This is a genomic window from Acinetobacter sp. YQ_14 (assembly GCF_043102985.1).
GTDB classification, from domain to species: domain Bacteria; phylum Pseudomonadota; class Gammaproteobacteria; order Pseudomonadales; family Moraxellaceae; genus Acinetobacter; species Acinetobacter venetianus.
Genome location: NZ_JBICJJ010000015.1, coordinates 57,672 through 114,177, shown reverse-complemented (window position 1 = coordinate 114,177; position 56,506 = coordinate 57,672). Strand labels below are relative to the sequence as shown.

At 37.2% G+C, this 56,506-nt stretch carries 64 protein-coding genes (2 of these 64 only partly in view); 40 read left to right on the top strand and 24 right to left on the bottom strand.

Annotation, left to right across the window (positions count from 1 at the left end; all coding sequences use genetic code 11):
• The 18 genes from kdsB to ACF8D3_RS08125 form a co-directional block, all read left to right on the top strand.
• A protein-coding gene (kdsB, locus tag ACF8D3_RS08210) for a 3-deoxy-manno-octulosonate cytidylyltransferase (protein WP_392471041.1) crosses the window boundary here: on the top strand, nt 1–227 show its end. It extends 535 nt beyond the left edge of the window; 227 of the gene's 762 nt are visible here — the last part of the coding sequence; the start codon falls outside the window, past its left edge; its stop codon occupies nt 225–227.
• 6 nt (nt 228–233) lie between these two features.
• Nucleotides 234–1,217: a DNA polymerase III subunit delta' gene (locus ACF8D3_RS08205; protein WP_392471039.1), complete on the top strand. Its 984-nt coding sequence runs from the start codon at nt 234–236 to the stop codon at nt 1,215–1,217.
• A gap of 312 nt (nt 1,218–1,529) precedes the next feature.
• Nucleotides 1,530–1,874 (top strand): PilZ domain-containing protein, encoded by a 345-nt coding sequence (locus ACF8D3_RS08200; protein ID WP_392471038.1) that lies wholly within the window; start codon nt 1,530–1,532, stop codon nt 1,872–1,874.
• A 25-nt stretch (nt 1,875–1,899) separates the two neighbouring features.
• Entirely contained in the window at nt 1,900–2,673 is a 774-nt protein-coding gene (locus ACF8D3_RS08195; RefSeq protein ID WP_392471037.1) for a TatD family hydrolase, read from the top strand.
• A gap of 40 nt (nt 2,674–2,713) precedes the next feature.
• Complete coding sequence (locus ACF8D3_RS08190; protein ID WP_392471083.1) at nt 2,714–3,322, top strand: TetR/AcrR family transcriptional regulator; 609 nt, start codon at nt 2,714–2,716, stop codon at nt 3,320–3,322.
• 306 nt (nt 3,323–3,628) lie between these two features.
• Nucleotides 3,629–4,204, top strand: coding sequence for a type II secretion system protein (locus tag ACF8D3_RS08185; protein WP_392471082.1), 576 nt, complete (start codon nt 3,629–3,631; stop codon nt 4,202–4,204).
• On the top strand, nt 4,194–4,700 hold the full coding sequence (gspI, locus tag ACF8D3_RS08180) for a type II secretion system minor pseudopilin GspI (RefSeq protein ID WP_392471036.1): 507 nt from the start codon (nt 4,194–4,196) through the stop codon (nt 4,698–4,700). The genes ACF8D3_RS08185 and gspI overlap by 11 nt, the downstream gene beginning before the upstream one ends.
• The gene (gene gspJ, locus ACF8D3_RS08175; protein WP_165593524.1) at nt 4,700–5,437 is read left to right on the top strand and encodes a type II secretion system minor pseudopilin GspJ; all 738 of its coding nucleotides are present in this window, start codon (nt 4,700–4,702) and stop codon (nt 5,435–5,437) included. The genes gspI and gspJ overlap by 1 nt, the downstream gene beginning before the upstream one ends.
• 2 nt (nt 5,438–5,439) lie before the next feature.
• Nucleotides 5,440–6,396, top strand: coding sequence for a type II secretion system minor pseudopilin GspK (gene gspK, locus ACF8D3_RS08170; protein ID WP_392471081.1), 957 nt, complete (start codon nt 5,440–5,442; stop codon nt 6,394–6,396).
• Between the two features lie 107 nt (nt 6,397–6,503).
• The gene (locus ACF8D3_RS08165) at nt 6,504–7,100 is read left to right on the top strand and encodes a 6-pyruvoyl tetrahydropterin synthase family protein (RefSeq protein WP_392471035.1); all 597 of its coding nucleotides are present in this window, start codon (nt 6,504–6,506) and stop codon (nt 7,098–7,100) included.
• Nucleotides 7,101–7,144: 44 nt separating this feature from the next.
• On the top strand, nt 7,145–7,858 hold the full coding sequence (gene ung / locus ACF8D3_RS08160; RefSeq protein ID WP_004879875.1) for a uracil-DNA glycosylase: 714 nt from the start codon (nt 7,145–7,147) through the stop codon (nt 7,856–7,858).
• On the top strand, nt 7,858–8,979 hold the full coding sequence (locus ACF8D3_RS08155; protein WP_007481840.1) for an enoyl-CoA hydratase/isomerase family protein: 1,122 nt from the start codon (nt 7,858–7,860) through the stop codon (nt 8,977–8,979). The genes ung and ACF8D3_RS08155 overlap by 1 nt, the downstream gene beginning before the upstream one ends.
• 6 nt (nt 8,980–8,985) lie before the next feature.
• On the top strand, nt 8,986–9,495 hold the full coding sequence (tadA, locus tag ACF8D3_RS08150; RefSeq protein WP_392471033.1) for a tRNA adenosine(34) deaminase TadA: 510 nt from the start codon (nt 8,986–8,988) through the stop codon (nt 9,493–9,495).
• Between the two features lie 66 nt (nt 9,496–9,561).
• Nucleotides 9,562–10,002 carry an SRPBCC family protein gene (locus ACF8D3_RS08145; protein WP_007481838.1) on the top strand — a complete coding sequence of 147 codons (441 nt, stop codon included), beginning with the start codon at nt 9,562–9,564 and terminating at the stop codon, nt 10,000–10,002.
• A 13-nt stretch (nt 10,003–10,015) separates the two neighbouring features.
• Entirely contained in the window at nt 10,016–10,696 is a 681-nt protein-coding gene (gene cmk, locus ACF8D3_RS08140) for a (d)CMP kinase (protein WP_392471032.1), read from the top strand.
• A gap of 115 nt (nt 10,697–10,811) precedes the next feature.
• Nucleotides 10,812–12,494 carry a 30S ribosomal protein S1 gene (gene rpsA / locus ACF8D3_RS08135; RefSeq protein ID WP_004879865.1) on the top strand — a complete coding sequence of 561 codons (1,683 nt, stop codon included), beginning with the start codon at nt 10,812–10,814 and terminating at the stop codon, nt 12,492–12,494.
• A gap of 156 nt (nt 12,495–12,650) precedes the next feature.
• Nucleotides 12,651–12,953, top strand: coding sequence for an integration host factor subunit beta (locus ACF8D3_RS08130; RefSeq protein ID WP_004879864.1), 303 nt, complete (start codon nt 12,651–12,653; stop codon nt 12,951–12,953).
• Between the two features lie 18 nt (nt 12,954–12,971).
• Nucleotides 12,972–13,337 carry a lipopolysaccharide assembly protein LapA domain-containing protein gene (locus ACF8D3_RS08125; protein ID WP_004879862.1) on the top strand — a complete coding sequence of 122 codons (366 nt, stop codon included), beginning with the start codon at nt 12,972–12,974 and terminating at the stop codon, nt 13,335–13,337.
• A 70-nt stretch (nt 13,338–13,407) separates the two neighbouring features.
• Here ACF8D3_RS08125 and ACF8D3_RS08120 read toward each other — a convergent pair whose 3' ends face one another.
• Nucleotides 13,408–13,734 carry an AzlD domain-containing protein gene (locus ACF8D3_RS08120; protein WP_392471030.1) on the bottom strand — a complete coding sequence of 109 codons (327 nt, stop codon included), beginning with the start codon at nt 13,732–13,734 and terminating at the stop codon, nt 13,408–13,410.
• Entirely contained in the window at nt 13,731–14,387 is a 657-nt protein-coding gene (locus ACF8D3_RS08115) for an AzlC family ABC transporter permease (protein ID WP_392471029.1), read from the bottom strand. Before ACF8D3_RS08115 ends, ACF8D3_RS08120 begins: the two co-directional genes overlap by 4 nt.
• Nucleotides 14,388–14,476: 89 nt before the next feature.
• Here ACF8D3_RS08115 and ACF8D3_RS08110 point away from each other — a divergent pair, with 89 nt between their 5' ends.
• Entirely contained in the window at nt 14,477–15,025 is a 549-nt protein-coding gene (locus ACF8D3_RS08110) for a helix-turn-helix domain-containing protein (RefSeq protein ID WP_392471027.1), read from the top strand.
• Between the two features lie 108 nt (nt 15,026–15,133).
• The gene (pyrF, locus tag ACF8D3_RS08105) at nt 15,134–15,814 is read left to right on the top strand and encodes an orotidine-5'-phosphate decarboxylase (protein WP_278595154.1); all 681 of its coding nucleotides are present in this window, start codon (nt 15,134–15,136) and stop codon (nt 15,812–15,814) included.
• A gap of 72 nt (nt 15,815–15,886) precedes the next feature.
• On the opposite strand, the gene ACF8D3_RS08100 is transcribed toward pyrF, so the two are convergent.
• Both ACF8D3_RS08100 and ACF8D3_RS08095 read right to left on the bottom strand, forming a co-directional pair.
• Nucleotides 15,887–16,804, bottom strand: coding sequence for a lysine exporter LysO family protein (locus ACF8D3_RS08100; protein ID WP_392471025.1), 918 nt, complete (start codon nt 16,802–16,804; stop codon nt 15,887–15,889).
• Nucleotides 16,805–16,851: 47 nt separating this feature from the next.
• Complete coding sequence (locus tag ACF8D3_RS08095; protein ID WP_392471023.1) at nt 16,852–18,366, bottom strand: flavin-containing monooxygenase; 1,515 nt, start codon at nt 18,364–18,366, stop codon at nt 16,852–16,854.
• 157 nt (nt 18,367–18,523) lie between these two features.
• On the opposite strand from ACF8D3_RS08095, the gene ACF8D3_RS08090 reads away from it, so the two are divergent.
• The 6 genes from ACF8D3_RS08090 (at nt 18,524) to ACF8D3_RS08065 (ending at nt 25,261) form a co-directional block, all read left to right on the top strand.
• Nucleotides 18,524–19,543, top strand: coding sequence for an AraC family transcriptional regulator (locus tag ACF8D3_RS08090; RefSeq protein WP_026094098.1), 1,020 nt, complete (start codon nt 18,524–18,526; stop codon nt 19,541–19,543).
• Between the two features lie 118 nt (nt 19,544–19,661).
• Nucleotides 19,662–20,807 carry a cell division protein ZapE gene (gene zapE / locus ACF8D3_RS08085; RefSeq protein ID WP_004879846.1) on the top strand — a complete coding sequence of 382 codons (1,146 nt, stop codon included), beginning with the start codon at nt 19,662–19,664 and terminating at the stop codon, nt 20,805–20,807.
• Between the two features lie 294 nt (nt 20,808–21,101).
• Entirely contained in the window at nt 21,102–23,264 is a 2,163-nt protein-coding gene (locus ACF8D3_RS08080; RefSeq protein ID WP_392471022.1) for a malate synthase G, read from the top strand.
• Nucleotides 23,265–23,331: 67 nt separating this feature from the next.
• Entirely contained in the window at nt 23,332–23,823 is a 492-nt protein-coding gene (locus ACF8D3_RS08075; RefSeq protein ID WP_392471020.1) for a hypothetical protein, read from the top strand.
• An 86-nt stretch (nt 23,824–23,909) separates the two neighbouring features.
• Nucleotides 23,910–24,530, top strand: a complete 621-nt coding sequence (locus ACF8D3_RS08070; RefSeq protein WP_392471019.1) for a 2OG-Fe(II) oxygenase — start codon at nt 23,910–23,912, stop codon at nt 24,528–24,530.
• 68 nt (nt 24,531–24,598) lie between these two features.
• Complete coding sequence (locus ACF8D3_RS08065; RefSeq protein ID WP_392471018.1) at nt 24,599–25,261, top strand: SOS response-associated peptidase family protein; 663 nt, start codon at nt 24,599–24,601, stop codon at nt 25,259–25,261.
• 64 nt (nt 25,262–25,325) lie between these two features.
• On the opposite strand, the gene ACF8D3_RS08060 is transcribed toward ACF8D3_RS08065, so the two are convergent.
• Nucleotides 25,326–25,790, bottom strand: a complete 465-nt coding sequence (locus tag ACF8D3_RS08060) for a MarR family winged helix-turn-helix transcriptional regulator (RefSeq protein WP_004879839.1) — start codon at nt 25,788–25,790, stop codon at nt 25,326–25,328.
• A gap of 685 nt (nt 25,791–26,475) precedes the next feature.
• Nucleotides 26,476–27,333, bottom strand: a complete 858-nt coding sequence (locus tag ACF8D3_RS08055; RefSeq protein ID WP_392471017.1) for an alpha/beta fold hydrolase — start codon at nt 27,331–27,333, stop codon at nt 26,476–26,478.
• Nucleotides 27,334–27,464: 131 nt separating this feature from the next.
• On the opposite strand from ACF8D3_RS08055, the gene ACF8D3_RS08050 reads away from it, so the two are divergent.
• A complete protein-coding gene (locus ACF8D3_RS08050; RefSeq protein ID WP_392471016.1) occupies nt 27,465–27,920 on the top strand; it encodes a hypothetical protein in 456 nt (151 codons plus the stop codon).
• Nucleotides 27,921–27,931: 11 nt separating this feature from the next.
• On the opposite strand, the gene ACF8D3_RS08045 is transcribed toward ACF8D3_RS08050, so the two are convergent.
• Both ACF8D3_RS08045 and brnQ read right to left on the bottom strand, forming a co-directional pair.
• Nucleotides 27,932–28,192, bottom strand: a complete 261-nt coding sequence (locus tag ACF8D3_RS08045; RefSeq protein WP_004879833.1) for a hypothetical protein — start codon at nt 28,190–28,192, stop codon at nt 27,932–27,934.
• Between the two features lie 393 nt (nt 28,193–28,585).
• Nucleotides 28,586–29,887 (bottom strand): branched-chain amino acid transport system II carrier protein, encoded by a 1,302-nt coding sequence (gene brnQ / locus ACF8D3_RS08040; protein ID WP_004879832.1) that lies wholly within the window; start codon nt 29,885–29,887, stop codon nt 28,586–28,588.
• A gap of 359 nt (nt 29,888–30,246) precedes the next feature.
• Here brnQ and map point away from each other — a divergent pair, with 359 nt between their 5' ends.
• Nucleotides 30,247–31,044 carry a type I methionyl aminopeptidase gene (map, locus tag ACF8D3_RS08035; protein ID WP_061391974.1) on the top strand — a complete coding sequence of 266 codons (798 nt, stop codon included), beginning with the start codon at nt 30,247–30,249 and terminating at the stop codon, nt 31,042–31,044.
• A gap of 22 nt (nt 31,045–31,066) precedes the next feature.
• On the opposite strand, the gene ACF8D3_RS08030 is transcribed toward map, so the two are convergent.
• The gene (locus ACF8D3_RS08030) at nt 31,067–31,987 is read right to left on the bottom strand and encodes a LysR family transcriptional regulator (protein ID WP_007483447.1); all 921 of its coding nucleotides are present in this window, start codon (nt 31,985–31,987) and stop codon (nt 31,067–31,069) included.
• Between the two features lie 128 nt (nt 31,988–32,115).
• Between ACF8D3_RS08030 and ACF8D3_RS08025 the strand changes: the two genes are divergently transcribed.
• Nucleotides 32,116–32,439 carry a hypothetical protein gene (locus tag ACF8D3_RS08025; protein ID WP_392471012.1) on the top strand — a complete coding sequence of 108 codons (324 nt, stop codon included), beginning with the start codon at nt 32,116–32,118 and terminating at the stop codon, nt 32,437–32,439.
• 52 nt (nt 32,440–32,491) lie between these two features.
• On the opposite strand, the gene grxD is transcribed toward ACF8D3_RS08025, so the two are convergent.
• The gene (grxD, locus tag ACF8D3_RS08020; RefSeq protein ID WP_004772459.1) at nt 32,492–32,833 is read right to left on the bottom strand and encodes a Grx4 family monothiol glutaredoxin; all 342 of its coding nucleotides are present in this window, start codon (nt 32,831–32,833) and stop codon (nt 32,492–32,494) included.
• A gap of 163 nt (nt 32,834–32,996) precedes the next feature.
• Here grxD and ACF8D3_RS08015 point away from each other — a divergent pair, with 163 nt between their 5' ends.
• Entirely contained in the window at nt 32,997–34,211 is a 1,215-nt protein-coding gene (locus ACF8D3_RS08015; protein WP_392471011.1) for an aspartate aminotransferase family protein, read from the top strand.
• A gap of 46 nt (nt 34,212–34,257) precedes the next feature.
• Here the strand turns inward: ACF8D3_RS08015 and ACF8D3_RS08010 are convergent, their stop codons facing one another.
• The 3 genes from ACF8D3_RS08010 to ACF8D3_RS08000 form a co-directional block, all read right to left on the bottom strand.
• A complete protein-coding gene (locus ACF8D3_RS08010; RefSeq protein ID WP_004879821.1) occupies nt 34,258–34,689 on the bottom strand; it encodes a CBS domain-containing protein in 432 nt (143 codons plus the stop codon).
• Nucleotides 34,690–34,825: 136 nt separating this feature from the next.
• Entirely contained in the window at nt 34,826–35,203 is a 378-nt protein-coding gene (locus tag ACF8D3_RS08005) for a DUF2750 domain-containing protein (protein ID WP_004879819.1), read from the bottom strand.
• A 471-nt stretch (nt 35,204–35,674) separates the two neighbouring features.
• Nucleotides 35,675–35,908 carry a hypothetical protein gene (locus tag ACF8D3_RS08000; protein ID WP_004879818.1) on the bottom strand — a complete coding sequence of 78 codons (234 nt, stop codon included), beginning with the start codon at nt 35,906–35,908 and terminating at the stop codon, nt 35,675–35,677.
• A 226-nt stretch (nt 35,909–36,134) separates the two neighbouring features.
• Between ACF8D3_RS08000 and ACF8D3_RS07995 the strand changes: the two genes are divergently transcribed.
• The 6 genes from ACF8D3_RS07995 (at nt 36,135) to ACF8D3_RS07970 (ending at nt 40,442) form a co-directional block, all read left to right on the top strand.
• Nucleotides 36,135–36,494 (top strand): hypothetical protein, encoded by a 360-nt coding sequence (locus tag ACF8D3_RS07995; protein ID WP_004879816.1) that lies wholly within the window; start codon nt 36,135–36,137, stop codon nt 36,492–36,494.
• 110 nt (nt 36,495–36,604) lie between these two features.
• Nucleotides 36,605–36,934: a hypothetical protein gene (locus ACF8D3_RS07990; RefSeq protein ID WP_392471010.1), complete on the top strand. Its 330-nt coding sequence runs from the start codon at nt 36,605–36,607 to the stop codon at nt 36,932–36,934.
• A gap of 119 nt (nt 36,935–37,053) precedes the next feature.
• Entirely contained in the window at nt 37,054–38,169 is a 1,116-nt protein-coding gene (ftsY, locus tag ACF8D3_RS07985; protein WP_392471009.1) for a signal recognition particle-docking protein FtsY, read from the top strand.
• Nucleotides 38,170–38,346: 177 nt separating this feature from the next.
• Nucleotides 38,347–38,943 (top strand): nitroreductase family protein, encoded by a 597-nt coding sequence (locus ACF8D3_RS07980; RefSeq protein WP_392471007.1) that lies wholly within the window; start codon nt 38,347–38,349, stop codon nt 38,941–38,943.
• A gap of 224 nt (nt 38,944–39,167) precedes the next feature.
• On the top strand, nt 39,168–39,842 hold the full coding sequence (locus ACF8D3_RS07975) for a DUF2057 family protein (RefSeq protein WP_004879808.1): 675 nt from the start codon (nt 39,168–39,170) through the stop codon (nt 39,840–39,842).
• A gap of 81 nt (nt 39,843–39,923) precedes the next feature.
• Nucleotides 39,924–40,442, top strand: coding sequence for a GNAT family N-acetyltransferase (locus ACF8D3_RS07970; RefSeq protein WP_392471080.1), 519 nt, complete (start codon nt 39,924–39,926; stop codon nt 40,440–40,442).
• 51 nt (nt 40,443–40,493) lie between these two features.
• Here ACF8D3_RS07970 and ACF8D3_RS07965 read toward each other — a convergent pair whose 3' ends face one another.
• Together ACF8D3_RS07965 and ACF8D3_RS07960 are read right to left on the bottom strand one after the other, a co-directional pair.
• Nucleotides 40,494–42,146 carry a PepSY domain-containing protein gene (locus ACF8D3_RS07965; RefSeq protein ID WP_192412224.1) on the bottom strand — a complete coding sequence of 551 codons (1,653 nt, stop codon included), beginning with the start codon at nt 42,144–42,146 and terminating at the stop codon, nt 40,494–40,496.
• Nucleotide 42,147: 1 nt separating this feature from the next.
• Entirely contained in the window at nt 42,148–42,435 is a 288-nt protein-coding gene (locus ACF8D3_RS07960) for a hypothetical protein (RefSeq protein WP_192412222.1), read from the bottom strand.
• Nucleotides 42,436–42,865: 430 nt separating this feature from the next.
• Between ACF8D3_RS07960 and ACF8D3_RS07955 the strand changes: the two genes are divergently transcribed.
• Nucleotides 42,866–45,079 (top strand): TonB-dependent siderophore receptor, encoded by a 2,214-nt coding sequence (locus ACF8D3_RS07955; RefSeq protein ID WP_392471006.1) that lies wholly within the window; start codon nt 42,866–42,868, stop codon nt 45,077–45,079.
• 49 nt (nt 45,080–45,128) lie between these two features.
• Here ACF8D3_RS07955 and ACF8D3_RS07950 read toward each other — a convergent pair whose 3' ends face one another.
• The 8 genes from ACF8D3_RS07950 to ACF8D3_RS07915 all read right to left on the bottom strand — a co-directional run bounded on the left by ACF8D3_RS07950 (nt 45,129) and on the right by ACF8D3_RS07915 (nt 50,989).
• Nucleotides 45,129–45,425: a cyd operon YbgE family protein gene (locus ACF8D3_RS07950; RefSeq protein ID WP_061398135.1), complete on the bottom strand. Its 297-nt coding sequence runs from the start codon at nt 45,423–45,425 to the stop codon at nt 45,129–45,131.
• Between the two features lie 4 nt (nt 45,426–45,429).
• Nucleotides 45,430–45,531, bottom strand: a complete 102-nt coding sequence (gene cydX / locus ACF8D3_RS07945; protein WP_000270276.1) for a cytochrome bd-I oxidase subunit CydX — start codon at nt 45,529–45,531, stop codon at nt 45,430–45,432.
• A gap of 14 nt (nt 45,532–45,545) precedes the next feature.
• On the bottom strand, nt 45,546–46,691 hold the full coding sequence (gene cydB / locus ACF8D3_RS07940) for a cytochrome d ubiquinol oxidase subunit II (RefSeq protein ID WP_061391981.1): 1,146 nt from the start codon (nt 46,689–46,691) through the stop codon (nt 45,546–45,548).
• A complete protein-coding gene (locus tag ACF8D3_RS07935; RefSeq protein WP_004879794.1) occupies nt 46,688–48,265 on the bottom strand; it encodes a cytochrome ubiquinol oxidase subunit I in 1,578 nt (525 codons plus the stop codon). Before ACF8D3_RS07935 ends, cydB begins: the two co-directional genes overlap by 4 nt.
• The gene (gene cydP, locus ACF8D3_RS07930; RefSeq protein ID WP_004879791.1) at nt 48,265–48,456 is read right to left on the bottom strand and encodes a cytochrome oxidase putative small subunit CydP; all 192 of its coding nucleotides are present in this window, start codon (nt 48,454–48,456) and stop codon (nt 48,265–48,267) included. The genes ACF8D3_RS07935 and cydP overlap by 1 nt, the downstream gene beginning before the upstream one ends.
• Nucleotides 48,457–49,019: 563 nt before the next feature.
• Complete coding sequence (locus tag ACF8D3_RS07925) at nt 49,020–49,631, bottom strand: OB-fold-containig protein (protein WP_019384515.1); 612 nt, start codon at nt 49,629–49,631, stop codon at nt 49,020–49,022.
• Between the two features lie 22 nt (nt 49,632–49,653).
• Nucleotides 49,654–49,959: a Rieske (2Fe-2S) protein gene (locus ACF8D3_RS07920; protein ID WP_019384516.1), complete on the bottom strand. Its 306-nt coding sequence runs from the start codon at nt 49,957–49,959 to the stop codon at nt 49,654–49,656.
• Nucleotides 49,960–49,975: 16 nt separating this feature from the next.
• The gene (locus ACF8D3_RS07915) at nt 49,976–50,989 is read right to left on the bottom strand and encodes an adenosine kinase (protein WP_392471005.1); all 1,014 of its coding nucleotides are present in this window, start codon (nt 50,987–50,989) and stop codon (nt 49,976–49,978) included.
• A 489-nt stretch (nt 50,990–51,478) separates the two neighbouring features.
• Here ACF8D3_RS07915 and ACF8D3_RS07910 point away from each other — a divergent pair, with 489 nt between their 5' ends.
• The 3 genes from ACF8D3_RS07910 to ACF8D3_RS07900 are packed head-to-tail and all read left to right on the top strand — an operon-like array spanning nt 51,479 to nt 56,137.
• Complete coding sequence (locus ACF8D3_RS07910; RefSeq protein WP_392471003.1) at nt 51,479–54,418, top strand: insulinase family protein; 2,940 nt, start codon at nt 51,479–51,481, stop codon at nt 54,416–54,418.
• Nucleotides 54,419–54,439: 21 nt separating this feature from the next.
• Nucleotides 54,440–55,609 (top strand): phospholipase A, encoded by a 1,170-nt coding sequence (locus tag ACF8D3_RS07905; protein ID WP_392471002.1) that lies wholly within the window; start codon nt 54,440–54,442, stop codon nt 55,607–55,609.
• A complete protein-coding gene (locus ACF8D3_RS07900) occupies nt 55,610–56,137 on the top strand; it encodes a cysteine peptidase family C39 domain-containing protein (protein ID WP_392471001.1) in 528 nt (175 codons plus the stop codon).
• On the opposite strand, the gene ACF8D3_RS07895 is transcribed toward ACF8D3_RS07900, so the two are convergent.
• Nucleotides 56,125–56,506: the final stretch of a TrkH family potassium uptake protein gene (locus ACF8D3_RS07895; protein ID WP_004879777.1), read on the bottom strand. 956 nt of this gene lie beyond the right edge of the window; 382 of the gene's 1,338 nt are visible here — the last part of the coding sequence; its start codon lies beyond the right edge, outside the window — the gene reads right to left on this strand; it ends in the stop codon at nt 56,125–56,127. The two genes, ACF8D3_RS07900 and ACF8D3_RS07895, sit on opposite strands and share 13 nt — an antisense overlap.

Here is a 56,506-nt window from a genome sequence, read left to right as displayed (position 1 = left end):
CATTTCGTCATTTAGGCTTATATGCATATCGTGTGAAATTGCTACAAGAATATGTAACTTGGGATCAAGGTAAGCTTGAAAAGTTAGAAAGTTTAGAGCAACTACGTGTATTAGAGAACGGCCATCGTATTGCAATTGCAGTAGCTGAGGCTAACTTACCGCCAGGTGTAGATACGCAAGCTGATTTAGATCGTCTAAATGCAATGCCTGTAAGCTTATTTGAATAATATATAATGGTCGATTTACAACATCCGATGATTTATCCATGGCATGAACAAACTTGGGAACTGTTAACAACACGTTTTCCTGATATTGGGCATGGCTTACTTTTCTATGGCAAGGATGGCTGTGCAAAACGAGAGTTTGCACAACGTTTTGTCGCTTGGGTGCTGTGTTTAAATAAAAAAGCTCAATCAGCGTGTGGTGAGTGTAGTAGCTGTCAGTGGTTGAAATCGGATACACATCCTAATTATGTTCACATCACAACAGATGAAGAAAATAAGAAACAAAATGCGAAAATAAAAATCGAAAAAATTCGAGATTTACTTCCATTTGTTCAACAAACCGGTGAAGGCTGGCGTGTGGTTGTGATCGAACCAGCTGAAGCACTCAATATTGCATCCTCTAATGCTTTACTAAAAACATTGGAAGAACCTGGTGAGCGCGTTGTTCTTATTCTATTAGCAGATCACTATTTAAAATTACCCGCGACGATTCGTAGTCGTCTACAGCATTTTGCTTTAGATCGTTTAAGTATTCAGGATGCTCAGCAGTATGTTCAGCAACAATTACTAGATATTTCTGAAGAGCAAGTTTCATTGCTACTAAATTTGGCAAATGATATGCCATTGAGTGCAATCGAACTTCAACAAAGCGAATGGCTTTCTAAAAGAAATAACTTTTTAAGTGATTGGCTGAAACTAGTCTCTGAAAAAAATATGCCTTTGAACTATTCTGGCAAGTGGTCTAAAGAACTGAATTTTTCAGAGTTTGTCACCATGTTTGAATATCTGTTAGGTGATTTGATTAGTTTGAAGCTTAATCAATCAACGCGTAACTATGATTTGGATTTTCAAGCATTAGCCGAATGCTATGATTTAGAAAAACTTTTTGAGATTTATAGTGATTTACAACATAAAAAGCTGATGGTAGAGCAAAATGTTCAAACTCAATTGGCTATGGATGAGTTGTTTATTCAACTTATGAATGTTTCCTAACATGATTGCGTTATGAGTTGTTAAATAAGAACAGAGCATAGGCTCTGTTTTTTATTTCACTAGATGTGTTATGAAAAATATGTGTTTAATTGCTGTGCATATGCAGTTTGATGAGTGTGCTAGATGAAAAACATTGTTTGTTGTTTCATCTAATGTTTCTTATAATCAAATCAAGAAATAACGTAATTTTTGTCTACGGTTTTTTGCAATCTGATTATTCATAATCAATCAAATGGCACATATATTTGATCGATTTTTAGAATATTTAGTTATATAAGAATGATTTAAGTTTAAATTTAACAGGGGAATGTTATGCAGCCGCAAATGATGGGTGGGATTATACAGGTAAATATTCCTGATAAAGCAACCTTGCAATCTAGCTATATGCCTTTTGTTCAAGGCGGAGGTTTATTTGTTCCAACTAAACAAGCTGTGAAAATGGGGCAAGAAGTTTTCGTGCTGGCGACCTTACCAGAACAAGCTCAGAAAATACCACTCACAGGCAAAGTAATTTGGATTTCTCAAAAACATACACATTTTAAACCACAAGGCTTTGCAATCCAGCTTGTGGGAGAAAAAGGTGTGTATTATAAAAATGAAGCTGAAAAATTGTTGGCAGGATCTAAGGCTTTAGATCGCCCAAGTTATACAATGTAATTATAGTCGTAGATAGGAAAAAATAGTGTTTGTTGATACGCATTGCCATTTAACCATGTTGGATTTAAGTCCTTATGAAGGAAACTTAGATCAAGCACTTGAACAAGCTCGACTTGCAGGTGTTTCGAAGTTCATGGGGATTTCAGTTGATCTTGATGATCATATTAAATTGGCAGAAATCGCATCTCGTCATCACGATGTTGGATATACTGTAGGCGTGCATCCTTGTGAAGATGATCATGTGATGGCAAGAGCAACAACAGACTATTTGGTTGAACTAGCCCAATCTGAAAAAGTTTGGGCGCTAGGTGAAACTGGCTTGGATTACTATCACAGTACAGATTTTATTGCAGAACAAAAACAATGCTTTGCTCGTCATATACAGGCTTCAAAAATAGTAAAGAAACCAGTTGTTGTACACACCCGATCAGCTAAACACGATACCGTTGATATCATTAGAGCTGAACAATCGACACATGGTATTTTACATTGCTTCACTGAAGACTGGGAAACAGCCAAAGCTGTGTTGGATTGTGGTTACTATATCTCTTTCTCTGGGATTATTTCATTTAAAAATGCTCAAGATTTGCGGGATGTTGCAAAGCAAGTCCCTCTTGATCGAGTGTTAATAGAAACGGATAGTCCTTATTTAGCACCAGTACCATATCGTGGTAAAACGAATGAACCAAAATATGTTCCTTATGTAGCAAAAGCACTGAGTGATGTATATGATAAATCGCTTGAAGAGATTGGTATGATTACCACACAAAATTTCGAGAATCTCTTAAATTTGAAATAAACGGTTATTGTTGTACTAGGAAGAGAGTTATCACGTGAAAATGGATCGTCAAGCTCAGTTTAGAGCACGAGAAGTATTAATTTTTCAAATCGCTGAGCAACTCCTATTAGAAAATGGTGAAGCAGGCATGACCTTGGATGCTCTTGCAGCAGAGCTAGATCTTGCCAAAGGCACATTATACAAACACTTTCAAAGTAAAGATGAATTGTATATGTTGTTAATCATTCGTAATGAGCGAATGCTTTTGGAAATGATTCAGGACACTGAAAAAAGTTTTCCTGAACATTTGGCTTTCTTTATGTTGCATCATTTACATCATCCTGAACGCACAGCATTATTTCATCAGATAGAAGAGCGTTTATCGACAACAGGTCAAGGTATACAGCTATTATTTAGTGAGTTATATAAAGTTCGTCGACAACGTTTACGCATTATTATTCGTATGACAGAAAGCTATTTGTTAGATATTAATAGCACGATGACAACGCGTGATTATTTAGCATCCATTTGGTCTTTGACTTATGGCGCTGCCGTTATTCTCAATTCAAGTTTTTACCAGCGTTATCTTGGTTCAAGAGATACTCTGCGAGTTGCATATATCGAACTAGCTTTAGCCATGCCGAAGCAACTTGAAACAATTACGACATAGTTGGTCAATACAATGAACTGCTCGCAGCATAGTCGACAAACAAGCAAACGACATCTTATTTCTCGGTTTGCTAAAGTTTCAAGCTATGCTCGATTTAAATGCGTCAACCCTGAGCATAGTTCTATGTCTAACATCCAGACAAAATTTCATTTTGTTCATCCTCACACTCGAAGTGTAGCTTCTTGTGCAGTAGAACCGCGCGTTGTTCGGCGAAAATTTGCTCACTTCGAGCATAGAGCTTTGCCTTCTTGCGAAGCTGGGCTTCTTAGAGAGAAACGTTGTTTTACTCATCCTGTAACTCAAAGCATGGCTTCTAGTTTTGCGACACGATCGAGTGTTGCTCGATTTAATCGTGTCTCAGGATTTACCTTGATTGAGGTCATGGTCGTTATTGTGATCATGACGATTATGGCATCTTTAGTTGTATTGAATATTGGTGGTGTTGACCAACGTAGAGCGATGCAAGCCCGTGAGATGTTTATTTTAGATCTAAAAAAGATTAATAAAGAAGCAACGGATCAAGCTAAGGTATTTGCTTTAAATACCCAGAATGCGACTGATGTCGCACCGTTTAGCTATAATTTGTTCGAATATCACGATCAGAGCAAAGAACAAATTCAACAAGAAGATCGGACTTGGCAGCCTTATGCAGAATTCAAAACACGTCAGCTACCTGAGCAAGTTTCATTTAGCATTGAAAGTCTGGATAATGAGAGTTATCCAAAAGCTAACAATGAAGATTTGTTGGGTGGTAAGGCACCTCAGTTAATTTGGTTTGGCAATGGTGAGGTTAAACCTGTTCGAATTCAGTTTTATTATCAGCAACAAGCAATTGGGCACGAATTCGAGTTAGATCACTTGGGTAAAGTAAATGAAAATTAGATACTCAAAACATAGTGCTCTTTCAGGTACTCAGACGAAACTATGTTTTGCTAATCCTGCAACTCAAAGCATAGCTTCTCGTCTTGCGACACGATCAAGCGTTGCTCGATTTAATCGTGTCTCAGGATTTACCTTGCTTGAAGTTATGGTCGCATTGGCTATCTTTGCAGTCGCAGCAATTGCTTTAACAAAAATAGCGATGCAATACACTCAGTCGACTTCAAATGCAATTTTACGGACCAAAGCACAGTTTGTTACTATGAATGAAGTTGCCACGATGGAAATGAACCAAGAGTGGCTAGATGGAACTCAATCTAAACAAGTGACCTCTCAAGGTGAAACGTGGCAAATTGATAAAAAAGCACAATCAACGATTAGCCCCAAAATACAACGTATTGAACTGCAAGTTAGCTTATTTAATGCTGATCAAGGCAAAGTAGAAGCGGGAATTACTAATGTTGTATTTTTTAATTATCCAGCAAAAGCTAGAACCTAATGAATAATAAAAATGTGTTTGTGATTTCATCAGTTTCTAATGCTCAACCAAAGTTTGATTTGGTTAATTCAAACACTCGAAGCTTAGTTCCCTGCTTTGCAGTAAGGTCGAGCATTGCTCGTCAGAAATCAGTTTTAGGATTTACCTTAGTGGAGCTGTTGGTTGCGATCGCAATTTTTGCTGTGCTTTCAATGATGGGTTGGAAGGTTTTTGATTATCTGCTTAAAGTCAAAGATCGTAATGCTGAACATGAGACACATTTATTTGAATTGCAAGATGCGTATCAGCAAATTTTAAGAGACAGTTTGCAAATTATTCCTTTAACAGCAAATGATGGGAGGCAAATACAGGCTGCTTTGGTGCTCAACGATAGAAGTTTTATGTTCAGTAAGGCGGGTGTCTCAGATCCTCTAAAGCAAGGTTTGTCACCTTATGAGCGAATAGAGTATCGTTATGATTCGGCACAGAAAAAAGTATATAGACTTAAATATTCAAACTTGAATATCCCAAATCGTATTCAGCCTGTTTCAAGTACTTTGCTTGAAAATGTAGATCAATTTAAAGTAACTGTTTTGAATCCTCAAGAACTAACCCAATGGCCAGAAAATATCAATGATCCAAATAATGTAGTAGAACTAAAAAAGCTACCATTAGGATTGAAAATCCAGCTTACGGTAGCAGGAACAGATTATGAATGGATTTATAGTCTGCTTCGTACCAATCAGGATGGTCAATAATGATGATAAAGAATCAATCACAACATGGCGTTGCATTATTAACGATTTTGGTTATGGTTGCTTTAGCGACTATTTTGGCTGCAACTATCGCAAAACGACAATCTAATACTGCTGAAAATACTGGATATTTGATGCGGCAAGATCAGTCTTTACTTTATGCTAAGAGTGCTGAAGCATTTTTTTCAGAGTTATTGATTCAAGACAGTGACAACGGCAGCAGTATTGATCATTTACAGGAAAATTGGGCAAAGCCTATGCCCCCATTTCCAGTTGAAGATGGTGCTGTATCTGGTCGTTTATTAGATGAATCTGGTAAATTTAACCTGAATAATTTGGTTAAATCTGATGGTAAAGTTGATGAAGCAGCTAAGCGTTGGTTTGAAAAACTTTTGCAGCGAGTTGGGCTTCCAGCAGAATTAAGTCAGGCTGTAATTGATTGGCAGGACAGTGATGATGAAACGACTGGTGCAATGGGGGCTGAGAGTAACTATTATCAAGGTTTAAATCCTGCTTATTTGGCATCGAATACAATGTTTCATAGTGTTGATGAATTGAAGCTTGTCAAAGGCTTTGAAGGTAGAAACTATGATTTGATTAAGCCTTATGTGACGGCTTTACCAGAGCAAACCAAACTCAACATGAATACTGCATCGGCCTTATTGTTGGCAAGTATAGATCCAAGAGTGGATGTAAACGCACTTGATCAAGAGTTAAAAGCGAAACTTTCCAATCTCACATATTTTAATAATGTTGATGATTTATGGAAATTAAATGCTTTTTCTGGGATTGAAGATCAGGCTAAAAATGATGTTGCTGGACTGTTAGATAGCAAATCAAATTATTTCACTGCTCAAATTGTAGTTGTTTTAAGCGAACGGAAACGTCAATTTACTAGCTCTATGGTGAGAAAAGATAGGCAAGTCACTGTTTACTCAAGAAGTCTTGCACCTTTTAATTAATTTTCATCATTGAGTTTGCAAATGGTGACAAGATTTAAAATCAATCCCAATGCTAGTTCTTTTGCTTTATAATAAAATTCGTTTGCAGATAAAGATTAGCTTGGTGCATGTTAATTCGTAAATTATTTAAGTTTGAAAATGCTCATATTGTACGAAATTGTACATCGGATCGTTGTAAGCGTTCGATTCATGGGCATAGTTATAAAGTTGAATTATTATTAAAAGCGTCAAAGCTTGATCATGGACAAATGGTTTATGATTTTGGTCTTTTAAAAGGCGTCATTAAAGAGTTGTTTGATAGTTTTGACCATGCGATTTGTTTCTGGCAAAAAGATGATGCCGCGTACATAGATGCATGTAAAACGTTTAGTGCTCGCTGGATTTCTTTACCTGTTTCTCCTTCAGCAGAGCAGTTTTCACGTATTTTCTTTTTCCTTGCTCAACAAGTATTAAACTCGACTTCTACTCAGAATGGTGAGGGTGATGTTGAGGTGTATTCTGTGATCGTGCATGAGACAGATACGGGCTATGCTCAAAGCTTCCAAGAAGATATTGATAATGAGCAAATGGGGTTGTTGGATTTAGAGCAAATCATTTTTTCTGAACAAGTACAGTCCGAGTGGAGCGATACGCAGATGTATGAAAAACTGAAAAATGGTATGAAGTTTCAAAACCCGAATGTAGAACTACAAGTAAATATTTAAATACTTTATCAATTTATTGAGCGAATTAATTTCAAGGAATTTTGATGCAATTTACTGAACAACAGCAGGACAAATTAAATAAAGTTCAGTTGGATGACTCATGGAAAACTTCACTATCAGATTTTCTTCTCAGTCAGAAGATGGATAATTTGCGTGAATTTTTGCAACAAGAGATACTTGCACAGAAAACGATTTATCCGCCAAGTAAGCAAATTTTTAATGCATTCAACACTACGCCGTTAAATAATGTGAAGGTCGTAATTTTGGGACAAGATCCTTATCATGGTCCAAATCAGGCGAATGGCTTAAGTTTTTCTGTACAAAGAGGGGTTGCATTACCTCCATCTTTGCGTAATATTTTTCATGAGTTACATACTGACTTAGCTGTGCCTATTTCTCGTCATGGAGATTTAAGTAAATGGGCGGCTCAGGGTGTATTGTTGTTAAATAGTGTACTTACAGTTGCTGCTGGGCAGCCGACATCACATCAAAAGCAAGGATGGGAAGACTTCACCGATGCTGTGATTGATACGTTAAATGAACAACGTGAGCGAGTTGTCTTTATCTTATGGGGTGCTTATGCGCAACGTAAAGGGCAACGCATTGATCGCAATAAACACCTTGTGCTGACTGCAGCGCATCCATCTCCGCTTTCAGCGAATAGAGGTGGTTTTTTTGGTTGTAAAGTGTTTTCAAAAACAAATGATTATTTGAAACAACATGGCATTGAGCCTATAGACTGGCAATTGGACGCATAATGACTTCTCCCGATTTAAGTAGCTATCATCCTGATTTAGTTATCGAACAGGCAAAAAATGGTTGGCGTATTGTTCGCCTTAACAGACCAAAATCTTTACACGCATTAGATGAATCTATTGTTAGCGCCTTGTTGAAAGTGTTTGAAGACTTTCACGTAGATGAAAGTGTAAAAGCGATTTGGTTTGATTCAACAACGCCTAAAGCATTCTGCGCAGGTGGTGATGTTCGTAAACTTCGTCAATTGGTTATTAATAATGAAGTTGATACTGCAAATAAATTCTTTGAGCAGGAATATGCTTTAGATTTATTACTTCATAATTATGCTAAACCAATCGTTGTTTGGGGTGAAGGCTATGTGATGGGTGGTGGTCTTGGGTTGTTTATGGCAGCTCCATTCCGTCTAGTTACGCCATATTCACGTTTGGCAATGCCAGAAATTAATATCGGTTTATATCCAGATGTAGGTGGTAGTCGTTTTTTAGCTGATCGTGGACAAATTGGTCTATTTACAGGTCTAACTGGTTCGATCATGACGGCTGCTGGTGCATTTAGCATTGGCTGGGCGACACATATTTGTGAGGCTCAACGAGACAATGTGTTGCAAAAAGTTCTCAATGTTGACTGGAATCATTATCCAGCAGGTGCATTCCGTGCTATTGATGATACTTTAAATAGCCTGCATAGACCTGTAGCTTCTGGACCGTTGCAAAATTCTATCGATGTTATTCATAGCGTATGTCGTGGACAAAGCTTTGAATATGACTATCAAGCCATCATCGGTTTGAGCGAAGCGAGTAGTGACTGGTTACGTCAAGCAAGTGAGAATTTACAGAAGGGTTCTCCAAGCACTGCCGCAATCACATGGTTGTTATGGCAGTGGGGTAAGCAAGGTCATGCTTGGGATGAAGTTTTTGCATTAGAAGCACAAATTTCAGATTGGAAAATTCGCCATCCAGACTTTGTAGAAGGCGTCCGTGCCCGTTTGGTTGATAAGGATCTTTCACCAGAATGGAAAGCTGCTGAAAAAATTACCTTAAAAGATATTTTGTCTGATCATCCACCAGTAACAAATATTGATAGTTGGAATGCGCTGTTAAGACAATATGGCGTTGTTTCATAATTTATCATGACTGAAAGAAATATAGACGATGAATATTGGATGCAGTTTGCTTACGAGCAGGCTGCATTAGCTGCGGCAGTTGGGGAAATTCCAGTTGGAGCAGTGATTGTAAGTGATGGTAAGATTATTGGTGCAGGTTATAACGCTCCGATTAAACTGTCTGATCCGACAGCTCATGCTGAAATTCAAGCATTACGTTCTGCTTGTACATCAATTCAAAATTACCGCCTTCCTGATGATGCTGTTCTTTATGTAACTCTTGAACCTTGCACGATGTGCGTAGGTGCATTGGTTCATGCGCGTGTGCAAAAAGTTGTTTTTGCAACAACCGAACCTAAAGCTGGTTCTTTAGTGAGTGCTCGACAGTTACTAGAGAACGGATATTACAACCATAAGTTTACGTTTGAGCATGGCTGTATGCAGCAGCAATGCTCAAATCAATTAAGTCATTTTTTCAAGAAAAGAAGAGATGAAAAAAAGAAAAATCGTTTATCTAAAACGTCCTTAAATGATTAAAAATGTTTCATTAGTTGTGGCACACTAAGCCTCCCATGATTTTGGTTAGATCAAAAAGGCGAAGTTATGCGTAATGCAATCACTGTAAAAAAAGAATTTAATGCTCCGATTTCTGAAGTTTTTGAATTATTGTCAAAACATTCAACTTACAACAAAGCTTTCGCTCCAGTTCAAGTGGTACGTGTAAAAGATTCTGCTGATCCGCAACGCCCTGATGGTGTTGGCTCTGTTCGTCGTATGGGTTTTGGTCCAATTAAGCCGCTGCAAGAAGAAATTACGTTATTAGAAGAAAATAAACGTATCGAATATAAGTTGATTAATAACCCATTGGTAAAACATCATTTGGGACAAATTGACTTTAAAGAAATCACGCCATACATCACGCTTGTGACTTATAAGATTGAATTAACAGCAAAAGCACCTTTTGTAAGCAAATTAGTTCTTGCACAACTAAAAGCAGCGATTACACTAGGATTTTCTAAATTAGCCAAATCAGTTGCTTCATAAAAAAGAGATTGGAATGACAGTTCATATTATTACGATTGATGGTCCGAGTGGATCTGGTAAAGGTACATTGGCTGCAAAAATTGCCGCACATTATCATTTTAATTTATTAGATTCTGGCGCACTCTATCGTTTGCTTGGGCTGTCATTGTTTCAAAAAGGATTGTTGGATCAGCTTGATACAGCACTTAGCCAATGTGTTGATTGTGCAATGAATTTAAATATCGAATTCAAGTCAACTGAAAACTCGATTTTGATTTTCCTAGATGGAATTGATGTAACAAATACGATTAGAACTGAACAAGTGGGCGAGTACGCATCTAAAGTTGCTGCTGTTCCTGAACTGCGTAAAGCATTATTTGAACGACAACGTGCATTTATTCAAGCACCTGGTTTAGTTGCTGATGGCCGTGACATGGCAACTTCTATTTTTCCAGAAGCCCAAGCGAAAATTTATTTAACTGCTTCGGCTGAGTCTCGGGCTGAGAGACGCGTAAAACAGTTGCAGGGCATGGGTCTTGATGCTAAAATAAGCGACATTTTATCTAACATACAAGCTAGAGATAAGCGAGATATGGAGCGTACAGTTGCTCCGCTCAAGCCAGCTGATGACGCGTATATCATTGATAGTTCTACAATAGGCGTCGATGAGGTGTTTCAGTTAATGGTTGACTATATCAATAGCTGTATAAAATAGATACACAGTTTTTTTATCAGTTGAAGCATTGCTTGATCAGATTTTTTGGACAATGTAACAACTTAACTAAACCGGCCTTGTCTGATCCAAGACCGCGGACTTTATCAGGTATATCATGACCGAATCTTTTGCAGCCCTCTTTGAAGAAAGTGAATTAAACCTCAATGTTGAAAAGGGTGCAGTCATCCAAGGTACTGTTGTTAGTATCGATTCTGACTGGGTTACTGTTGACACTGGCCTTAAATCTGAAGGCGTAGTTGACCGTGCTGAATTTTTAAATGAACAACGTGAACTTGAAGTTCAAGTTGGCGATACTGTTGACGTAGTTGTTGAAGCACTTGACAACGGTATGGGTCAAACAGTTTTATCACGTGAAAAAGCGAAGCGTGCTGAAACTTGGACTAAACTTGAGAAAATCTTTGAAGACGGCGAAATCGTTACTGGTGTTATCTCTGGTAAGGTTAAAGGCGGTTTCACTGTTGACATCGGTCCTGTACGTGCATTCTTACCAGGTTCTTTAGTTGACACTCGTCCTATCCGTGACACAACTCACCTTGAAGGTAAAGAGTTAGAGTTCAAAGTAATCAAACTTGATGCTAAACGTAACAACGTTGTTGTATCTCGTCGTGCAGTTATGGAAGCTGAATCTTCAGCTGACCGTGAAGCATTACTTGCTCAACTTGAAGAAGGTCAAACAGTTACAGGTACGATCAAGAACCTTACTGATTACGGCGCGTTCGTTGATCTTGGCGGTATTGATGGTCTTCTACATATCACAGATATGGCTTGGAAGCGTATCAAGCATCCTTCAGAAGTGGTTGAAGTTGGTCAAGAAGTTACTGTTAAAGTACTTAAGTTTGACCGTGAGCGTAACCGCGTATCTTTAGGTCTTAAGCAATTAGGTGAAGATCCATGGTTAGCGATCATGAGCCGTTATCCTAAAGGTTCTATCGTTAAAGCACGCGTAACTAACTTAACCGACTACGGTTGCTTTGCTGAAATCGCTGAAGGCGTTGAAGGTTTAGTACACGTTTCAGAAATGGACCACACAAACAAAAACATCCACCCATCTAAAGTAGTTCAGATCGGTGACGAAGTTGATGTTATGGTTCTTGAAGTTGACGAAGAACGTCGTCGTATTTCTTTAGGTATCAAACAAACTCGTGCTAACCCATGGGAAGAGTTTGCTAAGTCTAATGAAAAAGGCGAAAAAGTTTCTGGTACGATCAAGTCAATCACTGACTTCGGTATCTTCATCGGTTTATCTGGTGGTATCGACGGTTTAGTACATTTATCTGATATTTCTTGGAACGAACAAGGCGAAGAAGCTATCCGTCGTTACAAGAAAGGTGACACAGTTGAAGCAGTTATCTTATCTGTAGACGCTGAAGGTAACCGTATCAGCCTTGGTATCAAGCAATTAAACAGCGACCCATTCAATGACTTCTTAGCTGCGAATGAACGTGGTGCTTTAGTTAAAGGTACTGTAACTGCTGTTGACGCTAAAGGCGCTACAGTTAAGTTAGCTGATGACATCGAAGCAACTCTTAAAGCATCTGAAATCAACCGTGATCGCGTTGAAGATGCGACCAAATTCTTAGAAGTTGGTCAAGAAGTTGAAGCGAAGATCATCAACGTTGATCGTAAATCACGCTCTATCAACTTGTCTATCAAAGCGAAAGACGAAGCTGAAGAGAAAGAAGCTGTGAACAACGCTCGTCAAGCTGCTGCTACTCAAGCTGCAGAAAGCAATGGTCCTAAGACTATTGGTGACTTAATTAAAGCTCAAATGAAGTAATTTGTTAAAAGGTACGTTTCTTGTAACAGAGACGTACTTTTTATACAAAAATACTGTAAACGGTAGCGTAGTATTGATGTACTGCGCTACCGTTTTGTATTTAAACAGGTTATTATTAAAAACATTGAGAAGTAGCGATAATTAAAGAGGTCATCAATGACGACTGAAGCACTTAATAAATCTGATTTAATTGAACGGATTGCACTTAAAAACCCACACTTAGCTGAGCCTTTGGTTGAAGATGCAGTTAAGATTATGATTGATCAGATGATCGAAGCACTTTCGAGTGGTGATCGTATTGAAATTCGTGGTTTTGGTAGCTTTGCTTTACATCACCGTGAACCACGTTTAGGTCGTAATCCTAAGACAGGTAGAGCAGTTGATGTTGCGGCAAAAGCAGTTCCTCATTTCAAACCTGGTAAAGCACTTCGTGATGCGGTAAACGAATCAGCTAAATAAAAAAGAGAGGTGCAGCTTATGCGCTATGTATTAATTGCATTACTCGTTGCTATTTTTGGCTATGCTTTAGCCTTGGTTCTTCAGAATCCAGCGGAATTACAAGTAGATCTATTATTTACTCAAGTTCCTGCAATGCGTTTGGGTTTATTACTTTTGTTAACCCTAGCATTAGGAATTGTTGTTGGTTTATTGTTGGGTGTTCAGGTTTTCCGAGTGTTCCAAACAAGTTGGGAAATCAAGCGTTTACGTAAAGATATTGATCACCTTAGAAAAGAGCAGATTCAACTTGCACAACAGGCTGCTGCTGAAGCTGCTGCAAGTGTAAGGCATGAGAAAACTGTTCTAGATATTAATCCTGAAGGTCAATCTCGCACTCCACTGTAATTAAAGAATTCTAAGATTATTTATAATCTAAAAAATAGCTCTTTGTGTTAATCAAGGAGCTATTTTTTTACTAAGAAAAACCTAAATATCTTAAAGTTGCTGTTACTGCGATTGCCACTAGAATGACAACAATCAAAGAGTATCTTTTCCAAGCAAATAAAATTGCAACCGAAACGCCAATTATTTTGCTTATTCCACTAAATTCATTCTCTGTAAAAATTGTATTGAATACAGCTAGTGTAAATAAAAGAACGCAAGCTGAATCTGAAAGCATTTGTCGATGATGCTCTTTAAAAGCAATTCGATTTGCAAGGTAAATGCCAGAATATCGAATGAGATAAGTTCCGATTGATAAGATCGCAATTCCAGCAATTATATAAACAGTGTCGTATTTCATTTTGATTTTCTCCCTAGGAGTAAACCAAACATAGAAAGCAAAACTGGTAGGCCTGTCGGTAAAAAAGGAATAGAGGCTAAAGATAACCCACTGCCTAGAAATACTCTGTTTCGAGTCGTTTTATTTTTCAACAGAGGAAGTATCAATGCAAAGAGAATGGCAGGAAATGCAGCATCAATCCCGAAGGCATAAATATTTGGAATATTCTGACTTAATAAATAACCAATGATTACGCCGACTGGCCAAAGAATAGCTATACCTATTCCACACATCCAATATGCTGATTTTTTTATAGCTGGTTCTTGTTGGCTCAATCCAAACATGACACTTTCATCATTCATGATGTGACATGCAATAAAACGGAAAGCATTTTTTTCTATAAAGTCAGCAACAGATAACCCAAAGGGTAAGTGACGTAAATTGATGAGAATTCCTGTGAATGCAGCAAAAATGGGGTTTGCACCCGTTGCAATCATACCAATAAAAGTAAATTCAGCAGCACCAGCGAGAACTGTTAAAGAAAGCGCGAGTGGAATCCAAAGCGGAATATTAAAACTAGCAGCAACAGCACCTAATGAAATCCCGACGATGCCCGTAGCTACAGAGATCAAAACAATTGCTTTGATTAGGTCGTATTGTGTTTTATTAGACATATCTGATTTCTATATCAAACGAACGTACGATATAATAGTGCATTGTCATGCTGTTCGTCAAAGCGAACAATCGTTTTTTATGGTGTACTATGTCATTGCCAATTGAAATCGTTGCAAAAGGTTTGCAGAGAGAGAGACAAAAAGCTGGATTATCATTAGCAGAAGTCGCTAGACGTGCTGGTATTGCAAAATCGACTTTATCTCAGTTAGAAGCCACACAAGGAAATCCTAGTTTAGAAACCTTATGGGCATTGTGTGTAGCTTTGGACATTCCATTTGCTAAATTAATGGAAAGCAATATTGCTCAAACCCAAGTCATTCGTTTCGGCGAAGGCCCATCTGTTTCATCAGAAGTAGCACATTATCAAGCAATCTTATTAGCAAACTGTCCAACAGGTGCAAGACGTGATGTTTATATCTTGACAACTCAGCCTGGTGAGCCGCGTTGCAGTAAACCGCATCCGATTGGTAGTGTTGAGCACATTATTATTATGAAAGGTAAAGCGAAAGTCGGCTTGATTACTGAACCAATGATATTGGAGGAAGGAGATTATATTTGTTATCCTGCTGATCAAGATCATATTTTTGAAGCATTAGAATTAGATACACGTGCAATATTAATTTCCGAACAAAGATGATTTAGGTTTGATAGAAATGCTTTTTTTCATTAAGCGTGTTTTCATACTTTGTTCATTTTATTATTCACTCTATAATTAAGCCGATTTTTATGTGATGGAACTAGATTCGTGAGTATTATTGTTGCCTTAGACGCAAAAAGCCAATATGACGCCTTAACAATTGTAGAACAGCTTGATCCGTCACTTTGTCGCGTCAAAGTGGGTAAAGAATTATTTACGCATGAAGGGCCATCGGTTGTTAAAAATTTACAAGATAAAGGTTTTGAAGTATTCCTTGATTTAAAATTCCATGATATTCCAAATACGACAGCCCAAGCTGTATGTGCTGCTGCTGACTTAGGTGTGTGGATGGTCAATGTACATGCATCTGGCGGTCGTAAAATGATGGAAACCTGTGTAGAGCGTTTAAAAGCAGGTAACTATAAGACTCAACTCATTGCAGTCACAGTTTTAACTTCAATGGGTCGCGAAGATTTACGTGATATTGGTTTAGATATTGAACCAGTCGAACAAGTAAAACGTTTAGCGAAATTAACTCAAGAAAGTGGTTTAGATGGTGTTGTATGTTCAGCTCAAGAAGCAAAAATTCTACGTGACATGTTGGGTCAAGAGTTTGCATTGGTAACGCCGGGTATTCGTCCTGAAGGTTCAAATGCAGATGACCAAAAACGCATTGTCACACCTAAACAAGCAATGTTAGATGGTTCTACTCATCTAGTGATTGGTCGACCAATTACTAAGGCTGAAAATCCGACTGAAATGTTGAAATCGATTTTAGCTTCTATCTAACTCATTTGTTTTATAAAAATAGGTGGTATGAATTGCCACCTATTTTATTTGAATTGCATAGTTTTTTAGTAATTAGAAATTTAAGCTCAAAAATAAACTAATTAATAACGGTGCAAGTAACGATAAAATTAATCCACTCATCATTGCATGGGGCACATAATGCGTACCGCACGATTGTTTTACCATCGCAAGTGTAACATCCATAGAGGTGGCACCCGCACTAGAAATTGCAGAGCGAGGGAAACGCCAACCTAGGCAATACATCAATAAAATTGCAAAAATTTCTCTAAATAAATCTGTTAATAATGCAATTCCACCTAGCTTAGGTGAGTGCAATTCAGTGAATAAAATTCCAGACATTGAATACCAGCCGTAACCTTGGGCTAAGGCCATAACTTCATTTAGATGATATTGCTTAGACAAGAGTAAATAATTAAAGAGTGCTGCAAGGCAAGAGCCGATAAAAGCGGCTAGAGGTACTAAGAGAATTCTCCAGCTTAACCAGCTACGGTCAAATTGTGTAAATGCGAGTTCGATACCGATGAGAAAAATAAAAACAAGTAATAAATACCAACTGTTGAACTCAAATTGTATTTCAGATCTATTTATTAATAAGCCTAGTAGAATACCGATAACTAGCGCTAGAAAGGCTTTGGCTATATTTTTTAAAGCATTCACAAATAGGTGTAATGAAATCTTGCCTTGTACGCTTTGCCGATCAATCAATTTGTACGTCAATAAACAAACAAAGAATGAACCAATCGAGGTCGTAAAAGCAATCAAGATTGCTGGCGGAAGGATAGTTGTAGGATGATCAATATGATTGAGCGCTTGGGTCAATTCAAATGCCACACTTACTAATAGAATATAAGAAAAATAAGGAAGAATTTTAAATACAAATTGCTTTAGATTTTTAGAAAGATGGGGTGCTATAAAATAGCCTAAGCTAATCGCAATAAATATTTGGAAGATTAGAATAAATGAATGCATAAAAAAAGCAGGTTATAAATAACCTGCTTATTATGAAGAATTATTGATTAAGCTGCATTGTTTTTTGCATTCGCTGTTGTGCTCATAAAGTTATAATCAGCAACATTCACTTTGCGAGTTTCTAGCCAATATTTCCAAGTATAAGTTGGCCATAAAGAGAAGTTTTTACCATCAGCCGCTTGATACCAACTGCTGCAACCGCCAGCTTGCCAAACTGTTCCTTTCAGTTGTTCTTGTACGCGTTCATTAAACTGATCTTGTACATCATGTTTTATTTCAACAGCTTGTGTGCCGGTTTTATCTACAGTTTGAATGAGTTGTAAGATGTAATTCACTTGTGACTCGATCATGAAGATTACCGAGTTATGACCAAGAATCGTATTAGGTCCTAAGAGTTGGAATAGGTTAGGGAAGTTCTTAGTGCTTACACCATAATAACTTTCTGCACCATCTTTCCATGCTTGCTTAAGCTCGATTCCATTACGACCGATACAGTTAAAGTGCTTTAAGTAAATACGCGGGTCTGTAATAAAGCCTGTACCGTAAATCAAGCAATCAATCTGACGTTCTTGGCCATCTTTGGTGATGATTCCGTTTGCAGTCACTTCTTGGATGCCATCAGTTACCAATTCAACATTTTTACGATTAAAGGTAGGGAAGTATTTGTTTGAGATCAAAATACGTTTACAGCCCATAACAAAGTCTGGGGTTAGTTTTTTCGCCAATTCCTTGTCTTTCACTTGGAAGCGGATAAATGCTTCAGCAAGTTTTTGTCCATATTTCATAATTTGTGGTTGTACAATTGGTACAACACGTGATTCATTAGTCCAGTACAGGCGAGTGCGGTGAATTTGACGATAAATATTTGAAGCTTTAAAGAGTGATTTACTCAGTTGTGAATATTTACGTTCGTCACGCGGAATCACCCATGCTGCCGTACGTTGAAACACATAAAGTTGTTTAACATCTTTCGCAATTTCAGGGATATATTGAATAGCACTGCCCCCTGTACCAATCGATGCAACAGATTTACCTTCTAAACTATAGTCGTGATCCCATTGTGAAGAATGGAATACTTTGCCTTTAAATTTCTCTATTCCTTTAAGATGCGGAACTTGAGGAACGTGTAAAGGTCCAGAGGCAAAGATAACAAATTGAGCTTCAAGAGTTGGCTGATCTTTTAACTCTAAAGTCCAAACATTACGAGTTTCGTCGAACTCGGCATTGGTCACTTCATGATTAAACTTACAATAATCTTTTAGTTTATATTGCTCAGTAATATCTTGAATATATTCAAAAATTTCATCTGCCTCAGCGTAACGCTTTGACCAGTCTGTTTTAGGTGCAAATGAAAGTGAATACATATGTGATTGAACATCACAAGCTGCACCAGGATATTGGTTTTCACGCCATGTACCACCGACATCATTGGTCTTTTCTAAAATTACAAAATCGTTGATTTGACTTTGTAATAGTCGAATTGCCATTGCTAATCCACCAAAACCAGCACCAATAATTGCAACTTTAGTTTTTTGAATCGCATTTTGGGATACTTCACGCATAGCCTACGCCCTATATACAGCTAAATTTTGCTCAATTTTAAAGGTTTTGTTGAGATTAAATATGATTGTATAGACGCAAAACTTGATCATTTCGGCAATTCATTTGCTCGTTCTTTTGTAGTACAACATTAAAGTTTTGAGAATTGTATTTGATGAGATGAAAAGATCTATCCTCGGATTGATGTATTTGATTCAAGGCATGCGGCATGTCGGTATTGATGTGGATGCTCGCCTCGCAGATATGGGAATTCAAGCTGATGCTTTAGATCCAAGCTCTATTATTCCAGATGCAATTGAATGGGATATTTTACAGCATATTAGTCAGGATCTTCGTGCTGAACAAGGTCTGTTTATCGGTCAGCATTATGCACTCGCAGGTTATGGGCCTTTTCTCATGTTGTTGGTAACAAGTGAGAATTTACATACTGCTTTGCACAATGGTGTCCGTTTTCAGCGTTTAACTCATCTTTTCGGTTCATTGGATCTCAATATTACTGAGCATCAAATCTATTTAGATTATCAGCCTGTTCAATTGGACACTCATTTAGGTCATTTAAGAGCACAATGTGAAATTTCAGGTACTTATAAGTTTTTGCAAGATATTTTCAAGATGATGGGGCTTGAAACGCCTAAAATTAAAATTGAATTACCATTTCAAAGACCTGCTGATTTATCATTATTATCTGCATATCAAGAATATTATGGACAAGATGTCAAATTCGACTGTAAACAAGCATCGTTTATTCTGAATGATATCGAAATTTTAAAAGTAAAAATTCCTTCTGCTGATGCGATTACTTGTCGTGTTTATGAAGAAAAATGCCTACAAGACTTAGCGAACTTGCAGAAAAGTGAAAAGCAAAAACTTACTGTTGTTGAGTATGTCGAAGATTATTTAGAGCTGCAAAATGGAATCATTCCAACGATGGCAGAAACGGCATGTGCTTTACATATTCCTGAGCGTACATTAAGACATCAATTGCAGCAAATGCAGACCAGCTATAAAGAAATTCGTGAACGTCTGATCAAACAGAAAGCAATAAAATTTATAGAAGACAGTTCATATTCAATTGAACAAGTGGCAGAATTGCTTGGTTATTCTGAACCAGCAGCGTTTAATCATGCGTTCAAAAGATGGTTTGGACAGAGCCCAAGACAATATAATCGAAATAATTAAATGATTAAAAATGGTACATTATGATGTTTAAACTCTATGATAATTAAGCCTAAAATCTAATGTCTTTGAACTCAATGTTCGATATAATTTTCACCAATTAAAATTGCAATAACACCTTATGTCAAATTCTAAACCAGACTCATATAGCACTGCATTTATCCCAACATCACCTGCAGAGCGTTATGCTCAAGCACTTGATTCAGGACAATTCATGCCAGATGAAGCGCAAGCTGAGGCAGTGCAAGAGTTAGATCGAGTATGGAAAGAGTTACTCACTCGCTATAAAGCATCAAAGAAGGCATTTAGACGTTTCCGTCGTCAGACCTATCCAAAAGGTGTTTATATGTGGGGTGGTGTAGGTCGTGGGAAAACATGGCTAATGGATCAGTTCTATGATGCTGTTCCATTTCGTCGTAAAACACGTATGCATTTCCATCATTTTATGCAACATGTTCACAAAGAGTTGAACAAGTTATCTGGCCAACGCAATCCATTGGATTTGGTAGCTGATCAGATCTATAAAAATGCTGTTGTGATTTGTTTTGACGAATTCTTTGTGTCGAATGTTACCGATGCGATGATTTTAAGTGATTTATTTCAAAAGCTATTTGAGCGCGGAATTACTTTGATCGCCACATCAAATATTGCACCAGAAGGATTATATAAAAATGGTATTCACCGCGATCGTTTCTTACCAACAATTGAGCTAGTACAAAAAAACTGTACGGTTTTGAATGTTGATGCAGGTGTCGATTACCGTTTACGTGTTTTAAAGCAAGCACAATTATTTAAGTATCCATTAACCAATGATGCACAGTCTTGGTTATCTGATCGCTTTAAGGCATTGACCCAAACACAAGTTCAGTCTAATTCTCCAATTATGATTAACAATCGTATTGTAGAAACGCTTGGCCATACTGAAGATGTGTTGTGGTGTGAATTTTCTGAACTATGCTTTAAACCAAGAAGTCCAGCGGACTTTATTGAAATTGCGAATATTTACAACACCGTTTTAGTGAGTAACGTACCTCATTTAACAGATTTCTTATCCGAAGGTACGCGTCGATTTATTTATTTGGTCGATGAGTTCTATGACCGTGGTGTAAAGCTTTTACTTACCTCTGAAGACTCAATTATTGAATTATATGAAGGTTCAAAATTGGCTTTTGAGATTGAACGTACGAGATCTCGTTTACTTGAAATGCAATCGGATGATTATTTGCATTCTGAGCATCGACAAATTCAAGTCGCAAAAACTTCATAAATGAAATGGCATTCTAGGGAATGCCTTTTTTTATAAATTCCATACAGAGAAGGCTTTATTCTTGGTTGAATTTTGTTATAAATAAATGGGTTTAATGGAAATAAGTAAATTACAAACTAGAAAGGGACTTTCTCCGTATATTTGATGTTTTGTCAATAACATAAAGTTGATCTTGTCAATACTTCTAATGGAGAAAATGCTTACTATTTAGGAATGTGATATTACTATTCAGGCTAGTATAAATCAGTATACTAGGTTTCTTGTTATAAAAAGTTAGCACCATCAGGAAAGACAATGACTGTACGTATTCAACAAGGCAAGCTAGCGATTGCTAAAGAACTTTACGATTTCATCGAAAATGAAGCTTTACCAGGTTCTGGTTTAGATAGTGAAACTTACTGGAAAAACTTCGAGCAAGTCGTTGTCGACCTAAGCCCAAAGAACAAGGCGCTATTGGCTAAACGTGATGAACTTCAAGCAAAGATTGATGAATGGCATCGCAACAATAAATTCGAATTAAATGCATATAAAGCATTCTTAACAGAAATTGGCTACCTTGAACCAGAAGTTGCAGACTTTAAAGTAACGACTGAAAATGTAGATGAAGAGATTGCATTATTAGCTGGTCCGCAACTTGTTGTACCAGTACGTAATGCACGTTATTGCTTAAATGCTGCAAATGCACGTTGGGGTTCACTATACGATGCGCTTTATGGCACAGATGTAATCTCTGAAGAAAATGGCGCAGAAAAGGGTAAAGGCTATAACCCTGTTCGTGGTGACAAAGTAATTGCATTCGCTAAAGATTTCTTAAATCAAACTTTCCCATTAGCGCAAGGCTCACATGCAGATGCGACTAAATACGCTGTTGTAAATAATGGTTTAGCGGTAACACTTAAAGATGGTTCTACTACATCTTTAGCGCATGAATCTCAATTTGTTGGTTTTAATGGTGATGCTGCTAATCCAACAGAAATTGTTCTGTTGAACAATGGTTTACACGTTATCATTGATATCGATGCAAATAGCCCGATTGGCAAAACTGATGCGGCTGGTGTAAAAGATTTAACACTTGAAGCAGCAATCACAACGATTCAGGATTTAGAAGATTCTGTTGCAGCTGTAGATGCAGAAGAGAAAGTTGAAGGTTACCGTAACTGGTTAGGTTTGATGAAAGGTGATCTTCAAGAATCTATCGAGAAAAATGGTAAAACGATTACTCGTACTTTAAATAAAGACCGTACAGTTCAAAACTTAATTGGTGGTACGACAACTTTACATGGTCGTTCGCTCATGCTTCTTCGTAACGTTGGTCACTTAATGACGAATCCAGCGATCCTTGTAGAAGGTGAAGAGGTATTTGAAGGTATCATGGATGCGTTGGTAACGCCGTTACTTACAATTGCTGATATCCGTGGTCAAAACGAGAACCACAACTCTCGTAAAGGTTCTATGTATATTGTTAAGCCGAAAATGCATGGGCCTGAAGAAGTTGCTTTCGCCGTTGAATTATTTGAGCGTGCTGAACATGCACTTGGTTTACCAGCTAAAACGCTTAAAATCGGTATCATGGATGAAGAGCGTCGTACATCAGTGAACTTAAAAAACTGTATTGCTGCTGCTAAAGACCGTACCATCTTTATCAACACAGGTTTCATGGACCGTACAGGTGACGAAATCCATACATCTATGGAAGCTGCTCCAGTTGTTCGTAAAGAAGCTGTTAAAACACAAAAATGGATCGCTGCTTACGAAAATCGTAACGTTGCAATTGGTCTAGCATGTGGTTTACAAGGTAAAGCTCAAATTGGTAAAGGCATGTGGCCAAAACCAGACAGCATGAAAGATATGTTAGCAACTAAAACTGCTCATCCAAATGCTGGTGCGACTTGTGCTTGGGTTCCATCACCGACAGGTGCAGTACTTCATGCATTGCATTATCATCAAATCAACGTTAAAGCACGTCAAGATGTATTAGCTGCTGAAGATATGTTGACACTTGATGACTTGTTAACACCTCCATTTGCACCTGAAACAAACTGGACTGCTGAAGAGTTGAACAATGAGCTTGAAAATAACTGTCAAGGTATCTTGGGTTATGTAGTTCGTTGGGTTGACCTTGGTGTAGGTTGTTCTAAGGTTCCAGACATTAATAATGTTGGTTTAATGGAAGATCGTGCAACTTTACGTATATCTTCACAACACGTTGCTAACTGGTTACGTCACGGTATCGTCACGCGTGCGCAAGTTGAAGAAGTACTTAAGCGTATGGCTGTAATTGTTGATCAGCAAAATGCGAATGATCCACTTTATACACCAATGGCGCCAAACTTTGATGGTATTGCATTCCAAGCTGCTTCTGACTTGATTTTCAAGGGTGCTGAGCAACCTTCTGGTTATACAGAGCCATTGTTACACGCTGCTCGTTTAAAACTTAAAGGTTATACAGGTGATTAAGTTCATTTTATAGGCTGATAAGAGGTACCTAGTCGATAGGTACCTTTTTTTATAAATAGAGGAAAAAATGTATTTTTGGAACACAAAAAAATTAATTGATGATTTAAGAAATGACCGTTTAAGTGAGCAGAATTATAAAAACTACTATTTGGTAAGTAGTGTATTTATGGTCATCATCATGTTTGCTATGCGTTTGAATCCAATTGTTGATATTGGCCCAAGCCTGATTAATGCTTTTCAAAGTATTGTAATACTGATTGTTGGTACAAATTTCTGTTTTAAAGCTAATGGGGGAAATCAGGGTAAACAATTTTTAAATCGACTTATTTGTATTTTTTTACCGATTGGTGTGAAATTCTTTGTAGCCTACTTATTGGTTCTTATTTTTATTATCCTTGGTTTTGTCATCTCGGCTAGATTTATTGAACCCTCAATAATTCCAGTTTTGATTGAACCCTATAAAAATTGGGTTAATTTTTTCATCTCAATTGTGATTCAGGTGATCATGTATTGGCGTTTTTGTATTGCACTCAAAGCAATTAACCGTATAGAGAATTAAGTCGTAGAAGTAGGATTAAACATCTTACTCATAAAATTTTTGCTATAATCTATTTTGATTTTTATCATTTAGTCGAATCAATAACGATGTCACATATTTTAAAATTAGATGCTCTCAAAGAAGCGCAAGTTTCAACTTCACCATATCCTTATTTTGTAGTTGAAAACTCAATTGTAGATGAGGAAGTTAAGGCGGTAATTCAAGATTTCCCTAAGATCGAGCAGGGTGGAAGTTATAACCTTGCAGATGTAGAGTTAAAGCCAAATTTTGACCGTTTTCTAAAATCATTAGATTCTAAAGAATTTCGTCAAATTCTGACAGATAAGTTTGATGTGGATGTTATGGAACATCCAATGATGATTACTTTACGTGGCTATTCACGTCAAAAAGATGGTCGTATTCATTCAGATTCAAAAACCAAGCTTCTTACAATTTTGATTTATTTGAATGAATCTTGGGATGCTCCAACAGGTCGCTTACGTATTCTTAATAATGAAAAGAATATGGATGATTATGTTGAAGAAATAAATGCTGGCCCCGGGACTTTAGTTGCTTTTAAAGTAACAGATAATGGTTGGCATGGTTATGTACCTTATGAAGGACAACGTCAATCAATCCAAATTAACTTTTTAACCAGTGACAAAGCAAATGCTAAACATCGTTTTGTGCATGGATTAAGCGCGAAGATGAAAAAGTTATTTGGATAATTAGAGAATATATGAAAAGGAGGGCAACCTCCTTTTTATTTTTAAATCTGAGCTAAACGACATAATACATGTGTGCAAACTATAAACCATTAACCATCGAACAGTCTAAGCAACTCGAATTGCCACTGATTCCATTTGAATATGCAGAGGAAGTTTATCCTAGCTATAAAACGCCTTTGTTATTTAAATCTGATCATGGTTTGGAGTGGCGTGAAGTGTTGTTTGGATTGGTACCGAAATGGTCAGAAGATATCAATATTTCAAAGCATACCTATAATGCTAGACATGAGACAATTTTTCAAAAGCCAAGTTTTCAGGATGCTGCTTACAAATGCAAATTTGGTGTAATTCCAGTTTCGGAATTCTATGAAAGCAAGTATATCGAAAATAAGCCGCAACGCTGGGGTGTTCGACGCAAAGATTGTAAAGCTTTTTATATCGCAGCACTCTATGAAATTCGTAAGTTAAATGATCAAATTATCCGCTCAGCGGCGATGCTTACGATGGATGCAATTGATCATCCGATGATGAAAGATTTTCATGAACCAGGTGATGTAAAAAGATCAGTCGTTGTGATACCTGACACACGTTTGGATGATTGGTTGAGTTTAAAGCAACCGTATCAACTTAATGAGCATATGAAAGGTTTTCCTGTTGAAGAGTTCGAGTGTTCACATGTACCAAAAGCAAGAATTGAAAAGATCACACCGCAATTGAATATGTTTGATTAAATGAAGATTATTTCAAATAAAAAAAGCTTCTTTAAAGAAGCTTTTTTTATTATGTTTAAATGGCTTAGCGAGCAAGGTTTTTAAACATATGGCGTAAAATTTCCATCGTTTTTTCAATTTGTAATGGTGTTAAACCATCAAAAGACTGCTCTAGGATGACAGAGGTTAGATCATTGATCTTCACAATCATTTCTTGACCTTTTTCTGTTAAGTGGACACGAGTAATACGCCCATCTTCCTTACACGAATAAGTCTCGATATAGCCTTCATCTTTCAAACGATAAACGATTTTTGTCGTTGTCGACATTTTGGAAATTACCATATCTGAAAGTTCAGAAACACTTGCATGAGGTTTTACGTTCAATGCAAGTAAAATACGGCGGCGAGAATTGTCTAAACCATACTTCTTAAGTACGTTATCGATGTTTTGGACGTACTGAGCATTTACTTGAGAAATCCAGTAAAAAGGGAAGTCTTCTAAGTTAAATGATTCGGCTGTAGGTAAAAAACGCGCATATTTTTTAGGCATCTACATATTTCCTATGCTTGTTACGGTGAACTAGAAAACCTAGCTCTTAGATTCCATGAAATGTCTATAATACCTGTTAGAAAAGACAATAAAACTTGAATTTTCTACCATTCCATTTATAACAAATCTTCCTTAAAGAAGCTCTATTGCTATCTTTATTATGTATAAGTAAATTATCGAAAAAACATATAAAAATGTTATTTATGATGATTTTACCTATGCATTTGCCCCCAATGGTGTACCTTAAGTTTTGCATCTTAGCTACTGTTCGGAACAAGTGTATTGTAGAAAATAAATACAAATTATGACGTGACTTTTTTATAAAAAAATTCTGTCTCAAATGTCATAAAAAAATTAAATAAATTCATTCATAAAATAAATGGTAGTGAATACAGCACTTTGGTTTAAACGGTTGGTTAAAAAGTGGCTTGTTAAACTTCATTTATAAGATGAATAAATACATTCTTTATCACATTTTTAGGAGTTTTTTTAACAATTAAAAGTTTCAAAATTATACGAGTGTAGTTTTATTAACCAATTTTTAGTTATTTTAATGAATATCTTATAAATCATAAATTTGCTTAAACAAGAAATTTCATACCTCAATTTCTTCAATAAAAAAGCGCATCTAAACAGGATTACAGGTTTAGATGCGCAAAGCGTAAAACTTTATGGTGAATCAAAACTAAATCGCTAATTCCTTTTCTAATAGTGGCCATAGCTTATGATGAGACTTTTTGAACATCGCCATGTGTCCGATTTGCTTATATCCATATTTGTGAGGGTTGAGTTCAATAAATTTTGTCTGGGCATTCGGATATAAGCGTAAAAGATCTTGTACATTGGTTTCTGTTGCAATCTCGTCATCTGTTGCCCAGAAAGATGTGATTGGAATTTGAATTTCTTGATGATAGTCATCAAAAATATTTTTTCCAATCGCATTCATTACATAACCGGGTTTACTACAAAATTCGGCCCATTGTTTTGCAACATTTTTAGGTAGGTTTTCACCCATTCCGATGAATTGGGTGGCACCATATCCTTTTACCAAACTAGAAATTGGAAAGATCACGTTAAACATCAATGGTGCAAGGTATTTCGTCTTACCTTTTAGCCCTTTGACATGTCCAGTTGATCCAGCGATTGCGAGGACTTTGGCAACTTTGTTGTAATGTGGATTGATTCCAAGTAATTGTCCACCCGCACTGTGTCCAATGATAATGACCTTTTCCGATTGTGTTCGATTTAAAAGTACTTCAATCGCAGCAGGGATGTCTAATTGCCCCCAATCATTAATACTTGCATTCGAGTCTTTTAATTTTCCATGTAGGGACTGTCCAATACCACGAAAGTCAAAACTTAATACATTGTAGCCTTGCTGATTTAACCATTCGGCAAAAGCATGATAAAAGTTTTTTGTGATTCCAGTTGCAGGGCAAATCAAAATAGGAAATTCTTTGGTAGATTTTTCCGTTGGGTAATACTGTGCAGCAAGTTGGTAGCCATCTTTACAGCTAATCCATAGAGATTCAAAGGTATTCATCAAGCAATACTCTTGTGTTTTTATTTTTCTACTGTACATCAGTTCCAAAAAGAAACTTGATTATTTAATGACTAAAAAGTCAAAAATTATGTAATATACCGTTTTAAAAAAAGAAACATGTAGGATACGAGATGTTGGTTTTAACAACTGCAACCGAATTGGCAATTGTTTTTAGTGGGATCTTTCTTTGGGTTGGAATGATTACTGGCGTCTGGAAATACTATCAAATTCGAAATTCTGCTCTGGCACGAGCACATTACTATGTTGACATTGCTCATCGCAGTAGTCTTTTATACGCAGCAGCAAGTTTGATTTTAGCTGTACTGAGCTCTTTTACGATTCTATCAAATGAATTAAGTCTGTTCTGTGTGGTTGCCAATCTTTTCTTTTTCTCAATGTCGATTTTAATTTATATCGTTCATGGGTGTTTAAAAGATACAACTAACCAATTTAAACAGCCACATCAATTAGGAAAATGGACGCTTCCGGGCTGGTGTATGACAATTATGATGTTAGGTTTAATTGTAGTAGAGCTGGGTGCTACAGGGGTTTTATTGTTTGGAACTATTTTTAGTTTTTGGAATTAAAAAATGGATGATTACTCATCCATTTTCCCTACAGAAACTTTTTGGCGCTGGGCGCTCATCTGTCGAAACTTACGATCGACAATCCCCCACGTACAAAAGGCAACAGAAACAATCAGCGCATAAGCAAAATATTCAGGTTTGAGATTACCTTTAATTGTGCCTTGAAATAACAACGTGGCCATCAGTGCTAGCGGTGTTATTGCATATACGATTGAATCGTTAGCCTTCAGAGTGTTAATGAAGACTTGCTTGTTGAAATGTAATGATAACATCTCCATCCCTCCTTGTGTCGTGATGACAAAAACCAAATCATTTTTGTCAGAATTATTCTTAAAGTTGTACTGCTAATTTCTAAGTATTTCAATAGGTATGCTGACTATTTTTTAAATAAATTTATGAATGTATTGATTTCTATAGTGTTTAACTATTTTTTTAGTGAATTTATGCTATTTTTATTTTAAATATAATGCAGAAATTTTACATTTTGAAAAGTTTAGTAAAGATCGGATTCTAGCTAATTTCTGCTTAAAAACTTAAATTGTGCTTAAAAGACTAAAATAAAAAAAAGATTTGTCGTAAACAAAAAATGAACATTGGGTAAAAGAACATCTTTTGTATAGCTAAAATCATGTTTGGGTAAAACATTATTTTAACGACAAATCATTTTAACTTTTTTGTTTAATCGCTCGATCAATCACAATCGAAATAAACAAAACAGCCAGTGAAGGTAATAACCAAGCGAGGTTTTGTTCATTCAATGGTAAATGGGCAATAAATTGTGGTAATTGCTCAGTGAAACCAGCTGCTTTAATCGCCTCGATGATACCGAATAGAAAAGCGACAGCAGTAACTGAACCAACAACTAATGATGGTTTATTCCAACGTTTCCAGAAAAAGCTCAACATGATCACGACAATCGCTGGAGGATAGATTGCACTAAGGACAGGTACTGAAACTGCAATCAATTTAGTCAAACCTAAGTTTGAGATTACTAAAGAGAAGCCGATTAGAATGAAAACGAGAAGTTTATAAGGTAAGCCTGTAAGTTCAGTAAAATATTCAGCACATGCGCAAGTTAAACCAATTGCTGTAACCATACATGCAAGAAAGATTAGACCTGTGAGGAATAGCGAACCTAAATCACCAAATGCATGTTGTACATAAGCATGTAGGATGATTGCACCGTTGTCAGCATTTGCTGCAACTTCATGACTTCCTAAGCCAAGTTTAAATAAACTGATATAAACAAGTGTTAAACCAACGCCTGCAATCAAACTGGCGATAATTGCGTACTTCGTGATCAGTTTCGAGTCAGTGACACCGCGTGATTGAATAGCTTGGATAATGACAATACCAAATACCAATGCGCCCAAAGTATCCATGGTTAGATAACCATTTACGAAGCCTTCTGAAACTGGACTTGAAACATACTTGTTAATTGGCGGTGAGATGTAGCCCGTTGGAATCACAATTGCAGCAATACCAAGTATTGCAAGTGCAAATATTTTTAAAGGGGCAAGTACGTGACCGACTGTATCTAAAAGTTTGTTTGGATATAAAGAAACAGCTGTTACTAAAGCAAAATAAATAACGCTATAGATAAATAAACTGCTACTAGATGTTCCGAAATAGGGTGCAAAACCAATTTCATAAGAAACCGTTGCTGTTCGAGGTGTGGCAAAGAGTGGACCAACAGACAAATAACAAACGATAGTGAGCAATAAACTTGCGAAACGACCTAAGGGGGAGCTGATAATTTCAATAGAGCCTTGCATTCTCGACAAAGCCATAATCGTAATGACTGGTAGACCTACTGCGGTGATCAAAAATCCAAATGCAGCTAGCCATACGTGCTCACCAGCTTGTTGAGCAACAATGGGAGGAAAAATAATATTACCCGCACCAATAAAAAGTGCGAAGGTCATAAAACCTAAAGCAATAATATCTCCTGTACGAAGATGGTTCATAAAACAGGGAGGAATAAAATAAAAGTGCGAATTCTAGAACATAAATGTAGTCATTTGAAACTAATTTTATGTGAAAATTGGTTTATTTTTGACTAAAAAGAAATTATTAAAATCATAGGATTAGCATTGGTAAACTTAATTTGTTGAAAAGGTTTTAAAACTTAAAAAATGGGAGTTTTTATACTTTTTTCCTATCCCCATAGTCGGAATTAAATGTAAAATAGTGATTAGATTCAATTCTGAAAGGATTGAACAATTTATAGCTAAAGCGTACAACTATTGATAAACGCTAAATAGAACAGATATAGATATATGATCTATATTTTTATTTTTGATTTTTTAAATAAGGAATATCTCGAATGAGAGCTTCTACTGTGACCATCAAAACGGAACAAGACATTGAGAAACTTCGTATCTCAGGGCGTTTAGCGGCACAAGTTTTAGAAATGATAGGACCTTATATAAAGCCGGGCGTCAGTACGGAGTATTTAGACGACATTTGTAATGATTATATTGTAAATACATTGCAAGTTATTCCTGCAAATGTTGGATATCACGGCTTTACCAAAACGACCTGCATTTCTGTAAATGAAGAAGTTTGTCATGCCATTCCTTCAGCAAAAAAGATTTTGCAAGAGGGTGACATTTTAAATATTGACGTTGCCGTTATTAAAGATGGCTATTTCGGTGATACAAGTCGAATGTATTTTGTAGGTCAAGTTAGCCCTGAGGCTAAAAAACTTGTGAATACAACTTATGAAGCAATGCTAGCAGGGATTCGTACAGTAAAGCCAGGCGCGACATTGGGTGATATTGGATTTGCCATTCAATCCGTTGCACATCGTGAAGGTTATAGTATTGTTCGTGAATACTGTGGGCATGGAATTGGCCGTGTTTATCACGAGCAACCGAATATTCTGCATTATGGTCAAAAAGGTCAAGGCATGGTTTTGAAAAAAGGTATGGTCTTTACGATTGAACCTATGGTGAATGCAGGTAAACCATACGTAAAAGAGCTAAATGATGGATGGACTGTTGTTACACAAGATAAGTCCCTATCAGCTCAATGGGAGCATATGGTTGCGGTGACAGATGATGGCTTTGAATTATTAACGCCATGGCCTGAGGGAACTGGCGATTACCCAGCTATTTCTTGATGAAAAAACGAAAGGCTCGATATCAATCGGGCCTTTTTTTGGTAGAGCACAATGTCAGTTGTTCGACAAGATAATCAATAAATACACGAACTGCAGGTAATAAGCCACGTCGTGATGGATAGACAGCATGGAAAATACCATGTGGCGCAGTCCATTCAGGTAGAACCTTAACCAGTTGACCTGTTTTAATGAAGTCTTGAGCAATACTGTCTGGAAGTAGGGCAATACCACAATTTTGACTGGCCAATTCTGCAAGCATTAATAAATTTGAACCCATGATAACGGGATTAACTTTAATTTTCTTTTGTTGATGATCAGGACCTGTGAGTAAGAAGTTTTGATCTAGATGCTCTTCTGCCATGCTAATGATGCGATGTTCACTTAGTTGTTCTGGTGTAGACAAATGACCAAACTCATTTAAATACGCTTGACTTGCGAAGAGACGCTGTTCGATTGCTTCAAATTGTCTTAAAACAAGGTTTGGATCGTCGTCTAATTTCGAGCGAACGCGTAAAGCGAGATCAATTCCTTCATTGATGACATCAACACGACGATTACTGACCATCATCTGAACACGAACTTCAGGATATTTTTTAAGGAATGCTGGCAATATTTTTGCCATTTGGTTTTGAGCGATATCGACAGGTACGCTAACTTTGATCACACCGCGAGGTTCACTACTTAAGTGGTTGACTACGTCGTGGGCTGCCTGAGCTGCATTCATCATCACTTGCGCATGACGATAAACATCCATACCAATATCAGTTACAGCAAAATGACGCGAACTGCGTTGGATCAGACGAACACCGAGTTGTTCTTCAAGATTATAAACTCTGCGGCTTAATTTAGATTTTGGAATATCTGTTGCTCGTTCAGCTGCACTGAAACCACCATGCTCAACAACGAGCGCAAAACAATAAAAATCATCTAAATCCGTCAACATTATTCAATTCCATTTCTGCAACATTTTTTATTTTATATATTTATCGTTGCAAAAATAAGAGCTTATTCGATATTTTTTGTATTGGTAAAATACTTCTATAATAGCAGAAATTTTTTTGATGAAATGCTATGTCTTTCCAACTCATTGAGGTTGCAGATGCAACTGTAAATATTCTATGTCCACATTGTCATCATGCTGTATTAGACTGGAACCAAGAACAATACATTCAGCCATGTGAGCATACTTTGTTTATGGCAATGGATTTGGGTTTTGAATTTATTGCAGATCGTTTTGAAGAGGTTTTATCTCAATCTGTCGATGAGATACATGAAGATCCTAATATGAATGTTTTTGCTTGTGTTAGCCAAGCAAACTATCCTGATATGCAAATTTTCAAAGCTGATTTGGGGGTAGAGGGAATGTACAGATATGTTGGATTTATTAAAAACTAGAAAGCCAAAAATAAAAAAGCCAATCATTTGATTGGCTTTCTATGTTTACAGCTTATGCTTCAGGTGCAGGGCTGTATTGTTCAACTAATGGTTTTAACTCACCATTTTGGAACATTTCAAGCATGATATCGCTACCACCAATTAACTCACCGTTTACCCATAATTGTGGGAAAGTAGGCCAGTTCGCAATTTGAGGTAAAGTTGCACGAATATCTTGATTTTCCAAGATATTTACATAGGCAAATGGGCGACCAATTTGGCTAAGTGCTTCTACTGCACGAGCAGAAAAACCACATTGCGGGAATTGTGGAGTGCCTTTCATGTAAAGTAAAACAGGGTGTTTCGCAATTTGATCACGAATTAACGCTACTGTATCACGCGCTTGTTCCGTCATAGATAGATCCTCAACTAATCTCCGTAAATTATATACCGAAAAAATCACTTGGGGCTATTGATAAAGATTTTTCTTGTATAAATGTGAGTTTAAGCTTTCAATCTACTCAAGTTTTTGCTTATATAACTTTTTCCACTACAACTAACGATAGATTGAGTTTGTTATGACTAATATCACTCTTGCTCCTGTACAACCTGATCAACCATCACATCTTATGGCTACTTATGGTCGCCAAGCGATCAGCTTTGTACGAGGACGAGGGGCTTACTTATATACAGCAGATGGAACTGAGTACTTAGATGCTTTAACAGGTATTGCCGTATGTGGTTTAGGTCATGCTCACCCAGTGATTGCGGAAGCAATTGCTGAGCAAGCTGCAACATTAATTCATACTAGTAATTTATTTGAAATCCCTTGGCAAACTGCTGCGGCTCAAAAACTTGCTGAAGTTTCTGGTATGGAAGAAATTTTCTTCTCAAATAGTGGTGCAGAATCAAATGAGGGTGCGATTAAAATTGCACGTAAGTTTGGTGCTAAACAAGGGATTAGCAATCCTAAAATTCTAGTTGCAGAGCAATCCTTTCATGGTCGTACATTAGCGACTTTATCTGCGACTGGGAATAAAAAAGTTCAAGATGGTTTTGCACCATTAGTTGAAGGTTTTATTCGTGTTCCATTTGGGGATGTTGAAGCGATTCAAGAAGCTGCAATCCATCATCCAGATATTGTTGCTATTCTGATCGAACCGATTCAAGGCGAAGGTGGTGTGAATACAGCACCACAAGGCTTTAGCTATTTGGAAGACGTGCGTGCTTTATGTAATCAACATAATTGGTTGATGATGCTCGATGAAATTCAAACAGGGAATGGTCGTACAGGTAAATACTTTGCTTACCAACATACCAATATTGTGCCTGATGTAATGACAACAGCAAAAGGTCTAGGGAATGGCTTTCCAATTGGTGCAGTGATGACTCAAGGTAAAGCTGTCGGTTTACTAGGTGCTGGAAGCCATGGTTCAACATATGGCGGTACAGTATTGGGCTCTCGCGTAGTCTATACAGTGATTGATACGCTACAGAAAGAAAATGCTGTTGAAAATGCAGCTACAGTTGGTACTTATATTGTTGAGCAGCTCAAGGCAGAATTAGCAGAGCATAATGTACAAGTACGTGGTTTCGGCATGATGATCGGTATTCAATTACCGAAAGATTGCCCAGAGCTTGTAGCGATCGCACGTGATGAGTATCAATTAATTGTGAATGTTACAGCAGGTTCTGTAGTGCGTTTGCTTCCACCATTAAATATGACTCAAGATCAAGCAGATGAATTGTTGAAACGTCTTGTTCCTGCAATTAAGAATTTTTTAGAAGCTTAATTCGACAAATAAAAAAGGGCAATTAATTGCCCTTTTTTATTGTTTATTATCCTGAGATGTATTGCTGAAGTTGCTCAATCAAAATGCGTTGATCATCCATTGCTGCTTTAACGAGATCGCCAATCGAAATAAAGCCTACAAGTTTCTCTTGTTCTAAAACAGGTAAATGACGTAAATGACGATCAGTCATAAGTTGCAAGCATTCTTCTACAGTATGATTCAGCCCAACTGAAATAACTTTAGAAGTCATAATGTCTGAAACAGGGGTGTTGTTTGATGAACGCTCCATCAATGCGATCTTACGTGTATAGTCACGTTCTGAAAAAATTCCGATGACTTTTTCATCTTCTGCAACGACTAATGCACCAACACCTTTCTCTGCCATAATTTTAATTGCTTCAAGTACAGTCGCATTTGGTGAGATTGTAAAAATTGATTGTACTGCTTTATTCTTGATGACTTGAGCAACGATTGTCATTGTTTATCCACCTGTGTTGTATTGTCATTTTCATTTAACTTAACGGTATTTTTTTTAATTGCAAAGCCCTAATTTACTTACGATGATAACTTTTTCTCATAAATGCTTAAAAAGTCATCATTGTACGTTGTCGCACTTAGGCAGGCATAACTGCTGCATCATGCATAAAAAAGAAATGCTGCATTTGTTGGGTTGAAAGCTTAAATTTACGATGTGATGAATTGAAAAGAGCAGGCTCTACTTGCAAACGAGTAAGTGTCGGTAAAAGAGATTCATGGAAATCTTTCGGGGTGATTTTCCGTGGTTTGTAATGCTTCCAATGCGATTTTGCATAACGATGTGCTTGAACGCCGTTTAGCCAAAATGGGAAAACTGGACCATCTTGATCAGACTTGATTGCCCAACCCTGATGATATAATCCCCAAAGAACACCGCAATACATCATTGTTTTTAGAATTGAAATTTTAATCATCAACTCTTTAGAGACTGGTTGAAAATGGTTAAACCGATACATGTTATTAAACTAATAGTATTCAAACTTATGTTTTATTATAAGAAATCTAGATGGCATTTATGTTTAAACAGTTCATGTAAATCGTAAGCAAATATTCTTGTTTATAAGAAAATTAAGACCTGCATCACCATTAACAACATAAATTGCGACTTTGATTCAAAGTGGGTATTTTGTAGATCAAGGAAATCAAAAAATCTAATACATAGAAAATTGTTAAAACTCTCCATCGTGCAAGTGCTTCCAGCTACTTTGTATAATTAGTGAATAAATCTGCTCTAAGGACGCCTTGACATTTAGAACTCTATAAGCTCTGTAGCATTAAATCGATGCTAAGAAGAATTGTATTTATAAAATGTAAGATATTAAAAATGCCACCTGAGCAAGTCAAAGCAACTAAGCTTTGGCGCAGTGCGAGTAAGATGATAGGGGATGAAAGAAGGTATTAAAAAACGCCACCTAAGTGACGTTTCTTTATGCTTGTAAGGTTGCCATCTTCTGCCAATACTGTGCTTTCAGGGAATCACGTTCTACACGGAAGCCTTGATAATACAACTCTGCTAAAAATAATGCCGCTTTACCGTGACCTGCTTTTGCTACTTCTTCAAGCTCTTTCACTGCATCTTGGAAGTTTTTTTGCGACTGAATTGTATTTACCGCATTAGCATATACATGCTCTAATTCATGGTTAGTAAAATGTTGAATCATATATAACTCCTTATTTTAATTATGATTACCGCAATTTCTATTCAAAGCTACTTTACTTTGAATTTAAGCTACTTTAACTTTGAATTGTTAAGGTATTATGACAATAATGATTGAATTGTCAAATATTTTGGGTGTCATTTCGTAAATAAAAGCTTACACGATTAAACATTTGCGGGAAATAATTTTAAGTAGAATCAATATGAGAATAATAGAAAAGGAGAATAACATGTCAAATGTAATTGATGGTGTAAACTTGGATGTGCCACCATTAGAAAGCCAAATTATCGAACTTGCAGATCATCATCGAAAACTGCTTGATGAAGCTATATTCCATCAGGAAATTCATTTAGGTGATTACTGCTTAGCTCAGCGTAAACGTGTTTATGATTTTGCAAGTCATTTAAGTCCTGCTGAAAAAGATCGCTTTTATCAAATCTATGATGGTGAGCTAAGAAGTATTGCAGATGACGATGATTTACATCCTGCTGATGCAGAAAGTGGGGTGGGAATGTTTGCTATTTTTATCAGTCTGGTGATCATTGCCTTCATTCTCTATTTTGCATTTGTTCGCAGTTTAATGAGCTAACCTATCTTATTTCACTACGTTCAATGAGTTGCGAAATCGTGACTTGTTGAATGTAGGGCTTGTTGAAAATGCTTATGACACATAAACTACAGATAATTCTGAGGTAGGTTATGCTGTCGATACTTTCTAAACATAAACTTTTACAGTCAAAATTTGGAACCAAAATAGATCAATTTAATAATATTTTGGTATCTATTGTTATTGCTGCGATTTTCATACTTGCATACAGTGCACTTTTACGTCCGATTAACCAACTTCAATATCAAAAAGTCATTCAATATTCTCAACAAGCGAGCCATCCGAAAACTCAAGATATGGCAGAATCAATACTGAAACATGATCAAATTCGCCGTATAGAATATTTGAAACTTTTAAATGCTTATCAGTTCGAATCAAATCGTATTAAGCAATATCCTGCAATGGCACAAGATGATGAATGAGTTTTAATCAATTCATTTTTATTTAGAAATGAATGGGTTGCCTGTATCGGGTAAAAAAAATCAATTTGTGCTAAACTCGCCCACATTTAAAAAGCTGCTTTTTTTCTCAAGGAATCGACATGCAACAGCAATCGAATATGCAAAACAAATTCTTGATAGATGCTGACATCGGTGATGACGATGTTACGTTACCAAGTTTACCTGCTGTTGATGTGCCGATTATTGAACCTATACAGCAGCAAACTCCAGTAGAAGCTCCAATTGTTGCTGCTGAAGAGGTTTCTAGTCCAGCAGTTCAAGAAGAAGCAAAATCAGGCTTCTTTGGTCGTATGAAAGATGGCTTGACCAAAACACGTCGTAGTTTTACGGATGGTATGGTCAATATCTTAATCGGTGGTAAAGAGATTGATGATGAGTTGTTAGAGGAAGTTGAAGAACAACTTCTTGTTGCTGACATTGGTGTAGATGCGACCAAAACAATCATTGCAAATCTTACTGAAAGAACGGCACGTGGTGACTTGATCTATTCACATGCACTGTATAAAGCATTGCAGGAAGAGCTTGTGGCTTTACTTGCTCCGCGTGTAAAACCTTTGCACATTGATCCAAACAAATCACCTTATGTCATTTTGATGGTTGGTGTGAATGGTGTCGGTAAAACGACAACCATTGGTAAGCTTGCAAAGCGTTTACAAGGTGAAGGTAAGAAAGTCATGCTCGCAGCTGGTGATACTTTCCGTGCTGCTGCGACTGAGCAATTGCAAATTTGGGGTGAGCGAAATGACATCCCAGTAGTTGCACAAGGTCATGGTGCAGATAGCGCATCAGTCATTTTTGATGCTTTTGAAAGCGCACGCGCTAAAGGTATTGATGTATTAATTGCTGATACAGCAGGGCGTTTGCAAAACAAGTCTAACTTAATGGAAGAATTGAAAAAAGTTAAACGTGTGATGCAAAAAATTGATGCAACTGCACCGCATGAAATTATGTTAATCGTTGATGCTGGTACAGGTCAAAATGCAATTAACCAAGTTCAACTGTTTGATGAAGCGGTTGGTTTAACTGGTATTACCATTACTAAATTAGATGGTACGGCAAAAGGTGGCGTGCTATTTAATATCGCAAGTCGTACTCACGTGCCAATTCGCTATATTGGTGTAGGTGAGAAAATTGATGATTTACGTCCTTTCTCAGCAAAATCATTTGTCGCAGCTCTATTTGAAACAGATAAGTAATCATTTGTGGTTAAGACAGACTCCACCTCGTGTGGAGTTTTTTTATTTATAATAAAATTTCACTGTTGCAAAAATAAAACGATCTGTCATGTTTTTTAGGCTATAACAAAAAAATGTACCGTTATACACTACATTTAATCCAAGATAACACCCGAAGGGTACAAGAGGCATAACAACATGAGTCACTTCTTAAATAGCATTAAATCACGTCGTACTATCTATGCAATTGGTAAAAATCTCTCAGTTGATCAAACTACAATTGAAGAAACGATTCGTGAAGCTGTTAAACAAAGCCCGTCTTCATTTAACTCACAAACTTCACGCGTTGTGACGTTATATGGTGAGTCTCATACAAAATTCTGGAATATTGTTCGCGAAACTCTACGTAAAATCGTACCAGCTGAAGCTTTTGAAGGTACAAATGCAAAAATTGATAGCTTTGCAGCTGGCTTTGGTACAGCATTATTTTATGAAGATCAAGATGTTGTAAAAGGCTTACAAGAACAGTTTGCTCTTTATGCTGACAATTTCCCAGTATGGTCTGAACATTCAAGTGCAATCGCTCAGTTTGCGACTTGGACAGCTTTATCTGAAATTAGTGTGGGTGCTTCATTACAACACTACAATCCAATTATTGATGAAGAAGTTGCACAAACTTTTGATATCCCAGCAAACTGGAAATTACGCGCACAGCTTGTGTTTGGTTCTATTGAAGCCGCTGCTGGCGAAAAAACTTATATGGATGATGCTGCACGTTTTAAAACTTTTAACTAAGTTTCATCTTTACCTAAAAAAGAGCACGTTAACGTGCTCTTTTTTTGTGTCATTAAATAGAATATTCGCCTAAAGAATGATGGTGTATATCATTAAAAATAATGTATATATCTTAAAAAAGCCGAATTGATAGAATAGACAGTTTGGTTTATTGTCATAAAATAGTCACAATCGCATTGCATAGTGCATACGATTTCATAAATGTTTATATCGAGAAGAGTCTAATGTCTTTAAGAGTTGGTGTTGCTGCTTTCGGGTTATTATTAAGTAGTTCAGTTTTTTCAGCAGTTACAATCACTGCACCTGAAGAGATCGTGATTCTTGCTGTAAATGGTCAAGAAGTAAATAATGGATTGATTCCATCTAAGAAAAATAACTATCAAGTAGATCCAGGTAATCTAACTGTAAATGTTCGCTATCGTGAATATTTTGAACATTTGAATGGTGAGCATGACATCGTAAAATCAGGTGTCGTTACAATTCAAGCACCAAATTTACAAGACAATTCATCATATCGTTTAGCCTTAGTTGGCGCTCCAAAAAGCTTTGATGCAGCCAAAAAATATGCCGATCAACCAACGGTTGGGTTATACGATCAAAATAATAAACTCGTAGTTCAGCAAACAGGTGCGAATAATGAAGCACAACCTTGGTTCTCTGGTGGCAACTTCTTAAGCCGTACGCTTGATTTGACGCAAAAAAATAAGAACAACACCGTCAACCAGCCAGCGCCAGTTTATGCTGCTAATGCGCAAGCTGCCGCACCTGTTGTCGTGACAACAGCAGCTGTAGCTGGTACTGCTAAAACAACAGATCAACAACTGGTGGATTTATGGCAGAAGGCTTCTAAAGCCGAGCGTCAAAAGTTTATGGCTTGGTTGGCTGGTCAAACGAACTAGTTTATTTAAGAACTAATTCTTTTAAAGTTATACAAGAACCGATGTTATCATCGGTTTTTTATTGTGTTTAAAATTCTAAAAATGCCTTTAAATATTAGAAAAGCGCTTACAGACGACATTGAGCAATTAACCAAACTGATCAATTCAGCCTATAGAGATCAATTGAGTCGAAGTTGGACTACTGAGAAATCTTTTGTTCAAGGAAATAGAATTACTATTCAGCAATTAGAAAGAGATTTGGAACAAGAGAATTTTCAGTTGTTAATTGGTGAGAATGAACAAGGTTTGATGGTGGGGTGTATTGGTTTAACTTTTAATCAAGATACGGTTGAAATAGGAACTTTTGCCATTGATCCAAAGGTTCAAAATTCAGGTTATGGGCGTGAAATGCTTGGATTTGTAGAAAATTATGTTCCTAATCATCATCCTGATGCGTCTCAATTCATTATGTATGTATTAGATGTGAGAGTTGAATTGATTTCATTTTATGAGCGCCGTGGATATTGTAGAACAAGTCGTTTAGAAGCTTATCCGATAGAGGCAGAAGTAGGGCAGCCATTAGTGCCAATTCAGCTTATTGAAATGAGAAAAGCAATTTAATGATAAGAAACACCATGATCTTCCAACATAGATCATGGTGTTAACTAAAAATTAGTTTTCAACTATTTTCGAATCATTCTTCAAAACTTGCGTAGACCAAATAGAACCTATCGGTGCTGTTTTTGCTCGATGATTTGCTTGTTGATAGAAACGTAGGAATACTAGTCCAAATAAAATTGCCACCACATCAATCCATATTAAATTGCCTGTCGAATGCCAAAGACTCTGAATAGGAAAGATATAAGCAAGCAATGAGGTAGTAGGAAGTAACAACAAAATTATTGCAATTGATAACAATAATCTTGGTAGGACCTTCGCTGTACCTATGATAAAACTGTATAAAATACAAGCTATAAAGACAGAGTAGTAGCTATACATAAACACATGGTTATGACTTTGTAATTGCACTGGAATGATGTAACCCCAACGTCCTATAAGCATACTGGCAAAGATACCCAGCATACATCCCAGACAGGCGCCAATGGTAAGGTTTGCAATAAACATCACATCCTTGCGCTGGCTAGGTACAGGTAGGTTTGGATTCTTCTGCTTACGTAACCGTGTTTCAATCCACAAAATATTGCCTGAATAGAACAGATAAGCGCCACCTAAACCAAAAATTAGATAAATCCAACGGATTGGCTCACCACCATAATTACCAAAATGTAAAGCAAACATTGAGCGAATCAGAGAGGCAGCAGCATTTTCTTCGGTGGATAAGGTTTTTGTTGGATAAGGTGCATTTTGATATGGGTTAAAAGACATATAATCAAAGTTATCACCCCGTAGCATACGATCAGGATGGTACAAAGAGACAAATGCTGAGGCTCTTTGAGGATGATCAAGCTGATTAAATCGAATGCCATCAATGCGATAATCAGGTGCTGCTTTTTGGATATTTAGATAAATCTTATTTATGTCTAGTGGTGCAATTGGCTCAACTATTTTGACTAGTGGCGGTCGCTCAAATAGCGGTTTGTCTTTTGATACAAGCTGTGTAAGTGCACCATAAAAAATATCATGGAAAGCAAAAACAACCACAGTGACACTAATTATGATATGAAAGGGTAAGCTAGTAATACCTACGACATTGTGTGTATCTAACCAAAAGCGCTTTTTATTTTTACCTACTCTAACTGCGAAATAATCTTTGACCAGTGTTGGCAAGAGCACAATTAATCCTGACATAATTGCGAGAAAATATAAAACGGCAACAACACCCATTACCATGACACCTGCTGTGTGATGTCCGATCATGCCGGGAATACCAGCAGTTTCATGCAATTGTTCGATTAACCAGCCTAATTTTGAAATATTTTCTTCTTTAGCAATCAGGCTTCCTTGTGAATCAAGTGTTGCCATCATTCTAGTTTGTGCAATATTGATTCCATGATGATCATCTTCATCATGTTTTGCTTCCCATTGGATTGGTGCGTTATGGCCTTCAGGTGAGTTAAAACTTAAGGTAAATGCTTTTAATGTTTCAGGGTATTTGGTTTGAACTTGTTCAATCAGTAAGTTGTAATTCTTTGGCTCGATGGCAGCTAATTTTTGCTGAGGTGGTGTCGCCCATTGACTGAGTTGATGTTGAAACATTGTCAACCCACCAGCGAAGAAGCAAATGAACAAAAGAATCCCAGCTGTGATGCCGACCCAAGTATGTAGATTTTTGCCTGTTTTAATAATATCTGCGCGGATTTTCATTTTAGCCCCTTAAACAAAATAACAACGTGTAAGCGACCACGTTCGCAATGCTAAAAATAAACAGGCTTTGCCAGCCCTTAGGAATGAAATACGCAAGGAAGAATACAAACAGCCAGATCCATGGAATTGACCACATTCCTAATTGTGGAGCTAGTGCGGAATCAATATAAGCTTTTGACAAAATCAGAATAAGAGAACCAGCGGCTAATGAGAAAATGAAACCTAGCACAGCACCTGCAAATGTTTTTAACCACCAATCTGACTGAATTTTTTGTTTAACTATATTCATTTGTTCAACCTCATGATGAGGGGAATAAATGGGGTAAATGACCAAACTAGAGTTGCCACAGACAGCCAAATTAATATGGCTACCAACAACGGTAGTGAATAAACCAAAATAATTAAGCTAAAAATCATACCTGCTAATGCGGAAAACTGAGTTGTCCGCGATAGTGGTTTTTGCAAAATTTTTTGATTGCTATGGGTGAGATAAAGTCCCAAGCATGAAAGAATGGAAATAATGATACCTATATTTTTTAATAGCATAGCAATGAATTTGTAAAATATAATGATAATAATTATTATTTAAAATTAATATAAATTAAAGCCCTAATCAGATATAAGTAGTAAATTCTATATTTTTAAATGCTATTAATATTGATAATCGTTATCATTTATGTAGAATGTAAAAAAATGTTGCTTATACTGAAGGGGTATTCATGAAACATAGCAATTTGTATATATCAATTATTGTGGTTCTCATAGGAAGTGCAGCCAATATAGCGAATGCAGTTGAACAAATAGAGAATAAGCCTGATACAAATGAACTTCCAACAATCCATTTAACTGCTGAACATGCATCACCTTCATATACGGTAGCAAAATCAAAATCAGCAACTAAATTAGATTTATCACTCAAAGAAACACCACAGACGATAAGTGTGATCACCGAACAACGAATCCAAGATCAAAATTTAAATACAGTCGAAGAAGTATTGGATCAAACGCCTGGGGTGTATGTTCGACGTTTCGGGGCTCAAGGTGCCGTAGGTAATGGCGGGGAATATACGTTTTATTATTCTCGCGGTAACCAAATTCTTAATTATCAAATTGATGGTGTTATGACATCACCAGCTACCAGTGGGAAAAATGGCTCATCTTTAAGCAATTTAAATCCAATTATTTATGACAATATTACGGTTGTTAAAGGTGCAACAGGATTAACAAATGGCGCTGGTTATCCAAGTGCGAGTGTTTCACTCAATAGAAAACATGCTACGAGTGTTGAACCAAAAGCAACTCTGTCCATTGCAGGTGGTTCAAATCAAACCATTCGATCAAGTTTTGATGTACAAGGGGCGCTGAATGAATCTGGCGATGTACGTGGACGATTGATCGCAGCTTATGGTCATAGCGATTCATGGCGAGATTGGGGTGATCAGCGTGATGCGACTCTATATGGTGTTATAGATGCTGATTTAGCAGAGAATACATCCATTGCTGTTGGTGCGATGCTAAGTCGTGCAAGATTAAATGGACAAGGTGTACATGGCCTAGATATGTATGGTCAAGACGGTAAAATTATGCCATTTGATCGTGAATTTAACGCGAGTGCAAAATGGGCATATAGCCAAGTAGATACATTGAATTTTTTTACGCAATTGAAGCATCAATTCTTAAATCGTTGGAATCTACAAGCAAATTATAACTACACCAAACAAGATATTGAGTCGCTGTATGGTGTGATTGGTGTTGCCCAAGCTGATTATACCAATATGACCGCTTCTTTAGCAGCATCACAAAATGACTTTGCACCTGAAGAACATAGCTTAGATATTTCTATAGATGGTCCATATCGACTTTTTGGTCGTGAGCATGAGCTCATGATGGGTGCAAGTTATCAAAAGATAAAAAGTTATAATGATGCTTACCAAGGATATAATGCACAAAAAGTAATAGATTTAAATCAATGGAATGGGAATGTTGCATTGCCTGCGACTGCACGCACAGTCGTAGGCCTAAGCAATAAAGATTATGAGCAATCAGGTTTTTATTTTGCTACACGATTAAATCCATTTGATCCATTACATGTAATCTTGGGCACACGTCTTTCAAATTATGATTTAAAAACACATTCAACCAATTCTGTTCGTAACACTGTTCAGGATTCAAAAATTGATGAATCTAATAAGGTTACTCCATATGCAGGTATAACCTTTGACTTAACGCCAAATCTGACTGCTTATGCAAGTTATACAAATATTTTTCTACCTCAGGATAACCGTGACTACTCATATAACTTCTTAGATCCGCAAGAAGGAGATAATTATGAGGCGGGTCTAAAATCCTCTTTTTATGACAATCGCTTAAATATTAGTGCAGCTTATTTCCAAGCCAAAATGGATAATGTCGCTGAATCAGCAGGAAAATATGTTGCTGAAGATAATGCTGTCAAAAATAACTGGGCAAAAGTTGGTGATACCTATTATAGAAGTATTAAGGGTGCGACAACAAAAGGTTATGAAATCGAAATTGCTGGCCAAATTTTGCCAAACTGGAGCATTCAAGCGGGGTATACGCTAGCTGAAACTAAAAATAAAGGCGAAAGAATCAACACTGATATTCCAAAGCAACAGTTTAAGCTGTTTACGACATACAACCTTCCAATCTTGGACAATAAGTTGACTGTAGGTGGTGGGGTGAACTGGCAAAGTGAATTCTATGATAGATCGAAGACAGGCTTGAATTATGAGGCTTATCGTCAGAAATCATTTGCTTTGGTTGATCTAATGGCTCGATATAATTTAAACGAGAACGTAGCTTTAGGGTTCAATGTTGATAATTTAACGGACAAAAAATATCGCACCAATACTTGGGCAAATACCTATGGTGATCCAAGAACTTATATGGGTTCTATCACCTTTAAATACTAAAATAAAAAAGAGGAAGCAATTTGCTTCCTCTTTTGTTTGGATTTGAAAATTAATTACCCAACCAAATGTAGTAACCTAAAATCATTAAAGGCCATGCAACATAAGGGCTAAATAACCATTTCCATAACCAGAATCTTGGTATAAATCCAACGCCGTGAATGAAGCCACCAGAGATACCGATCATCACAATCATTAACAGGCTATGATTATAGTGTCCATTAGCATCAAGCATTAACGAAGGATGTACCAATAAAATAGCAGCAAGTGGCAATGCCAACAAAAACGAAACGGTCATTGCAAGCACTTGAGCTTTACTATTCTTCGGTGTTGTCATTGCTTCAGCCATTTTATTATTCCTCATCTAAATTTTGATGATGTTCGATATAGAGTGCACTAAGTACACCAGCAAAACATGCCATCAAAATGCCTAGAATCCATGCAAAATACCACATTTCACATCTCCTCATTAGTACAAACTATGTGAATTTTCTTGAATATGTTTGTTTGTAATAACACCCCACATTTTGTAATAAGACCAAGAGGTATAGATCAAAATGAGAGGAACAAAAATACATGCAGCAACAGTCATAACACCAAGTGTTTTGTGACTTGAAACAGCATCCCACATAGTCAAGCTTGATGTAGGATCAATGCTTGATGGTAATAGGAATGGGAACAATGCAAAACCAGCAGTTAAGATTGCACCAACCACCATTAAACTCGTACCTGTGAAGCTCATAGCAGCTTTGTGTTTAGCCGCACTGATAATCACTAATAATGCACCCAAGATAGCAATGATTGGGGCAGCCATTGTGATTGGATAAGTTGAGTAGTTATTCATCCAACCATGATTTGCATTTGTCACAACATCTTTAGCAAGTGGGTTTAACGCAGCATTGGTATTTACAGCAGTTGCATAACTATAACCATTGATATTGCCGAAGAATAACCAAGCACCTGCAGCTAAGAAACATACGAGGAATACAATTGCCATAATCTGTGTCGCTTTAGCAGAACGATTATGTAAATCACCATCTGTACGGAGCATTAACCAAGCGCCACCATGAGCACATAGCATCGATAAGCTCACAATACCGCAAATCAATGCAAATGGATTTAGTAGGGCAAAGAAGCTACCTGTATATTGTGAACGTAGTGTTTCATCTAAAGTAAATGGCACGCCTAAGAATAAATTACCGAAAGCAACGCCGAATACTAATGCAGGTACAGCACCACCAACGCAAAGCCCCCAGTCCCAAGAATTACGCCATTGTGTATTTTCTAACTTGGAACGGTAGTCGAAACCGACGGGCCGTAAGAATAGGGCAAACAAGACTAAGAGCAGTGCCCAGTACATCCCAGAGAAGGCAACGGCATAAACCATTGGCCATGCGGCAAATAAAGCACCACCCGCAGTAATGAACCAAACTTGGTTACCATCCCAGTGTGGTGCAATCGTATTGATTGCAGCACGACGTTCTGAGTCAGTTTTACCGACAAATGGCATGAGTGCCATAGAGCCCATATCGAAACCATCAGTGAGCGCGAAGCCAATCAGTAGTACACCTACTAAAACCCACCAAATAATTTTTAGGAGTTCATATTCGATCATGACTGAGCCTCCCCAGCTTTAGCTTCTAATTTCTCAAAGTGGTATTTACCAGTATGCAATGAACTTGGTCCTAAACGAGCGAACTTGATCATTAAGTACATTTCGATAATGAGAAGTACGGTATAGAACGCAGCGAGTGCAATAATTGAACCCCACACATCACCTGTACTTACACTTGAAGCGGACAAGTGTGTTGGTAAAATTTCACCAATTGACCAAGGTTGACGACCACCTTCAGCAACGTACCAACCTGTTTGTGCAGCAATCCATGGAAGTGGTAAAGCAAATAAAGCGAACTTCAATAACCAAGGTTTATTTTCTGCATTACGTTTAGCGACAGACCATGTAGCGAGAACAAACAGCAATAGCATTAAGAAACCTGAAGCAACCATAGCACGGAAAGAGAAGAATAGTGCAGCAACGTTTGGAATAGTATCTTTAGTTGCAGCTTGGATGTGTTCTTCAGTCGCATCAACAACATTCGGGGTATATTTTTTCAATAACAGACCATAACCTAAGTCTTTTTGGTTCTGTTCAAATGAAGCAAGTAAGTCAGGAGAGCGGTCGCCAGCACGAAGCTTTTCTAACTCGCTATAAGCCACCATACCGTTGCGAATACGCACTTCATGCTCTTTCATAAGGTCTTTTAGACCTGTTACTTGTTTGTCAGTAGAGCGTGTCGCGATAATCCCCATAACATAGGGAATCTTGATTGCGTAGTCAGTTCGCATTTCTGCTTGATTTGGAACACCAAATAGAGTGAATGCAGCAGGGGCTGGTTCTGTATGCCATTCTGCTTCAATCGCAGCAAGTTTAGTTTTCTGAACGTCACCTAATTCATAACCAGATTCATCGCCCAGTAAAATTACTGAAAGAGTAGATGCCAAACCGAAAATCGCGGCAATTGCGAATGAGCGACGAGCAAAAGGTAAGTCGCGTTTTTTCAATAAGTAGTAGCTGGAAATCGCGAGTACGAAAATCGCACCGGTGACATAACCTGCTGAAACCGTGTGAACAAATTTTACTTGAGCAACTGGGTTAAAGATTAAGGCACCGAAGTCAACAAGCTCCATACGCATGGTTTCAAAGTTGAATGCTGCACCGACAGGGTTTTGCATCCAACCATTGGCAATCAAAATCCATAAAGCGGACATGTTCGAGCCAATTGCAACGAGCCACGTTACACCTAAATGTTGAACTTTAGAAAGGCGATCCCAACCAAAGAAGAATAAACCAATAAATGTTGATTCTAGGAAGAATGCCATCAGGCCTTCGATGGCAAGTGGTGCGCCAAAGATATCGCCGACATAGTGAGAATAATATGCCCAGTTAGTACCGAACTGGAATTCCATGGTTAAACCAGTGGTTACACCTAAAGCAAAGTTAATCCCAAAGAGTTTCCCCCAGAACTTAGTCATGTCTTTATAGATTTCTTTGCCTGAAATCACATATGTGGTTTCCATAATGGCAAGAATGAAAGCTAGACCTAATGTTAGAGGGACGAAAAGAAAGTGATACATTGCGGTCATTGCAAATTGGAACCGCGAAAGATCGACCACGCTTTCAGAAATCATCAACGTGTCTCCTGATTGTTGGACATGTCACCAGCAATACGCTCGGCAACTTCATTGTTAAAATCTTTTGGAATCGTTGGGGCATCAAACCAGACGTTCTTAATCACCATAAGGATCGCAACTTTAATAATAAGAATTATTGCTATTTCACGGATTAAGCGCCGATTTGGATCTTGAGAACTCGTGTTCATTGGAACCTAGCCTCATATTTTAAAAAGATGTAAAACATTATTAAATAAAATTCATTAAAAATAAACCTTTAGGATATTTAAAATAATTCATATATGTTAAGTTTATATAAAACAATGTGTTATGTTGTTTTTATTGGTTTTTATAAAATAAGTATAATTAACCAACTAAAACAATAGGGTATAGATTTTAAATCCGATCAAAACAATTGTATTTATAATTTTAAACCTGATTAAAAAGATATGATTTATTATTATTTAAATATAATTAAAACCTAGTAAAATAGTATGAATATAAAATAATTAATATTTACATGAGCTTAGGTATTTGGTTACATAAATAAGCACTAATTGTAATGAAAACACTATAAAACCAAGTGTATTACTAGAGTTTATTGTTGAAAATGTGATGCATTTCTCTATCGAAAATTGCTTCAAACTTCTGAAAAGAAAGCAAGTAGGGCATTGCGCAAAATAAAGAATAAAAACACTGTTAAATTTGTAACATTTTGTAATTTTTCTTGCTATGGCTATGTCGAACTTTAATCGCGACTAATTTTATTTAATTAATCGGCTGTAAAAAGCTTATTTGAGAGTGAAATTTTTTTTGCTAAATAATGAGAGTTGGATTTTTGACTAATCAATAAGACTTGTGACTGTAGCTCTAATTCACCGAACTCTGGTTCAACTTGTACATAATAAAGTTGACCAAACTCATCTCTTACACGCGCCTGTGCAGAAAAACCAGGACGAGCATTGCCTGTAGAGATTGTAGCTAAACGACCTACTAAGCTAGTGTGTGTATGCGTTACCTTTGGCTTAATGACCTGATCGAGACAATGGATCATAAATACGGTGAAGAAGATATCAATGATTAATGCTGGAATAAAAAGATAATAAGGTGAAATGAAGTAGTGCTGTAATGCGAAGAAAGATAGCTCTAAAAAATATCCAGCAAAACTGAAATTGATGAGTAAGAAAACAAAAATTAAATATTTTGAAAACTTTACGTCTAGTAAAGGAGAGTTCAGCAGCCATTCAGGTGTGAGTTTTTTGACTAAATGACTTGGACGTAAACCGATGAATATCCCGATGGTTTCTGCAATACTGAGAAAAATCAAAGCAACTACGCTCATGTGAAATGGCATAAGGTAGTAATTTAGAAAAAACTCAGTCATAGCAGAATTCATAATTCAGGAATTAATCAATATAAATACCACCATCAGAGTGGACTTCCAAATTTACCTTTTCAAGGAAGTCACCCAAACAAGGCCCTGAGATACATTCACCTGTTTCAACAGAGAACAATGCACCATGAGTAGAACATTGAATATACTCACGATCTTGATCTAGAAACTGGTTTTCTAAGTATTCAAGTTCAGTTTGCAGATGCGGACAAACATTTTGGTATGCATAAAAGCTACCATCTTTTTGGGTAATAAAGATTGTTGTGCCTTTCATCGTATCGAATGCGCGTGATTCGCGTTCAGGCACTTCCTCAGTCATGCAAATCTTTTCCATGTTATGCACATTCCTGTTGAGTCGCTTTAAATTGTTCAAAGAGTTTAGCGTAGTTTTCAACGCTTAAACGAGGGCCGAATTGTGCTACGACTTCACTTGAGATAAGAATAGCAAGTTGCGCAGCAGCCTCTAAGCTGAGACCAGCATTGATCGCATAAAGGAATGCACCTGCAAATGCATCACCAGCACCATTTGTATCAACGGCTTCTATTTGACGACCAGCTACATGGAATTGCTTTGATGGATCGATAATCATCGCACCATTTGCACCTTGCGTAATCACAATGTGTTGGTTATTCACTTTTAATGCTTCGATAGCCGCATCAAGATTGTCTGTATTGGTGAACATCAATGCTTCTTGTTCATTACAGAAAAGTAGATCAACGCCGTCATCTAATAATTCTTCTAAGCCTGAGCGAGCGTATTGAACCATTGCTGGATCTGAAAGTGAGAGTGCAATTTTCACTCCGTGTTGCTTTGCTAATTCACGAGCTTGTTTAACTGCAACTCGCGCAGTATCACTTGTAGACAGGTAGCCTTCGATATAAATCCATTTCGCAGTTTTTAGTGGTTCGAAATCAATTTGTTCAGCAGATAACTCAGCTGTAATTCCAAGAAAGGTATGCATTGTACGTTCAGAGTCAGGGCTGATCAGAACCATGCATGTGCCTGTAACACCTTCACTGATCGATTGTTTCGCTGTCTTGATACCTGCATCATTAAGACCATTCAGATAAATTGAACCTAGTTCATCATTACCAACACGGCAACCATAAAAAGCAGTACCACCTAGAGCACTAAACGCAACCGTTGTATTTGCTGCTGAACCACCGCTTGCTTGACCTTTATAGGTTTGGCTATCTTGAAGCTGTTGATATAATGCTGCTTGAGTTTCACCATCGGTCAACTGCATTGTGCCTTTTTGCAAAGCTTGCTGTGTTAAAAACTCATTTGAGACTTTAAATTCTTGGTCAATGAGTGCATTCCCAATTGCAAAAAGATCAACAGTTGCCATGTTTGTCATCACATTAAAATTCAAAATGCAAAGTTTACACTAATGCTCTGGATTACAGTAGTTTGTTGAAAAGAATTCAGCCAATAAGTGCATAGTTTAGGATAAAGACATAGATGATTTTGATTAAACAATTACAAATTGTTGATGTGCTAATTCATTTAGATTCGCTATTCATCTATTGCAAAATGAAGGCTTAGGTTTTATTGATAGATTTAAACAAAAAAATTTAAAGTCAAAAATCGCTTAAAGCGAGTAGGAGGAGAAAAGCTATCGAGATTAAGTTGAGCCAACAATTTTATTTAAAGTTTATTATTAGACCTTGAATTTCAGTGATGTAAATTTAAAAGAAATTGCTCTGCATAGGTATATTGCTTAGTCGATGAATTTTTCTACAAAAACATAGTAATTTACATGGATATCTCTATCTATTCTTCGGTAGACTCTCTAAAGTAAATTGTAATCATTTAATGTAGATAAATTGGAGATAACATGACTGTAGATGTTACTGAAAGCATTACTCAAACTATTCATCCTGCGTTTCAGCTATTACGTCAACATCATGTAGAAGCACTTGATATCCAAGTTTCAGAATATAAGCACAAAGTTACTGGTGCAGTTCACTATCATTTAGCTACTAGTCATGATGAAAATGTATTTTTAGTAGCATTCAGAACACAACCTATGGACTCTAAAGGCACAGCACATATTTTAGAGCATACTGCACTCTGTGGTTCTGAAAAATTTCCTGTACGTGATCCATTCTTTTTGATGATTCGCCGTTCTTTGAATACATTTATGAATGCATTTACAGCGGCGGACTGGACAGCATATCCATTTGCTACACAAAACAAAAAAGATTTTCAGAACTTACTTTCTGTGTATTTAGATGCAGCATTTGCAGCTAATTTAAATCCGCTCGATTTTGCACAAGAGGGTATTCGTATTGAGTTGGAAAATGATCAAGCGGTTTATAAAGGTGTGGTCTTTAATGAAATGAAAGGAGCAATGAGTTCTCCTACAGATCAACTTTACCATCAGCTAGCACATCATTTATTCCCAGAGACTACTTATCATTACAACTCTGGTGGTGATCCAAAGGATATTCCAGACTTAAGTTATGAGCAGCTTGTTGAGTTTTATAAGACTCATTATCACCCGAGTAATGCAGTTTTCATGACCTTTGGTAATGAAAGTGCTTATGATCTTCAAGAGCAATTTGAAAAGTTAGCTTTACATAAGTTCTCAAAAGGGACAACTTTATATTCAACGCCTGAAAAACGTTTAACTGCACCAGTTGAAGTGACCGAAAGCTATGCGGTTGATAGCGAAGATTTAACAGACAAGACTTATCATGTAATGTCTTGGTTGTTACCTGAAACCAGCGATATTAAGCTGCGTTTAGGGATGCGTTTGGTTGAGGGGATTCTGTTAGAAAACTCGGCTTCTCCATTACGTCATTGTTTAGAAACCTGTGGTTATGCTCAATCAACGGGCCCACTCATGGGTGTTGATGACAGTAACTTTGAAATGACTTTCTATTGTGGTGTTCAGGGTTCAAATGCTGAACACGCTGAAAGTTTCAAAAATGGTGTATTACAAGTTTTAAATGATGTTGCTTCTGCACCTGTGGATACAGATCTTGTCGATGCAATTCTTCACCAAATTGAGTTGCACCAACGTGAAATCAATGGTGATGGTACGCCTTATGGTTTAAGTCTAATTCTAAACGGCTTGGGCAGTGCAATTCACCATAATGATCCGATTCACGTATGGGATGTTGATTCTGCGATTGAACAAGTCAAAGAAGAACTCAAAGACCCAATGTGGTTGTCTAATTTGATTCAAACGCATTTGTTAGATAATCCACATCGTGTACAAATGACGCTTGTTCCAGATGCAAGCAAGTCTGTGAAAGAACAGCAAGAGGAACAAGCACGTTTGGCTGAAATTACGGCTCATTTGACTGATGCACAAAAAGTTGAAATCCAAGAAAAAACTGAAGCGCTTAAAAAGCGTCAAGATACGCCAGATAAATTGGAACTGTTGCCAAAAGTTGGACTTGAGGACGTGCCTGCCGATCTACAGATCGTACAGGGGCAATTACGAGAAATCATTTGTAACGGTTTGGATACACCGCTCAATCTTTATCATGCAGGTACTAATGGGATTTATTACCAACAGGTCTTGATTCAGATTCCTGATGAAATTGTTCAATCACCATATTTCAATTTACTCTCAATCCTCATGGGTGAAGTGGGTGCTGGCGAATATGATTATCTTGAATTCCAACAAATCCAAACTGCGGTTAGTGGTGGTCTCGGTATGGGCGCATCTTTGCGTAGTAAAGTTGATGACAAAGAGCGCATCAGTTCTTGGTTAACTTTGACTACGAAATCGCTTACTCAAAAATTTGATGCGATTCAATTGTTGAAACTGGCATTTGAAAAACTACGCTTTGATGAGAAAGATCGTATTATCGAATTATTGCAACAACGTAAAACTCGTTGGCAGTCTCGATTGTCAGGTTCTGGGCATAGCTATGCAATGCAAGCCGCTTCTCGTCAAATGAGTGCTTTAGCTCGTCGTGATTATCACAACACAGGACTTGGTGCATTAAACTGGTTGAGCGATTTAGTTAATAAAATTGATCAAGATGAAACAGCATATCAATCCTTGATTAACGAATTACAGGCTATTCATCGAAAGCTTTTACAAGCGCCTAAACAGTTCTTGCTGGTGTGTGAAGAACATCAATCTGATCGTCTGGTTGAAGAAATCCAAAATGTTTGGGATAAATTAGAAGTTAACAAAGAACCTGTAAGCTTAACTCAAGTTGAACGTGTAGAAAGTTCAGAGGATGAAGCTTGGTTGATTCAAGCTAATGTTCAATTCTGCTCATCAGCATATCAAGCAGTTGATGTGGCGCATGCAGACGCCGCACCTTTAATGGTACTTGCAGCATATTTACGTAATGGCTTCTTACATAGCGCAATTCGTGAAAAAGGTGGAGCATATGGCGGCGGTGCAAGCTATGATGGAAATGCATGTTCATTCCGTTTCTATAGTTACCGCGACCCACGTTTAGTCGAAACATTTAATGATTTTGAAGCAAGTATTCAATGGTTATTGAATACTGAGCAGCAACCTCATCAACTAGAAGAAGCAATTCTTGGTTTAGTTGCAAGTATGGATAAACCAGGTTCACCAGCGGGTGAGGCAATTACAGCTTGCTATGCCTTGCTTCATGCACGTACACCTAAATTCCGTAGATTGTTACGTGAACGTTTGTTAAACGTTAACCTAGATGATGTAAAACGTGTAGCAACACAATATTTGTTAGAGCAGACACCTGTGAAGGCAGTAGTTGCACCATTTGCGAAGCGTGAAGAGTTACAGAAACTTGGCTTTAATATTCAACAAGTAAATTAAAAGAAAAAATTGGAGAAATATATGGCGTTCAAATCATTTGAACGTAGTCATTTAGAACTAAGTATAGTCACTATACTTAGTTCTTTTGCTACGGCTGGTGCAAATGCTCAGGCAACCACGCCTGCTAGTCCAGCAACTGTTGATGCCTGTGTTGCCTTAGCTTCTAATGCAGAGCGTTTAGCATGTTATGACAGTCTTTTTAAAGCACCAACCATTATTCCAACACAAGCGCAAACAGATGCCGCACCTGAGGTTGCAGCAGCTGTACCTGTAGTTGAGCCGAATGAAACAAATAAGCCTGTGTCTTTGAAAGATAAGGTGGTTCAAAAGGTTAGCGACTTACATGTATTAGGCGCAGCGCCTAAATTTGATCCTAATGTTTCTTTACTTGATCGCCGTTGGGAGTTATCAGAAGAAAGTAAGCTTGGTGTATGGAATATTCGTGCTTATCAGCCTGTTTATTTGCTTCCTGCGTTTTGGACAAGTGATAAAAATGAATTTCCTAGCAGTCCAAATCCCAATAATACAGTTACTGACAAACAGAATTTAACGTCAACCGAAGCAAAGTTCCAAATTTCCTTAAAAACAAAAGCATGGGAAAATATTTTTGGAAACAATGGTGACTTATGGTTAGGTTATACCCAGTCATCTCGTTGGCAGGTGTTTAACTCGGAGGAATCTCGCCCATTCCGTGAGACAAATTATGAGCCTGAAGCAAGCTTAATGTTTAGAACAAACTATGAAGTTCTGGGGTTAAATGCACGTTTGCTTGGCGTGACACTCAACCATCAATCAAATGGCCGTTCTGACCCGTTATCACGTAGCTGGAATCGTGTGATTTTCAATTTAGGTTTTGAAAAAGACAATTTTGCTTTGATGTTACGTCCATGGTATCGCGTTGAAGAAAATGCGAAAGATGATAATAATCCAGATATCAAAGACTATATTGGTCGTGGTGATTTAACCGCTTTTTATCGCAAAGGTGATAATGATTTTTCTTTGATGTTACGTCACTCTCTTAAAGGCGGTGATCGTTCTCATGGTGCTGTACAGTTTGATTGGGCATTTCCAATCAAAGGTAAATTACGTGGACATCTGCAATTATTTGATGGATATGGTGAGAGCCTAATTGATTATAACCACCGAGCAACATATGTTGGCTTGGGTGTATCGTTAATGAATTGGTACTAAATGAGCTTAAATATTCCAGAGCCATTATTGCAGCTTGAAGCAAATTGTGGTGTGTTCGCAATTTGGTTGATTTTAAAGCAATATCAAACGCATATTGATATTGCTGACCTGATTAAATTATCTGGTCATGATCAAATTGATGGAACATTTACGATTGCTTTGGCTGTTGCATTGAAAAAACTAGGGGTTGAGGTCTCTTTTTATACTGCACCAGACCCTAATGTTGATGAAAAAGAAAAGCAAATTTTTGTTGAAGCGAAACGACTTCAGATTCCAATTGGAGCTGCCTTAACTTATGCTGAAATTCAGCAAGCATTTGAAGAGGGTAAGTTTATTATTGTGTTTTATGACACATTGGAAGGTACAGGAAATCAATCTTTAATCTACTCAATAGATGAGCATGAAATTAGCTTCTGTGATCATTTTGATGTGATGACTAAAGCAGTATTTGAAAGGCAACGACAAGCTGACGGTATATGTCAGCAGGTCATTGTCATTGAGCAGCCTGTAGAGCATTATCCAATCTGAATATTGGCATTTGCATGTTTTAAACGGCTCTTCTTCGGTGTTGCAATTAAGTAGGCCAGCGTAAGAGGGCCTAATCTTCCAGTAAACATTAATATGCTGAGCACGAATAAACTGCCATCATGTAGCTCACCTGTGAGACCACGTGAAAGACCAACGGTACATGCTGCTGAAACGACCTCAAACATCAGATCAAAAACATCAAGCTCTGGTTCTAAGACTAATAAAATAAAATAACCGAAGAACACCAGCATTCCTGTTATCGCCGTGACTGCAAGCGCTTTATATGTTGTTTCATGTGAAATTGAATGGTTGAAAATGCGTATTTCTTCATTGCGTCTCAAAAAAGAAATCACGCATAAAAATAGAACA

Coding starts and splice junctions, on each gene's coding strand:
- ACF8D3_RS08205 (WP_392471039.1), top strand. CDS start 234: ATGGTCGATTTACAACATCCGATGATTTATCCATGGCATGAACAAACT.
- ACF8D3_RS08200 (WP_392471038.1), top strand. CDS start 1,530: ATGCAGCCGCAAATGATGGGTGGGATTATACAGGTAAATATTCCTGAT.
- ACF8D3_RS08190 (WP_392471083.1), top strand. CDS start 2,714: ATGGATCGTCAAGCTCAGTTTAGAGCACGAGAAGTATTAATTTTTCAA.
- ACF8D3_RS08185 (WP_392471082.1), top strand. CDS start 3,629: ATGGCTTCTAGTTTTGCGACACGATCGAGTGTTGCTCGATTTAATCGT.
- gspI (WP_392471036.1), top strand. CDS start 4,194: ATGAAAATTAGATACTCAAAACATAGTGCTCTTTCAGGTACTCAGACG.
- gspJ (WP_165593524.1), top strand. CDS start 4,700: ATGAATAATAAAAATGTGTTTGTGATTTCATCAGTTTCTAATGCTCAA.
- gspK (WP_392471081.1), top strand. CDS start 5,440: ATGATAAAGAATCAATCACAACATGGCGTTGCATTATTAACGATTTTG.
- ACF8D3_RS08165 (WP_392471035.1), top strand. CDS start 6,504: ATGTTAATTCGTAAATTATTTAAGTTTGAAAATGCTCATATTGTACGA.
- ung (WP_004879875.1), top strand. CDS start 7,145: ATGCAATTTACTGAACAACAGCAGGACAAATTAAATAAAGTTCAGTTG.
- ACF8D3_RS08155 (WP_007481840.1), top strand. CDS start 7,858: ATGACTTCTCCCGATTTAAGTAGCTATCATCCTGATTTAGTTATCGAA.
- tadA (WP_392471033.1), top strand. CDS start 8,986: ATGACTGAAAGAAATATAGACGATGAATATTGGATGCAGTTTGCTTAC.
- ACF8D3_RS08145 (WP_007481838.1), top strand. CDS start 9,562: ATGCGTAATGCAATCACTGTAAAAAAAGAATTTAATGCTCCGATTTCT.
- cmk (WP_392471032.1), top strand. CDS start 10,016: ATGACAGTTCATATTATTACGATTGATGGTCCGAGTGGATCTGGTAAA.
- rpsA (WP_004879865.1), top strand. CDS start 10,812: ATGACCGAATCTTTTGCAGCCCTCTTTGAAGAAAGTGAATTAAACCTC.
- ACF8D3_RS08130 (WP_004879864.1), top strand. CDS start 12,651: ATGACGACTGAAGCACTTAATAAATCTGATTTAATTGAACGGATTGCA.
- ACF8D3_RS08125 (WP_004879862.1), top strand. CDS start 12,972: ATGCGCTATGTATTAATTGCATTACTCGTTGCTATTTTTGGCTATGCT.
- ACF8D3_RS08120 (WP_392471030.1), bottom strand. CDS start 13,734: ATGAAATACGACACTGTTTATATAATTGCTGGAATTGCGATCTTATCA.
- ACF8D3_RS08115 (WP_392471029.1), bottom strand. CDS start 14,387: ATGTCTAATAAAACACAATACGACCTAATCAAAGCAATTGTTTTGATC.
- ACF8D3_RS08110 (WP_392471027.1), top strand. CDS start 14,477: ATGTCATTGCCAATTGAAATCGTTGCAAAAGGTTTGCAGAGAGAGAGA.
- ACF8D3_RS08100 (WP_392471025.1), bottom strand. CDS start 16,804: ATGCATTCATTTATTCTAATCTTCCAAATATTTATTGCGATTAGCTTA.
- ACF8D3_RS08095 (WP_392471023.1), bottom strand. CDS start 18,366: ATGCGTGAAGTATCCCAAAATGCGATTCAAAAAACTAAAGTTGCAATT.
- ACF8D3_RS08090 (WP_026094098.1), top strand. CDS start 18,524: ATGAAAAGATCTATCCTCGGATTGATGTATTTGATTCAAGGCATGCGG.
- zapE (WP_004879846.1), top strand. CDS start 19,662: ATGTCAAATTCTAAACCAGACTCATATAGCACTGCATTTATCCCAACA.
- ACF8D3_RS08080 (WP_392471022.1), top strand. CDS start 21,102: ATGACTGTACGTATTCAACAAGGCAAGCTAGCGATTGCTAAAGAACTT.
- ACF8D3_RS08075 (WP_392471020.1), top strand. CDS start 23,332: ATGTATTTTTGGAACACAAAAAAATTAATTGATGATTTAAGAAATGAC.
- ACF8D3_RS08070 (WP_392471019.1), top strand. CDS start 23,910: ATGTCACATATTTTAAAATTAGATGCTCTCAAAGAAGCGCAAGTTTCA.
- ACF8D3_RS08065 (WP_392471018.1), top strand. CDS start 24,599: ATGTGTGCAAACTATAAACCATTAACCATCGAACAGTCTAAGCAACTC.
- ACF8D3_RS08060 (WP_004879839.1), bottom strand. CDS start 25,790: ATGCCTAAAAAATATGCGCGTTTTTTACCTACAGCCGAATCATTTAAC.
- ACF8D3_RS08055 (WP_392471017.1), bottom strand. CDS start 27,333: ATGAATACCTTTGAATCTCTATGGATTAGCTGTAAAGATGGCTACCAA.
- ACF8D3_RS08050 (WP_392471016.1), top strand. CDS start 27,465: ATGTTGGTTTTAACAACTGCAACCGAATTGGCAATTGTTTTTAGTGGG.
- ACF8D3_RS08045 (WP_004879833.1), bottom strand. CDS start 28,192: ATGTTATCATTACATTTCAACAAGCAAGTCTTCATTAACACTCTGAAG.
- brnQ (WP_004879832.1), bottom strand. CDS start 29,887: ATGAACCATCTTCGTACAGGAGATATTATTGCTTTAGGTTTTATGACC.
- map (WP_061391974.1), top strand. CDS start 30,247: ATGAGAGCTTCTACTGTGACCATCAAAACGGAACAAGACATTGAGAAA.
- ACF8D3_RS08030 (WP_007483447.1), bottom strand. CDS start 31,987: ATGTTGACGGATTTAGATGATTTTTATTGTTTTGCGCTCGTTGTTGAG.
- ACF8D3_RS08025 (WP_392471012.1), top strand. CDS start 32,116: ATGTCTTTCCAACTCATTGAGGTTGCAGATGCAACTGTAAATATTCTA.
- grxD (WP_004772459.1), bottom strand. CDS start 32,833: ATGACGGAACAAGCGCGTGATACAGTAGCGTTAATTCGTGATCAAATT.
- ACF8D3_RS08015 (WP_392471011.1), top strand. CDS start 32,997: ATGACTAATATCACTCTTGCTCCTGTACAACCTGATCAACCATCACAT.
- ACF8D3_RS08010 (WP_004879821.1), bottom strand. CDS start 34,689: ATGACAATCGTTGCTCAAGTCATCAAGAATAAAGCAGTACAATCAATT.
- ACF8D3_RS08005 (WP_004879819.1), bottom strand. CDS start 35,203: ATGTATCGGTTTAACCATTTTCAACCAGTCTCTAAAGAGTTGATGATT.
- ACF8D3_RS08000 (WP_004879818.1), bottom strand. CDS start 35,908: ATGATTCAACATTTTACTAACCATGAATTAGAGCATGTATATGCTAAT.
- ACF8D3_RS07995 (WP_004879816.1), top strand. CDS start 36,135: ATGTCAAATGTAATTGATGGTGTAAACTTGGATGTGCCACCATTAGAA.
- ACF8D3_RS07990 (WP_392471010.1), top strand. CDS start 36,605: ATGCTGTCGATACTTTCTAAACATAAACTTTTACAGTCAAAATTTGGA.
- ftsY (WP_392471009.1), top strand. CDS start 37,054: ATGCAACAGCAATCGAATATGCAAAACAAATTCTTGATAGATGCTGAC.
- ACF8D3_RS07980 (WP_392471007.1), top strand. CDS start 38,347: ATGAGTCACTTCTTAAATAGCATTAAATCACGTCGTACTATCTATGCA.
- ACF8D3_RS07975 (WP_004879808.1), top strand. CDS start 39,168: ATGTCTTTAAGAGTTGGTGTTGCTGCTTTCGGGTTATTATTAAGTAGT.
- ACF8D3_RS07970 (WP_392471080.1), top strand. CDS start 39,924: ATGCCTTTAAATATTAGAAAAGCGCTTACAGACGACATTGAGCAATTA.
- ACF8D3_RS07965 (WP_192412224.1), bottom strand. CDS start 42,146: ATGAAAATCCGCGCAGATATTATTAAAACAGGCAAAAATCTACATACT.
- ACF8D3_RS07960 (WP_192412222.1), bottom strand. CDS start 42,435: ATGAATATAGTTAAACAAAAAATTCAGTCAGATTGGTGGTTAAAAACA.
- ACF8D3_RS07955 (WP_392471006.1), top strand. CDS start 42,866: ATGAAACATAGCAATTTGTATATATCAATTATTGTGGTTCTCATAGGA.
- ACF8D3_RS07950 (WP_061398135.1), bottom strand. CDS start 45,425: ATGGCTGAAGCAATGACAACACCGAAGAATAGTAAAGCTCAAGTGCTT.
- cydX (WP_000270276.1), bottom strand. CDS start 45,531: ATGTGGTATTTTGCATGGATTCTAGGCATTTTGATGGCATGTTTTGCT.
- cydB (WP_061391981.1), bottom strand. CDS start 46,691: ATGATCGAATATGAACTCCTAAAAATTATTTGGTGGGTTTTAGTAGGT.
- ACF8D3_RS07935 (WP_004879794.1), bottom strand. CDS start 48,265: ATGATTTCTGAAAGCGTGGTCGATCTTTCGCGGTTCCAATTTGCAATG.
- cydP (WP_004879791.1), bottom strand. CDS start 48,456: ATGAACACGAGTTCTCAAGATCCAAATCGGCGCTTAATCCGTGAAATA.
- ACF8D3_RS07925 (WP_019384515.1), bottom strand. CDS start 49,631: ATGACTGAGTTTTTTCTAAATTACTACCTTATGCCATTTCACATGAGC.
- ACF8D3_RS07920 (WP_019384516.1), bottom strand. CDS start 49,959: ATGACTGAGGAAGTGCCTGAACGCGAATCACGCGCATTCGATACGATG.
- ACF8D3_RS07915 (WP_392471005.1), bottom strand. CDS start 50,989: ATGGCAACTGTTGATCTTTTTGCAATTGGGAATGCACTCATTGACCAA.
- ACF8D3_RS07910 (WP_392471003.1), top strand. CDS start 51,479: ATGACTGTAGATGTTACTGAAAGCATTACTCAAACTATTCATCCTGCG.
- ACF8D3_RS07905 (WP_392471002.1), top strand. CDS start 54,440: ATGGCGTTCAAATCATTTGAACGTAGTCATTTAGAACTAAGTATAGTC.
- ACF8D3_RS07900 (WP_392471001.1), top strand. CDS start 55,610: ATGAGCTTAAATATTCCAGAGCCATTATTGCAGCTTGAAGCAAATTGT.